This window comes from Pseudodesulfovibrio alkaliphilus, assembly GCF_009729555.1.
Classification (GTDB): Bacteria; Desulfobacterota; Desulfovibrionia; order Desulfovibrionales; family Desulfovibrionaceae; genus Pseudodesulfovibrio; species Pseudodesulfovibrio alkaliphilus.
In genome coordinates this window covers 173,014-220,635 of sequence record NZ_WODC01000006.1, presented here as the reverse complement: position 1 = coordinate 220,635, position 47,622 = coordinate 173,014, and the positions used below count along the sequence as shown (strand labels likewise).

The window sequence follows — 47,622 nt, the reverse complement described above, 5'->3', positions numbered from 1 at the left end:
CATTCAATAAAGGGTGCCACCACGCAGGCTCGTTCGTCCTGCGCATAAGCGGTGGCCGTGGGGGAATTGCGACAACGACAGATTTCTAGATACCTGTCGTTTGTCCGGCGGGGGTGCTGTGTTCCAGTCTGGCGTTTGGATGTGAAACTGTGCCGTTTGGAAATGAACGGCAGCGAAGTGCTTGGTGTTACGGCATGTTAGTGCCACTATAAGCGTTCATCAGTTTAGACTTCGTCAAAACTTATGAACGCGCCTTGGGTGCGTCATACCTCCTTTTGGTGACCGATGTATCCAGCGGATATACCCCACCATATGACGCCACGAAACCTCCGCGCAAGCTCCAGCGACAAGATATTTGCTCCTCCCGCCGATTTTTCCGCGAGCGTGACGCAAGCAGCCGCCGGGGCAAGGCCGAGCCCTTCGGGCGTCCGTCTTCGCCGGACGGCCTTGCCCCAGCGACTTTGCTTGCGTCGTCATCCACGCAGGCGACGGCGAGAGGGATGGCGGAGGCGGCTCCGGCTCAAGGGATATGCCGGGCTGCCTTCGATTGCCGGTGATGATAGCAGCTGGTTAATCCGATGAGAAATCCCCCAGCTTTGCTGGGAGACCAGTAAAATTTGACTTTTGTGGGAATAGTTTAAAGCCTCCCCTGATGAGCTGCTCAGAGTGAGCACAGGAGAGGCTTTAAATGAAGAGCAATTCAAGCCTATGTACGCGCAGTTGGACTGAAAGTATCACATCGTTTGGATACCGAAATGTCGCCGCAAGATTCAAACAACCTTCCCGAAGTACTCTTCTAGTGCCTGTGTTCCCTCTGTGCTTTTCCGCGCAGCATTTTCCGTCGGCAGCCATCTTTGCTGGTGCCATTTCTGGGCCCCACTTCCCTGGCTTGTCGCCGGACAGATTTCAGCAAGGCATCTCCGCCCGGCTTGGGCTGGCCAGTTGGCCTGTTTATTGCATATGATGCCCGTGTTAAAAAATGCAGCAACAATTGCCTCTTAATCCACGAGGAGGAGCAATGCAGGTCATTATCCTGGCGGCAGGACGCGGAGACAGGCTCAGTCCTATCACCGACACTGTTCCCAAGCCGTTGGTGGAGGTCAACGGAACCCCGCTTATAGTCAATGCTTTGAACATATTGTCCAAATATTCGATCGAGCGGTTCATTGTTGTGGTTGGCTACAAAGGCGAAACCGTCATGAATCGGCTTGGCGACGAGTGGAACGGCATTGAGATTGTCTACGTCGAAAACCCCCGGTGGGATTCCACCAACAATATTTATTCCCTGTGGCTGACCCGCGACATGTGGGATCGCGACACCATGCTGCTCGAATGCGACGTTTTCTTTGAGGGGGGGCTCATCGATTCGATGCTGTCGAAACCGTTCGAGAATATGGTCGTCGTAGACCGTTTCCAGCCGTACATGGACGGAACCGTGGTGGAGTTATCCCCGGAGAAGGAGCTTGTCCGCATGATTACTCCCAAGGATCAAGGGGAGAGTTTCAATCATTACGACAAATACAAGACCGTGAACATATACACGTTCACGGGAAAATACCTGCGCGAACTGTTTAGGCCCACAATGGACTTGTATATAAAGGCTCGGGGACAGAACGAGTATTACGAGTTGGTGTTGGCCGTGCTTATTTACATGGGCAACCAGGAGTTGAAGGCCCACGTGTGCGCCCCGCATCGCTGGTTCGAGATCGACGACTTCACCGACTTGCAGCGGGCAGAGGCCTATGTGACGGACAGCGCTTCGCTGCTCAGTAAGGTGCGCTCCATTTACGGTGGCTATTGGCGCTACGGTTTCAACGACTTCGCCTACCTTTACAATTCCTATTTTCCGCCGACCAGCTTGATAAACGAGCTCCGCCTCAATCTGAGCGACTTGTTGCGGAACTACCCGGCTGGCCAGTTGGAGATCAACGAATCCTTGGCCAACTGGGCACGTATCGACACGTCTCAGCTTGCCGTCGCGAATGGCGGTTCCGAGATCATCGCTACGCTCAAGAGGTATGCGAAGAAGTTCGCCGTGCTCGCTCCCGGCTTTGACGAATACCGTCGAAGTCTGCCCGATGAGCGGCTCCATGTGGTTCAGCCCGATCCAGACACTCTGGGGCATGCCCCGCTTAGGATTGTCGAGGAGACCATCAGATCCCATTCGGACGCGTTGGTCCTGGTCAATCCGAACAACCCCACCGGGGCGTATTTCAGTAAGGAAGAGCTCCGGTATATGCTCAACGCATTGAAGCATCTCAAGATGTTTATCCTGGACGAATCGTTCGCGGATTTTATTGCCACGGACAGCGGCCCGTCCTTACTGGATGAATTGGCCAACCACCCGAATCTGGTCATCGTCCGAAGCCTGAGCAAGGACCTGGGCATTCCCGGCCTGCGGCTGGGCTATGCGGCGTCGGGCAACACCGGGTTCATAGCGGAAATGCGCGACCTGCTGCCCATCTGGCACATCAACTCCGTTGCCCAGCACTTCATCAATATCCTGCCCAAATACAAAAAGGAGTATGCGGCCTCTCGGACGCAATTGATCCGCGACCGCGCTGAGATGCAGGGGCTCCTCGAGGGAGTCCCGGACCTGATAGTATATCCGTCCCATGCCAATTACTTCTGCTGCAAGTTGCCATCGTGGACCTCGGGGGCCGCATTGCAAGAATATCTTTTCACAAGACATGACATTTTGATCAAGGATCTGGCATCAAAGCCGGGGCTGATTCCTGATCGCTTCATCCGCGTTGCCTTGAAAACGCCCGAGGAGAACAGGCACCTTGTTTCGGCCCTGGCCGACGGGCTTGCGTACTTGGGTGGCAAGATCGCCGCTTAGGAGGAGAGGACAATGGAATGTATACGGGATAACAGGTGGATCGACGTTTGGACCCGCAAGGGAGCCGAGGTCGAGCAACACAACCTTGAAAGCCTCATGAAGGCCGATGGCTTCGACGCCAGAACCGGCTGCATCAACGTTGGCGACTGGTTTCGCCAGGCCGGGCTCATCCGGGATCAGCTCCGCATTTCAGCCAGCGATGTGATCTGCGAGGTGGGGTGCGGCGCAGGGGCCATGCTGTGGCCGTTTCGGGAGATAGGGGCATCATTGTATGGCATGGACTATTCCAAATCCCTGATCGAGACAGCATCCAAGGCTATACCCGAGGGGGTGTTCAAGACGGGGGAGGCCTCTGCAATACCCTTTGGCGACAGCATGTTTAACGCGGTGTTCAGTCACGGAGTGTTTTTCTATTTCAGCGACCTTGCCTACGCCCGTACCGCCATGCTGGAGATCTTGCGCGTCATGAAGTCTGATGGTCGGGCCATGATTCTCGACGTGCCGGACATGGCCACTATGGACGCATGCGAGTCCTATCGACGCAATGTGGTCTACAAGGGCGAGGAATATCCCACCAGCCAGGACGGGCCCTACCGCCACCTGTACTACCCGCGCTCCTTCTTTGCGGATTTTGCCCGAGAGTTCGAGATGAATATATCCTTCGTGGAGTGCGACCTGCCCAGCTATCCCATGGCCGAGTATCGCTTCAACGTCACACTGACCTATTAAACACAAGAGCCGTAGCTCATATGGAATTTAAACGTAAAAAAAGGAATATCGTCTGGATATGCATTGATGGTCTGCGCTGCGATAGCTTTCGTGCCACAGGCAATGAAAGCGTGCCGGATAATTACATTGACGAATTGATGTATTCTGGAGCGTTCTTTCCCAACTGCATTGCGGCAGCGCAGTCAACCATGCCATCATCAGCTTCTTTTCTCACCAGCCTGACTCCGGACCTGTGCCGGGTGCCGACCCAGACCGCCAACTGCATTCCTCAGTTTCATCCGGATGCCGTCACATTGGCCGACATCCTCAAGTATCACGGCTACCGCACGTACCGCTGGGACGACATGAACACCTATTCCTGCCATCCCAAGTCCGGTTTCGATGTGTTTGAAGGCGGCTACGGGAGCTTGCTGGAAACACCCAATATGAGTTTCGACGCGTCGGAAAGAGTCGCTTTTCTTGATCGCTTCAAGAAGCACGATGAACACAAGTTCCTTTACATGCATTTGGACCATCTCCACGAATACGGCGGAGAGTCGGCCAGTGTCTGGACAGGGGAGAAGTACCTACACCATGTGCAGGAGGTGGCTGAGGAGGTCCGGTCCATCGTCGCCAGGCTCGATTTGGGGGACAACGGTATTATCCTGATCAATTCAGACCATGGGGTGACACTTAACGAGGATTTTGTTGTGTTTGAAAAACGGCATGGCGGCTCGTTTGCCGAATCGCGCATCCGAGTTCCGACGGTATTTCATTGCAAGGGGATCGAGCCGCGGGTGTTTCGCGGCGTGGTTGGCAATATCGATCTTGCCCCGACCCTCCTAGATATGGTCGGCATTGATGACATGAAGGCCATGGGGGTCAGCCTCCTGCCGGTCATGATTCATGGAATGGAGCACCGGGGCCGGCCCATAGAGGTGCAGTGGGCCGTCAAGCCGAACCATCCCAAACATGTCATCGGCGGGGAGTGTCCGTCCGGCGTACAAAGCGTATGCTTGCGCGACAACGACTGGAAGTACACAGTGTACAATGACGGTAAAAGAATGCTGGTGGACATGCGACCCGGCGCCGAGGATCTCGTGGATGCACTTGATAGGCATCCAGAGATGGCGGCCCGATACGACGCCATGTACCACGAGATATATGGGGATCGCCCCGGGACACCCCTCGATCTGTATGAGCGGACCGGAATGGCGTTCGACAAGTCGGCGGTTCTCCCCGAAGTGTCCATACTGATGCCCATTCATCGGGGCGGCGTGGCCATGCGCAAGGCACTCGTTTCCCTCATTGACCAGATTGGTTGTTTCGAGATTCTGATCCTGGACACTGACGAAACGGGCATGGCCGCTGCCGTTTGCGAGGACTATGACGACGACTTCCGTGTCCGTCGCATCCCCTTGCAGAGAATGAAGCTCGGTGAAATGCTGGCTGCCGGGTTCGAGGAAAGCCAGGGGGATTACATAGCCACCGTGTCCCCCGAGTACAGGTACACCGAGGATTTCATTTACAACCTGCGCCGGGCTCTGGAGTCGTCGCCGTCTTCCGGGTTCGCCTATTGCGACGGCTACCAGTTTTACCAGGACCCTCGCGGCGAGGATTATTACTACATGGGACCGCCCCATTTCTACATCGGAAACTGCTTAAATACCGGCGGCGTGGGCAGTCGGTTGCACTTTGGGCAGCCGGATGCGCAACGGCTGAGGGAGTTCAACTTCGTTGGCGACGTGGCTTTTTTTACACGCGAGCTGATTGAAAGGGCGGGTGGCTTCGCTAGGGGCGCAAGCCTGAAAAAGACGTGGGAGCGAATGATCCGGCTGACCGAGTTCACCCATTTCCCGTCTCCCATGATCATCGCCAACGGTCCCGTGGGACGACCGGTCATGGGGATCCCTGAACCCCAGGAGGGCCGGAAGGTGTCTGTGCTGGTTGCCGTCGAGAATCCGGTTCGGCTAAGTATACTTCTGAATTCCCTTCGCGGACAGACCATACGAGACTTTGAGGTGGTCATGGCCGCACCCGAGGATCAGGTGGCTGCCATCGCCGCCATGGCTGAAGGATTTCCAGACATGGAGATGCAACTCTGCGTGGTTAATAACACCAGAAACAAGGCATCCGTGCACAACACGCTGCTCACCCACGCCAACGGGACGTATTTGACATGGTGCCCGGCGGAGTCGATCCTGCCCGAAACCTATCTTGAAGCCTTGCTGTGCCCTGTGGAGGCCGGATCGGTGTTCGCCAATGGGAGTATCTTGCTCTCATTGGGAACATCCAGGGAACTGCACAAGGCCAAGAGCCTCACGCCGGCTTCCCTCTGGATGCATCCCCAATCCATGACCGGCCTGCTTTACAGGCGATCGCTCCACGAGCAGATCGGCATGTTCCATTCCAAGTCCGGTGGCGGTGCGCCTTGGGATATGCTCATGCGGGTCGTCGAATGCGGCCCGGGTTCCCCGGTCCCGGGCGCAATTCTCTTTCTCAATGCCGCTGTGCCGGAACCGCCACTGTCCGACCACGAGCGAAAGATTGTATATATGGGGGCCATGGCCCGCATGGGCTCGACCATTGACTTGGCAAGACTCAATTACGACATCTTCATGCACGGCAACTCACAGGAGCACGTAAAGTGCGCAGTTGAGCGGTTTCATGAGATCCTTCAGGCAGTGCCGATGCTTGGGGAGTTGAATCCGAAGGTTGTATATTGCGGCAGTGTTCTCAGGTTCTGGACCACCCGACAGGAGGAGGCTTTCGCAGCAGAGACGGTCGGCGGATCCCTGTGTTGTCCGCAATCCGTTCCATGAAACCATTGCCCTGCTGTCGCTCATGGTGCCGAACGCGGCGTTTTCCAGTTATGAGCACTTCTCGCAGGAAGTGCCAGCCGGGCCATCCGCAGAACTCCCGCCCATTGTTGATTTGGTGGACGTTGCCGCTAAAGTGGTTTTCAATGCTGACAAAACCGTACTCAAGGTCACGGCAATAGCCATGGATGTCGAGATATCATGCCGCTTGCGACGAGCTTCACCTGCCGAAGAACCTCTACGACCTGGAATTCACGAAAGAGGGCCAGAGGCTGGGCCTGGGCTTTCGCAAGAACTACTACCGGATCGGTCGCCACATCGATCGTTTTGGCAAGAACATCATCATCACGGATCGGGCGGACTGGAGCACGGACCAAATCGTGCGGGCCAGTCTGGACCGGTACATGGTGGAAAACGCTTTCAGGCAGACCAAGGATGACGACCTGGTTAGCCTCCAGCCCATCCGCCACTAGACCGACAGCAAGATCAGGTGCCACATCCTGACCTGCGTGGCTGCCTTGTGCTATCTGCGACTCATCGAACTCAAGCTCGCGAGGGCTAACATCCACATGAGCGCGGAAAGCGTCATGGCAAGTATGAAAAGGCTGCACTCCTGCCTGTGCTGGAAAACAGGCAAGAACAAGCCAGTGAGAATGCTGGAGGAACCGTCAGAGCAGCAGGTCCAATTACTCCAGGCCTTTGGCTATGAAGTCACGAATGGGGTCTTACAGATTTCCAAGCGATAGTGCGTTGTTTTTGTTGTTTTTTTGGTGAAAACAAAGCCTTTGCTACGAAACTCCTGCCAAAATGCTCTTACCCAACACAGATTGAGACATCTGAGGGAATACCAACTCCCCCTTGCTGAAGCCGGGTCAAAATGCTAGGTCATTCCCCATGCACAAAGGACACGCCGAAACAGAATAGACAAATAAAATCAAAGCATTGCCGCGCCGTCGGGAAGCAAGAAGTTCCGAGTCTTCTCTTCGGCACCAGAATGATCAAGGGTTGCGGCTAACAGGCCGCAACCCTTTTTCTTTTTTATCCGGCAAGTTACGCAATTGTCTTCTTTCGGCGTGATTTGCCCCCTCCCTGGGGTCAGCGAGTCACACACAAGTCTGCTTGCGGGGCAAAGGCCAGTGCCGCCATGGTTGCCGGGACAAATGATGAGCCTCTCAAGCCTGTCAGCCAACCGTCCGCCAACTGGACATTGTCGATAATTGTTGGTAATTTTTTGTGGTTGGGCATCCGCCCGCCCATGGAACATGGTGAGCCTGCAATGGCGCCCTGCTTTATCAATATTGCAAACAAAACAATACCATAACCAGCCCAACCTCGGTGTCGGGCTGACGAGACAGCCAGGATAGAAAATGGACAGTTTAGTAACAGTCGTTATCCCCACCCATGAAAGACATCATCTGATCGAAACCAACATCCTTCCCCACTACAAAGGATTCGGCGCACCCGTTTTGATTGTGGACTCCAGCAGAAATCCCTGCATGGCTGCCAAGGAAACTCCGTGGGTTGATTACGTACATTGCCCCGGAGCTCCCATCCCGCACAAGCTGAAGGCGCCTGTTCTGGAGCGCATAGAGACGCCCTATGCGTTCATGTGCGCTGACGACTCGGTCCACTCCTTCAGCGGTTCGAAACGGTGCATTGACTTTCTGAAAGATAATCCTGATTACGCCTCGGCCATGGGCCTGACCTTCGGGTGTCAGTACCCTGACAGATCCGTCGTCTACTCTACTGATTACGACATCCTCTCCATGCCGACCGATTCGCCAGTGGCAGGCGAACGCTTGTTGCAGGTTTTTGCCAGATTTCGCTCGCTCTTCTATTCCGTCATGCGTACACAGACACTGAAGGATGTCTTCCGATACCTGCCCGAGGAAATCGTCAACTACTATCTAATGGAAACATATATAGTATTAATGGTGGCAGCCTCAGGCAAGCACGCCACCCTGCCAGTCGCCTACGAGGCCACTGCAGCGGGCCCTTCCATCAACGACCAAGACAGCCGATACCACTGCAGCCCCTTCAAGCTGGCCACCCATGAGCGGTATGCGGGCGAAGTGGCAGCGACCAAAAGGGCCGTGGCAGAGTATCTCATGGAGCTTTCCGGCATCTCCGAGGAGCGGGCCATGATTTATGTCAACGGAGCGCTGGCGCTTTACTGGCTTCAAGACAAACCGATTAAATCCCTGCAGGACCGCATTCTGAACGAATGGAACTCGTTCCTGAACAAAACCTTCCACAAATCGCAGTACAAAAAAATGAACGCGGACAAGAAGGTGCGGCAAAAACTGCTGAACGAAAAAGTACACGCAAAGAACTTGGCCCTTCTCAGTCCTGAGGATCTAGCCGAATACGAGCACCTCATCCGCATCATTCAGAAAGCCTGACCGATAAAAACACATGCGAGTTCTCGTCACAGGTGCCACCGGCTTTATCGGCAACCATCTTGTCCAGGCATTGTTGGCAAACAAGATTTCCGTCATCGCCACCTACCGGAACGAAGACAGCGTCGGCATTCCCTCCTGGAGCGCCGATGTCGAGTGGCGACGGCTTGACATCTTTGATCCGCCGCCTTCGCCTTTCACGACCCTGGGCTCGCCCGACGCCATGATCCATCTTGCATGGCACGGCCTTCCCAACTATAATGAAGATTTTCACCTTACGCGCAATCTTCCGGCTGACAGGGCATTACTTGGCTCAATGATCACTGGAGGTCTCAGGCATCTGCTGGTGACCGGAACATGCCTGGAATACGGCATGGCCGAGGGCGAGTTGTCTGAGGACATGGAAACAGCCCCGCCCACATGCTATGCTCAGGCAAAAAAACTCCTGTTTGAATCCCTCTCGAAGCTAGCCCCGAAGCAAGGCTGCGTCTTCCAATGGGCCCGCCTGTTCTACACCTTCGGCGAAGGCCAGAATCCTCGCTCGCTGTTTGCGCAACTCCAGACCGCACTGGATGCGGGAGATACAAACTTCAACATGTCCGGCGGCCAGCAGATTCGGGACTATCTGCCGGTCAAACAACTTGCCAACCACCTTGTTTCGATTGTCACGCAAAGGACGTTCTCAGGAATCATCAACGTATGCAGCGGAGAGCGCAAAACCGTCCTGCAGCTCGTCGAGGAGTATATCAGGGCGCAAAACGGTTCCATCGCTCTCAACCTCGGCCACTACCCTTATCCAGACTACGAGCCTTTCCGCTTTTGGGGCGATTCCCGAAAATTGAACATGATACTCGAAGCTCAGTCGCATGTGCGATCCAACGAGGGCCGGGGGGCGTGAAAAATCTGAGTCTAAGGGGTGAATCATGGGCTCCCCTTGTGCGGAGCGACAATCCTGTCGGGCGCAGTGGAGTTTCCAGCTTCTTCCTCCGGGAGAGTTTGACAGAAAAGGAGGCACATGCCTGTGCCAAAGGAAACAGGAGGATACTCGTCTGCATCGGCTTCTGACCCGCCAAGAACCCATATATTTGCGCCAGAAGCCGCCAATATATTCGATTCGGAATGCCAGACCGATCATCCTGCCATGCGGCGCTATCGATGCCAACCGCATGAAACAGAACAGAGACGCTACGCAACGGAAAGATATTCGTCGGGCAGGAAGCGTTTGGCAGGAACCCGGCCATCGACATTCCGGCCATAAACCGATACTACCTCATCGGATTCCTGGATATCACGGGGTGAGGCATTGTCCTGCATGTCCTGGATTGGTTATAGGAATCCAGACAGTAGAAAACAGGCGATTCAAGGATAATATTCATGGAAGTAATCATACTCTGCGGAGGGCTCGGAACCCGGCTCAGGGAAGAAACAGAATTTCGCCCCAAGCCCATGGTAAACATCGGCCCCAGGCCGATCCTCTGGCACATCATGAAAACCTATGCACACTATGGCCACAAGGACTTCCTGCTCCCACTCGGATACAAGGGTGAAATGATCCGTGACTATTTTGTCAACTATGAATGGATGAACAACGACATCACCCTCCAACTCGGCAAGCCGGAAAGCGTCTGCATGCACGGGTGCCACGAAGAGGCAGATTGGCGGATCACCATGTCCGACACAGGATTATCCACTCTCAAGGGCGGACGCATCAAGCGCATGGAGAAGTATGTCAAGGGCGACACCTTCCTGCTCACCTACGGCGACGGCGTCGCCAATGTGGACATCAACAACTGCATCGAGTTCCACAAGTCCCACGGCAAGATGGTCACCGTCACCGGCATCAATCCGGCCCAGCGGTTCGGCGAACTGAAGACCAAGGGCGACCGGGTTCTCTCCTTTCAGGAAAAACCCGAGCACGCCACCAGGGAGTTGATCAACGGCGGCTACTTCGTCTTCAACCGCCGGGTCTTCGACCATCTGAACCCGGATGAGGACTGCGATCTGGAATACGGGCCGTTGGAAGAACTCGCGCACAAAGGCGAACTTATGGTCTATCGGCACAGCGGCTATTGGGGCTGCATGGACACCCTGCGCGATACTGAACATCTGAACAAGATCTGGAGCCAGGGCAAGGCTCCATGGAAAGTCTGGTAGGACAGTATGTTCGACGGGTTTTTCAACGGAAAGAAAATCTTCCTGACCGGCGATACCGGGTTCAAGGGGGGATGGCTTGCCCTGTGGCTCAAAAAAATGGGGGCGCAGGTTGGCGCCTTTGCCCTGCCCCCGCACACCTCGCCCTCTCTTTACCAATTGGCCGACGTCGGGTCTGCGGTAACCCGCTTGGGCGGCGACATCCGCAACCGGGAAGAGATAACCTCTGCAATAGCGGGCTTCGCACCGGATATCGTTATCCACATGGCAGCTCAGGCATTGGTCCGCCCATCGTACAAGGCGCCGCTGGAAACCTTTGACACCAACGTCATGGGTACGGCCAACCTATTGGATGCCGTCCGAAAGACTGACAAGGTCAAGGCAGTCGTCATCGTAACCAGCGACAAGTGCTACGAAAATCGTGAGTGGGTATGGGGCTACCGGGAAAACGACCCCATGGGCGGGCACGACCCTTACTCCGCCAGCAAGGGGTGCGCCGAGCTGGTTACAGCCTCGTTCATCAGAAGCTATTTCAAAAACAGCGGGACCGCAGTGGCTTCCGTCCGCGCAGGAAACGTCATCGGCGGGGGCGACTTCGCAGAGGACCGGCTCATACCGGACATGGTCCGATCCTTTACCCGGGGTGAACCCGTCTGCATCCGCTCGCCGCAGGCGACACGCCCTTGGCAGCATGTGCTCGAACCGCTGTCAGGATATCTGCTGCTGGCTCGGCGACTGTTGGAAAAAGGCCAGGATTTCGGTGGCGGCTGGAACTTTGGTCCGGCCGACGAGTCCACCCGCACAGTCGGGGAGGTGGTCACGACCTTTGGCGAAAAATGGGGGGAAGAGGCCTCTTCCCGCCCGGACACGCATACCCATCCCCACGAACCCACGCTGCTCAGGCTCGACTGCTCCAAGGCCAACCTGCTCCTGGACTGGAAGCCAAAATCCGATTTCTCCACAGCCCTGGACTGGACCATCGCCTGGTACAAGGCATGGTCCACGGGAGCAGACTGCGCGGCCTTGACCCTGAATCAAATCGAAGCCTTCGAGAATCTCTGATGAAAAGAATCAGCACAGAAATAGAGGGGCTCTACGTCCTCGAATCCGAACCCGTCAGCGACCATCGCGGCCGGTTTGCCCGCCTTTTCTGCGCCCGAGAGCTCGCCGAAATCGGTCTGGAAAAACCCATTGCGCAGATCAACCTTTCGCTCACCCGCGCCAAAGGAGCCATTCGGGGAATGCACTTTCAGAACCCGCCCCATGCTGAACTCAAGATCATCCGCTGCATTCGCGGAGCCTGCTTCGACGTTGCCGTGGACCTTCGCCCGCATTCACCATCGTACCTCAAATGGCATGCAGAGATATTGACTCCCGACAACTTCAGGGCCATGTACATCCCCGAGGGATTTGCCCACGGCTTCCAGGCGCTTGAACCGGACACTGAATTGCTCTATTGCCACACGGAATACTACGTTCCAGAAAGTGAAGATGGCGTCCGCTTCGACGACCCTGCCATCGCCATCGTGTGGCCGCTGCCCGTAACGGATATGTCAACCCGTGACATGCAGTTCAAAAACATATCAGACGCATGCAAAAGGACCAACAATGCACCCGACTAAAAGCCTCCTGAAAAGACTCTATACCATCACCGCCGCCCTCTCTTCACATTCCAACGAACGCATCTTCATCGCCTGCTTCCCCAAAAGCGGCTCCACATTTCTCCGCAACGTACTGGCGGAGATCAGCGGTTACAAAACCGAAGAGATCTGCGTAGGGGTTAAAAACGACGAGCAGGACATCTATTTCCCGGCCTTGATAGACCAGGCCTTCAACGGCATCTCAAGCCGCATGCACATGAAGGCCAAGGACCAGAACATCGAGGTGATGCAACAATGCGGGATCAGACCCGTCGTGCTGGTGCGCAACATCTTCGACGTCGTGGCAAGCCTGAGAGACCATTGTGTCCACACTCCCGTATTCGCCATCTCCCACATGAAAGACATCTATCGCGCCATGCCCCAGGAACAACAACTGGATGTGATAATCGACATGCTCGTACCCTGGTATATCGAATTTTTCGCCTCCTGGCACCGTGTGCGCGAAAACAATGCACTTGACATATACCTGACAAGCTACGAGCAGGTCATGTCGGACAAGCCAAAAACCATTCAGGAAATCTGCGGATTCTATGCTATCCAGACCTCGGGTGAGAAAATCGCCGGAGCGATCGCCCTCATAGAGAAGGACAAGAAGCGGTCGAACTTCAATGTCGGTCGGACAGGCAGAGGAAAGGCTTGCCTCAGCGACAAACAGGTCGAGAAGATATCCAGAATGGCTGGATATTTCAAAGACATCGATTTCTCGCTCATAGGAGTCACGCATAAGCCATGAACTGCCGCCACTGCCAGACACGATTGGGCGATGTCTTCATCGACCTCGTCAACCAGCCCCCGTCCAATTCCTTTCTCACTCGCGAGCAACTCGACGAGCCTGAGACGTATTTCCCACTCAAGCTCTACGTCTGCCCAAAGTGCTTCCTCGTTCAGGTGGACGAATACAAAAAATCCCAGGACATCTTTTCCGACGAGTACGTCTACTTCTCATCCATTTCGGCATCCTGGGTCGAGCATGCCCGTAAATATGTCGACATGGCCGAGAAGAGGTTCGCCCTCGACCAAAACTCGCTGATCGTGGAAATCGCGTCCAACGACGGGTATCTGCTTCAGTGGTTCGCGAAGAAGGGGGTTCCCTGCATCGGCATTGAGCCCACTGCTGGAACCGCAGCTGAAGCCCTCAAAAAAGGCATTGATACTCGTCAGTTTTTTTTCAGCTCTGATTTCGCCAGACGCTTTGTCGAAAGCGACGGAAAAGCTGATCTTCTGCTTGGCAACAACGTCCTGGCACATGTACCGAACATTAACGACTTCGTTAACGGACTGAAAATAGCGCTCAAGCCGGGCGGGACCATAACAATGGAATTTCCCCACCTTATGCAACTGGTTGAGCATTCCCAATTCGACACCATCTACCACGAACACTTTTCCTATCTTTCGCTGACATCAGTGAACACCATCTTCACTGAAAACGGCCTGACTGTGTTCGACGTTGAGCAGCTACCCACTCACGGTGGTTCCTTAAGAATCTTCGCCCGCAATGCCGAGGAGACAGCACGACCGTTGACGAAAGCCATTTCCGCCATCCTCGACGAGGAGGCCCGGCGCGGCATGAAAACTCTGGAATACTACACGGGCTTTCAAGCAAAGGCGGACACAGTCAAGGCGAACCTGCTACGCTTTCTTCTCGCCCAGAAGGAAAACGGCAAAAAGGTGGCTGGATACGGGGCAGCGGCCAAGGGGAACACCTTGCTCAACTACTGCGGCATCAAGAACGATCTCATCTCCTTCTGCGCCGACGCCTCGCCATACAAACAGGGCCTCTTTCTGCCCGGCAGCCATATTCCGGTCCTGGCTCCCGATGTGATCAAGACGGAACGCCCCGACTACATCATCATTCTTCCCTGGAACATACAGGAAGAAATCATGCATCAGCACGCCTACATCGAGGACTGGGGCGGCAGGTTCGTCACGCCTATCCCTATACTCGAAATCCATTGACGAACCAGACGCGACCACTTCACTACATGGCTTTTCCCGGCTATCAGACAGATAGCGCGATGGTTTTACGTTCGACGCAATTTGACCGTCATGCTGTGACCGGCTCCTTTCGGAGAGTGTTGCCTTGGCTGATTATGATGAGGATAAGCGGCTGGATCAAAGCCATGACTATCGATAAAAGGCCCACCCATTTCATGTTAACCAAGTCACCCTCCGAACTGGTCGTCAGGATTGCAGAGGCCAGGAAGGCACCTATCCCGTTGCCAAGGTGTTGCATGGAGGAGAGCAGAGACATGAAAGCAGCTCGCTCGTGGGGTTTTGGCATCTTGGACGCCTCGGTAGTGGCCGAAATGTTCCTGAAGCAGTGCATCCCCATGAACATGCTGAACACAACCACAAGAGAGGATGTCGGCTGGTGCATAAATCCATCATACAGGAAGACCACCAGCAAAATTGTTCCCAGAATGTTGGTCGGAATCGGGCCGATCTTGTCCGAAGCCCTGCCCCCGATCTGGATCAAAACAAGACTGAAAAGCCCGCCGACGAGGTACAAGAAGCCAAGCGACGACCGGGGATACCCAAGGTTGAGTTGAAAGTACGCTGAAATGTTCGGGATAATCGCATATGATGAAATCATCGCCGTTGCCATCATCATGAATGCCAGCAGGAACTTGCCGTTAAAGAACAGCTTGGCCAGCGATAGCGTCTGGCGCTCACTCTTCAAGTGCTCCCTCAAGGAGGGAGTAAAGCGGAAGATGAGCCAGAGCAAAATGAAACCAAGGATGGATATGGCATAAAAAGGCGTCCGCCAAGAGCCTTTTTCTGCCAGTTCAAGCCCAAAGGGAATGGCCGCCACAGCCGACACAGAAAATGTCCCCATGACGATGGCCATTGCCTTTCCTCTCCGTTCGGGAGGGACAACATCGCAGACAATGGAGAAAGCAATGGCAGCTGCCGGCCCTCCGAATATTCCCGCCAGCACTCGTGCCCCGATCAGCGTTGTCAAATCCCAGCAAAAAGTCGCCCCTAATGTTGCCAGGGAAAGACCGAACACGGTGACGAGAGCAACATGCTTTCTATCGAATCGGTCCAGGAATTTTGCGCAAACAATACCCGATATTCCGACCGCCAAAGTGTAGCACCCGCAGATGATGCCGATTTCCGAATTGGTGACCGGCAGATCCTTTGATATGTCCGGTCCCAACGGCATAACCATCATAAAATCAATAATATTAATCAACTGAATCATGGCTGCAATCCAGACAATGCGACTTTCCTGCTTTTTGTTCATTCTGTTTCCTTGATCGTTTAGTGTCCATACGTTATGCGCAAAAAAATTACTGATGATCTTCGATCATTTCATGCGCAGTGGTTAGAAATTTTTCCAAAACCAGACTTTGTTCCTCTGTCAAGGAGGCGAGGTAGCATTCCATTTCCCGATGCTTCCGCAAATGATAGTCGACATGTGCGCGATAGGCCGTCTTACCCTTTGGCGTCAATTGGACCAATTGGCGGGTGTTGTTGCTTTTGTCCACGGATTTTTCAGCCAATCCTTTGGCTTCGAGCCTGCTGACGATTTGCGAAACAGTTCCTTTGGTCACTCCTATCAGCCTTGCGATTTCGGAGATAAAGACCTCCCCACGGTCTCCGATCAACTGGATGATGTGAATTTCACTTCGGTAAATATCTACATCCGTACCAAAGGATTTGTGAGCCTTGGTCGTATTTGATATCTTTTCGACAAGCAGCAGGTATTTCTCAATGATGGAATTCATGTGCATTAATCGTACGGACACCATACTTTTGTCAACAAAAAAATCTCTCTTCTGCTCACATGCTGTTAGTCCATAAAATCAACGTCTTGGCCAAAGCCTTCCTTTCAATGTGACAGACAGCAGCGAAAGTTGCGGCCAAGACGCTGGACCATGCCCTTTCCATCTGGAAATATGCGCCTCCCCTTCCCCTGGCGCTATTTGCTCCGACGAAGGGCAACGCGGCGCATATACACCCAGGAGGGGAAAGTTCTAATGGACCAAAGCCTCCCACAAGAATAACGGAAAAAGAAAACCTAGGAGTATCTGATGGGTATTCGTGCAAAAATACTGACCCCCCTGCTCGTGGTCGCGCTGGTCATGGTCATCGGCGGGTATCTGACGCTCAACTCACAATTCCAGAGGCTGGAAGAATCCTTTGTCTCGCTGATCGTCCAGGCCAAGGTGGACGAGGCCCGGCAATCCATCCTGCGGATTTCGGGAAGCGCTCTGGAACAGGCGGCCTTGTTCAGCCGCATGCAGGCCGTGGTTGACGCCTATACCGTTGCCAACCAGGGGAACATGGACGACGAGAACGATCCAATGGGCCAGAAAGCCAGAGAGATGCTGCGTGGCTCCCTGTCCTCGGTCATGAAGGGTTACGAGGCCACCATGGGCAGCAAGTTCCAGCTTCACTTCCATCTGCCCACCAATCGCAGCCTCGCCCGCATGTGGCGAGAGAAACAAGTCAGACGCGACGGCCAGTGGATGGACGTTTCCGACGATCTTTCAAGCTTCCGCAACACGGTCATCGATGTAAACCGCAACCGCAAGGCCGTACTTGGCATTGAGCCTGGCCGGGGCGGGTTCACCATCCGGGGGCTTGCCCCTGTCACAGGGCCGGATGAAACCCATCTGGGGTCCGTGGAAGTGCTCATCGACTTCGACGGCATTCTCCGGGGCATGGAGTCCTCAGGCAACATGCACACCCTGCTTTACATGGAGTCCGAACTGCTGCCCATCACCACCATGCTGCGCGACCCGGCCAAAAATCCCGTCCGCGACAACCGCTTCGTGCTCATCTACGGCCAGGACAACACCGAGGCCCGGGAGCTGGTCACCAGCGACCTGCTCCTCAGAGGGTCAGCCGCCACGGTCATCACCGTGCAGGGCGACAAGGCCCTGGGTGCATTCCCTGTTCAAGACTACCGGGGCGCGGTGATCGGCACCATTGTCATGGCTATGGACATCTCCCACCAGCAGGCCATGGTCGCCACGGTCATGTGGATCATCGGGGCAATTCTGCTCGTGGTAGTGGTCTCGCCCATCCTCATTGTCCTGTGGGTCTTGCAAAAGTCGGTCATGGAGCCCATCCGGGAATGCGCCTCCATCGCCTCCCGCATTTCCCAGGGCGATCTTGGCGAAATAGACTGCCAGGACAGGCGCGACGAAATGGGCATCATCCTCACGGCCATGAAGGAGATGCGCGAAAAGCTGACAGACACCATCCGCGACGTACAGGAAATAACCACCGATGTGGCCGACGGCTGCCGCCAGTTCGCCACGGCGAGCGAGACCGTCTCCCAAGGGGCCACGGAGCAGGCGGCGGGCATTGAGGAAATATCCGCCAGCATGGAACAAATCTCCTCCAGCATCCAGCAAACGGCCGAGATCGCCCACAAGACGGAGAAGGTCGCCACCACGGCGGCGCACAACGCCGAAACCGGCGGCAAGGCTGTGGCCCGCACCCTGGAGGCGATGAAAAAGATCGCGGATGAAATCGGCATCATCGAGGAAATAGCGCGACAGACCAATTTGCTGGCGCTCAACGCTGCCATCGAGGCGGCCAGGGCCGGAGAGGCGGGCAAGGGCTTCGCCGTGGTGGCAGCCGAGGTACGCAAGCTGGCCGAACGCAGCGGCGGTGCGGCCTCGGGCATCAGCGAGCTCTCTTCCTCCAGTGTGACTGTGGCCGAAGAAGCGGCCGAACTGCTCAGGAAGATGGTGCCGGACATCCAGAGCACGGCCGAGCTTATCCATGAAATATCGGCGGCCACCAGCGAACAGAACGCCGGAGTGGCACAGGTGAGCAAGGCCCTTCAGGAGTCGGACTTGCAGGTCCAGCAGAATGCCTCGACATCGGAGCAGATGGCGTCCACAGCCACGCATCTCTTCTCGCGATCCCAGGATCTGAAGACGAGCATCAGCTTCTTCCGGCTTGAGGACGCCATCCGCGCCTGCGGGCAGTCCCCAAAGATCGCCCCGGCCAGATCGCTGCCAGCAGCCCAAGGCACAGAGACCAAAGGCAGCCAAACAGACAAAACGGACGAGTTCGAGCGGTTCTGATCTGAGCCGCCGCCAAACAAGGAAGCCCTTCGCGTATTGTCCATACGCGAAGGGCTTGCCATTGTTTCGGGCCAGGCAATCAAACCTTCCCCCACGACCTGCCAGAATGGGCTTTGCAAATACTCCGGGGTGGCTGCCGCGCCAAACCGCCCGTAATCAGGCTATCCAGCGCCGCCTGATGTTGCGCAGACTGAGAAGGAACAGGAAGACACAGAACGCTGCCAGCGCAGTCAGGTCCACCGCATAGGGCAGCATGTGTCCGCCATGCACTGCGCCGTGGAGGGCGTCGGCTCCGTAGGTCAGGGGCAGGGCGTAGGCCAGAGGCTTGAGCAGCACGGGCAGCCCGCTGACAGGAAAGAACAGCCCGCATAGGAATATCATGGGGAAACGGAAGAAGTTGGAAAAGGTCTGGGCCTCGAACACCTCGCTCACGGCCACGGCGATGAACAGACCAAGAAAGGCCGAAACCACGGCAAGAAGCACCACGGCCACAACGAAGACAGGCCAGTTCACGGCCGAGAGATCCATAAGAAAGGCGGCCATGACCACCGGCACAAACGCATTGGCCATGCCAAAGAGGATCGCCCCGCCCGTCTTGGCCAGCATGAGCAGTTCAAAGGGCATGGGCGCAAGCAGCAACCGCTCAAACGATCGGTTCTTCTTCTCGAAGGTCACGGTCACCGCCAGCATGGACGTTGTACCGAAGAGAATGGACACGGCCACCACCCCGGGCAGCACGGCGGGCACACTCTCCAAGCCGCTGCCGGAACGGATGAAGAACATCGCGGTCCAGGCCAGGGGAAAGAGCAACCCCCAGCTGATGTTGGGCGGCTTCATGTAATACGTCCGCATGTCCTTGAGCAGAATATTCCAAAAAGCGATCCATCGGTTCATCGCGGGCCTCCCGGCTTTTCCTTGTCGCCGCGCATGGCCTCGGCCTCGATGCCGGTGATGGCGACAAACACGTCCTCCAGGCTTGGCCTGACTCGCCTCGCCTCGGCCACCTCGATCCCCTGGTCCTCAAGAAGGCGCACCAACGGGCCCACCCGCACCGGACCATCGCCCTCGACACGGATGTCCCCATCGGTCGGAAACGAGAAGCGCAGATGGGGGAAGGCCTCTGCCAGCCTGGCGTCAATGCCGCCGTTTCTGCCGTCACCCAGTCCGCAGCCCGTGCCGTTGCCGCAAACGATGCGGACCACATGGCTATCCATCACAGGCTGCACCAGGTCGGCCACGGTATCGACCCGCACGATTCGCCCCGCGACGATAAAGGCGATGCGATCGCACAGCCGTTCCGCCTCCTCAATGTAGTGGGTAGTCAGAAACACAGTGGTGCCGTCGGCATGCAGGTCGGCGACGAGTTGCCGCAACTGGCGGGCGCTTGCCACGTCAATGCCCGTGGTTGGCTCATCGAGGAAGAGAATCCTCGGCCTGTGGATCATCCCGGCAGCGATGGTCAGCTTGCGCTTCATCCCCTTGGAATATCCGCCAAATTTGCGGTCGGCCGCTTTGCCCAGGCCGAACACGTCGAGCAGCTCTCTCGCCCGCTCGCGCCGCTGGGCCTTACGTATGCCGTAGAGGGCTGCGCAGAAGCAGAGATTGTCAAAGCCGGTCATCTCCGGGGACAGATTGCTCTCGTCAGGGACCACGCCGATGAGATGCTGGGCCGCCCTGGGCCGTCCGACGCAATCAATGCCGTCAATGACGATGGACCCCGCATCCGGCCGGGCCAACCCGGTAAGCATATTGATGGTCGTGGTCTTGCCCGCGCCGTTGGGGCCGAGAAACCCGAACAACTCCCCGGGCTCCACCGAGAAATCCACCTGTCTGACCGCCTGCACCTCGCCGAACCGCTTGGCCAGCCCACGCACCTCCACGCTGGCTCCGCCAGCACCGGCAGGCGCCATCCCGGTCGTCGGACATGCTCCATGTGCGACGCTCATGACCGGCCTTCCGTCAAACGACCGTCAGCGGGCTGAATAATAAAGTCTCCGCGCATACACTTTCTCCGTCAGCAAAAAAAAGGGCGCAAGATCTCATCACTCCTGCTCCCCAAAGGGTTTCAGAATCAGGCCGGGAGCGTCCGAGGCACCGGCCTCCAACGCTTGTCGGGCGACAGACGCCCACTCGGCCAGGGTGTCGGTGTTGAGTCGATAGTGGACATGGTAGCCCCGCTTGTCGGCAATGACCACCTCCGCATCACGCAACACCCGCAGATGCTGCGACACGGCGGCCGGGGTCACGCTGAGCTGGCGGGCCAGGGCATTGACGCACAGGCAACGCTGCCCGAGCAACCCGATGAGCCGAAGCCGAGTCTCCACAGAGAGCACCTTGAAAATCCGTGCGGCCCTGTCTGTCTGCACCATGCGTCGTCCCTTTTTGATTAAGTCTACGCGCAGACACTATTCGTCAAAGCAAGGCCTGTCAATCCGTAAATCCGGTCCTGCATCTGCCCAAGGCGCGGCAAAGAGCGGTGATCCGCACTCCCCCGCACCGGGCAGGCGCTGCGGGTTATTCGTCGAAGGCCAAGCCCACTCTCCATTCCTCCCACACCTTGCCCACCAACTCCGGCCGGGGGCTGAGGGTCTGCTTGCCCGTCCGCCAGCCCGAAGGAGTGGCCTGACCACCCTGAGTGGCACGTACCAGCTGGAAAGCCTCAATCTGCCTCAGACTTTCCAGGATGTTGCGGCCGACCGGAGGCGCGAGCACCTCATACCCCATAACGACGCCGTCAGGGTCGATGAGGAACCGCCCCCGGACATCCACGCCGTTATCCTCGTCGTAGACGCCGTAAATCTGGCCGACCTTGCCGCCAGCGTCAGAGAGCATAGGAAAGGGGATAGTCTTGGCCGTGACCATCCTGGCCAGCTCCTGGTCCACCCACATCTTGTGAACGAACATGCTGTCCGTGCTCATGGGCAGCACCTGCACTCCCAGCTTCTCGAAAGCCTCATGCTTCTCGGCGACCGCCGAAATCTCTGTGGCTCAGACAAAGGTGAAGTCGCCCGGATAGAAGCAAAGCACCACCCATTTGCCCAAATAGTCCGAAAGGCGGACAGAGGAGAACTCGCCTTTGAAGTACGCGGGAGCAACGAAATCTGGTGCTTTCCTGCCAACCTGGATCATGGGTCTCGCTCCTTGCTGCATGACGGGTGATTGAGCCGATTCCCTGCCGACATCGGGGGCCGGTGCGCCCACCGGCCCTCCGGTGGGTCTGGCGCAACCCACAGGTTTGTTTTCAGACATGATCTGCCTCCTTGATGTATGAACTCGTGAACATAGGATCACTGGTCAATCTCTGGGTACCATACACGCCGACCAGTGGCTATCCCGGACAGAAAACAGCCTGAAAAAGCCGGCGGCCGCGAAAGCCCGGCTATCTGCCGATACGTTTGGCGAAGTCGCCCTCCGCGCCCTCGCGGACCCAGGCCACGAACTCTTTCACGGCCGCCTTGATCTCGTCGCGAAGCTCCCGGATCCGGCTCAGCTGCTCCTCACGGGTCCCCCGCATCCCTGCCGGATCGGCAAAGGGGATGTGGATGCGGTTGACCACGCCGGGATACACCGGGCAACGGGCCTCATGATCGTCGTTGCATACGGTGATGACGTGGGAGTACATCCGTCCCTCCCGGAAAAGGTCAAAGGCCGAGCGGGTCTCTTTGGCACTCAGATCCACGCCTTCCTCCTTCATCACCTCCACCACCAGCGGATTGACGGATGTGGGCTCAAAGCCCGCGCTTTCGGCCAGAAAATCGTCCTGACCGAACATGTTCAGATACGCCTCGGCCATCTGGCTGCGGGCGCTGTTGTGGACGCAGATGAAAAGCACCTTTTCCATTGATTCTCTCCTTCAAGGCGTAGGGTTATCCTGTTCCGCACAACATCACGAACCATCCGACGACCCGGGATCAAGCAAAGGCGGCCGCCCTGGTAAGAGCGGCCGCCTTGGCATCACACGTCGGAGCCGACGCGTCGCTTGTCGTACTCCACAATCAAGAACACGACCATACCGCACAGGGCGATCTTGACCCAGTCGAACAGGCCGATGGGCGCTGTCGAGAACAGGTTGTTCATGAACGGGAGGTAGGTGAAGAGCAGTTGCAGCACCATCATGAGAGCAAAGCCGCCCACCACCCAGAGGTTGGTCCCGAGCCCCAGCTCAAAGGGCGAACGCCGGAACGAGCGGGCGTTGAAGAGGTAGAATGCCTCGATGACCACGAAGACGTTGACCGCGATGGTCCGCGCCTTTTCCGGGCTGGCTCCGCTGAGTAGCTCCCACTTGAAAAGGCCGAAGGCGAAGAGGAGCAGCATCAGGCTGACCATACCGATGCGCCGCAGCACCACCCTGTCGAGGATGGGCCTGTCCGGCTTGTGGGGCGGACGGTCCATGATACCCGGCTCCTTGGGCTCGAAGGCCAGAGTCATGCCCAGGCAGACCGCAGTGGTCATGTTGATCCACAGTATCTGCACGGGCAGGATGGGCAGCGCTGTCTGGAAGAGGATGGCCGTGAGGATGACCAACCCTTCGCCCGCGTTGGTGGGCAGTGTCCAGGCGATGAACTTGATAAGGTTGGCGTACACGCCGCGCCCTTCCTCCACGGCCGCGGTGATGGTGGCGAAATTGTCGTCGGTGAGGATCATGTCCGACGCCTCCTTGGCCACCTCGGTGCCGTTGATGCCCATGGCAATGCCGATATCCGCCTGCTTGAGCGCCGGGGCGTCGTTGACGCCGTCGCCGGTCATGGCGCAGACCTCGCCGCGAGCTTGCAGGGCCATGACCAGACGCAGCTTCTGCTCGGGCGAGACCCGGGCGAAGACAGGCACATCGGCCACCCGCTCAATGAGTTGTTTGTCGCTCAATTCGGCTATGTCGCTTCCGGTGAGTATCGGGCAGTCCTCGCCCAGGGTGCAGCTTGTGCCGCGCAGGCCGAGCATCTTGCCGATGGCCTCGGCCGTAAGGGCATGGTCGCCGGTAATCATCTTGACCTTCACTCCCGCCTTCTGGCAGGCGGCCACGGCCTTGACCGCCTCCTCCCGAGGCGGGTCTATCATCCCCTGCAGACCGAGAAATTCCATTCCCATGCACGCCTTCTCGCGCTTGAGCCTCTCCTTGCCGGGCAGGATATTTCGCGCCAGGGCCAGTACCCGCAACCCCTGGGCTGCCAGGGTACGCTGCACCTCGATAATGCCGTCCGCATCAAGGGGACCGTTGGACCCATCGGCCATCATGGCCCCGGAGCAGCATTCAAGAATCTTTTCCACGGCCCCTTTCATATAGACAACCGCGCCATCGCCCGTTTCGTGCAATGTGGCCATGTACCGCCACTCGGACTCGAAGGGCAGTTCGTCAATGCGCGGACGCTGCGGGGCCTCGGTCTCCAGGGTCATGCCGAGCTTGGCGGCAGCCACCACCAACGCCCCTTCGGTAGGATCACCCTCGACGTACAACTGGCCATCCCGCGAGCGGATACGCGCATCGTTGCAAAGCAGCCCGGCCCGCAGGCATTCCGCCAGCGCCTGGCTCTCCCTGGCGTCAACGCCTTCCCGGGCCGTCACCTCGCCCTCGCTGCCGTAACCGATACCCGACACATCGAAGAGTGTGCCGCCACTGTAGACGCTCTGCACGGTCATCTGATTCTCGGTGAGCGTGCCGGTCTTGTCCGAGCAGATGACAGTGGTTCCGCCCAGGGTCTCCACTGCGGGCAGCTTGCGAATGACCGCCTTGCGCCCGGCCATGCGCGACACGCCCATGGCCAGGATGATGGTCACCGCCGCGGGCAATCCCTCGGGAATGGCCCCCACGGCCAAGGCCACGGCCGCCATGAACATCTCCTCCAGGGGCTCGGAGCGGATCAGACCCAGCACCATGGTCACCGCAGCCAGAATCAGGATGGCGATGAGCAGCATGTGGCTGAACTTGGCAATCTTGCGCGTCAGAGGCGTTTCAAGCTCGTCAGCCGAATCAATCAGGCCGGATATGCGCCCGATCTCGGTATAGTTGCCGGTGCCCACCACCACGCCGCGCCCCTGGCCGTAACTGACCAATGTGCCCGCATAGGCCATGCAGTGACGATCGGCCAGCACCGCGTCCTTGGGGCTTGGCGCCGCGTTCTTTTCCACGGGCACGGACTCGCCGGTCAAGGTGGACTCGTCGATGCGCAGTTCACGCTCGGAGAAAACGCGCATGTCCGCGGGCACCTTGTCACCTGAACGCAACAGGACCACATCTCCCGGCACCAGGGCGGAAGCGGGCAGACGCACCTGCTCGCCAGCCCGCAGAACCAGAGCCTCCACCCGCATGCTGGCCGAAAGGGATTGCAGCGCCTTAAGAGCCTTGGCCTCCTGAAAATACCCAACCAGGGCGTTGACCAGCACCACGGCCATGATCACCGACGAATCCACCCATTCGCCGAGAATCGCCGTGACCAATCCGGCCACCACCAGAATGTAGACCAGCGGTTGGTGAAACTGGAGCATGAACCGCTCAAACGGGGTCTTGACCCGCTTGCCGGTGATGACGTTCTCGCCGTAACGCTTGCTCCGCTGCTCGGTCTCGAATTGGTCGAGCCCCGCCTTGGGGTCAACGGACAATAGGGCGGCGACCTCGTCCCCTTCCAGGTGATGCCAGTGCTTGTCGAATGTTACCATGGGTCCTCCGTGGCTGTGACGCCCCGTCACCATGCACAGGGCTCGGACCATTGTAGTGTACCGATCCCCCCGGTCCCGTCAAGCAACAAACCCATGACGAACGCATGACGGCTCAAAATGCCCCGATCAAGCGGAAAAGAACCGGGACCTCTCCTGAGACCGATGTTGACAAAGCCCCGGCGACCTGTAAGCGTGACAATGATACCCCCCAGCCGCCAACCATGAAGCAGCGACACCAAGGCAGGTGATTCATGTTCTTCTTCGACAGCAAACAATGCAAGGACTCCCTCAATGATCCCATGGTCAACCGATTGTGGAAGCTCATCCGTCTGTCGGTCAGGATGTTGGCGGTTCTCATGACCCTGGTTATCTTCTGGGGCATTCTTGACGTGATCTGGGTGCTCTATCAGCGGCTGATGTCGCCGCCGATGTTCCTGCTCAACATCAACGACATTCTGGCGACCTTCGGGGCCTTCATGGCGGTGCTCATCGCCATCGAAATATTCGCCAACATCGTCATTTATCTCGAATACAAGATGATCCATCTCAAGCTGGTCATCTCCACGGCCCTCATGGCAGCGGCGCGAAAGGTCATCGTCCTCGACTTCAGCGTCTACGGACACGCCGAGGTCTACGCCCTGGGAGCGGTCATCCTCGCCTTAGGCGCCAGCTACTGGCTCGTGGGCATTCACGAGGCGCGCATGGCCAGCCTGCCCAAGGGCGAAAAAAACTGCGAAGACATATGATGGACCGGCCGTCCCCCCGGCGGGTCCGCGCCGCCGAATAATCTCGACCTCTGAGAGAGGGTATAGTATTCCCTACCGCAAAGGGTAGGCTGGCGAAGCCCGTCGTACGCCGACGCATGACGCGTTGATCCGCCCCGACGTATCCGCCTGCCCCACCCCGCCACCAATCAAAAAAATGAGGACCGCATCAGATGGAAAGACTCGAAGAGTTGCTTGAACACATCGCCGCGAGGGTCAACGTCAACCTCGGACACATGGGCATCAATGTGGTGCCCATCCTGAAAAACGCCATCCCAAGGGAAAGGCACCTGCTCTTCTACGCCTTCTACGCCCTGACCAACGACCACCCCGTAAGCTTCCGCTTCATCAATTCCAGCCTCGGCGGCACCTATTTCCTGGGCCGGACCCTGGTGGAAAACTCGGTGCTCTACAAGAGCGACATCCGCGGCGACGAACTCAAGCGCAAAGGAGATGTGGTGGAGTTTGGCGGCATCAAGACCCGGCTCTTCAACGACGAGGTCATCCGTATCCTCAACAGCTACCTGGTCAAAACCCTGGTCCACAACCACTCCAAGAATCCTGAAATTCCAGAGATTTTTAAAATTCTCAACACCGTGGCCATGCACTACTCCAATATCCACGGCACCACCACGGAGAGCGTGTTTCTCGGCCCCTTCGCCACCGTTGACTTCGCCTACATCCACAACTGCGTGGTGGGCGAATTCGCCTATGTCCAGGCCGACGGCGTCTCGCGGCAGGTCATCGAACCGGGCCGCGTCTGGGTCCGCCACAAGGGAGTTTTCGAGTTCAACTACCTCTTTCCCCGCGACGTGCTGCGCAAATATGTCTCCATGGACGAAAACGGCACTCTCTCGGGTGAATTCTTCGAGCATACCTCAAGGCGGGAGCAGGACTTCGTGCCCCTCTATTCCGCCGTATGGCCCGAACCCTTCGAGGGCAAGGGGCGCGATTCCTACGTCAGCCCATACTCCGTGCTCAAGGGAGATTGCGTCATCGGCGACAACGCCCTGGTGGCCCAGCGCGTCCACATCGAAAACTCTGTCATGGGCAAAGGCTCCAACGCCCAGGAGAACTGCCACATCTCAAACTCGATCTATGACGGATTCGACATCACCGCCCACGGAGCCAAGGTGATCAACACCCACCTCGCAAAGAATGTCTTTGTGGGCTTCAACGCCTTCCTCAACGGCAGAAAGCCCGAGCACATCACCGTGGGCCGCAACTCCATCGTCATGCCCCACACCATCATCGACTCCGATGAACCCATTGCCATCCCGGACAACTCGCTGGTATGGGGCCTGATCACCCGGCAGACGGACCTCTCAACGCAGTGTCTGGACCTCGACGACATGGCAAGGGCAGACCATCTGGCCTTGGGCAGCATGACCTTCACGGGCAACGGCAAGGCGTTCGTGGATGCCTTCAAGGTACGCATCGAGCACATCCTCGAAGCCAACGGAGCCTACTACGACGGCACAAAGGGTACACGCGGCCACGCCCAGCAGATTCAGGATGCCTGCTACAACATTCTCCAGCCCTTCCAGTCCGGGCCTGAGCGGGGGATGTATCCCCGCATGACAATAGGAGAATAAAGGGGATCAGGGATTCTTGAGCTGAAAGCCCACCCCGCGCAGGGTGTGGAGCAGCTTGACGCTATGCCCGTGGTCGATTTTCTTCCTGATGCGGGCCACATGCACGTCGATGACGTTGTCCAGATTATTCGCCCGGGAGTCCTCCTGCCAAATGTCGCGCACGAGCATGTCGCGAGACACGGCGCGCCCCTTGTGGCGCATGAGGTATTCGAGCAGATCGAACTCGCGGGCGGTGAGGCTGATGGTCCGGCCGCCCCGGGTCACGATGCGGGTGATCACATCCATGGTTAGGTCGCCGCAGGTCAGCAGCAGCGCCTGTTCGGCCCAGCCGCGCCGCGTTACCGCCCGTATGCGGGCAAGCAGTTCGGCCGGGGCAAAGGGCTTAACCAGATAGTCGTCGGCCCCGGTGTCGAGCCCGGCCACGGTGTCCTCCACCGCGTTGCTGTCGGACATGAGGATGACCGGCGAGCCGATGCCCCGCCGCCGCAGCATCCGCAGCACCGCCAGCCCGCCGCGTCCCGGCAGCGAGACATCCAGCAGGACCACGTCAAAGACCGCCTCGTTGGCGAGAAAGAACCCCTCCTCCCCGGAATGGGCGATGACGACCTCGTAGCCCTCGCTTTCAAGCAGACGCCCCAGGGTGCGGGTCAGGCTTTGCTCGTTCTCGATGATCAGCGCGTTCATGAGGTCTCACCGGAGGATGCACCCGCCCGGTCCGTGACCGCGGCTTATACGCGGACCTTGCTCAGGTCCGGGTGCGTGGAGAGTACGCGCACCAGCTGATCGGTGCGCAGGTCGAGCCTGTCCTTGATCAACTTGAAAAGGTTCCACAGCAGCGGCAGGCCGATCCCGCCCTCGGTCTCCATGATGGCCCGCAGATCGTGTCCAGGGATGACGGCCACGCGGCACGGCCCGTCGCAAACCACGGTGTGCTGACGCGGCGTATTCGGAAAAAGAGCTGTTATGCCGAAGCAATACCCCACCTTGAGGATGCCGAGAATCACGGTCACGCCCTCCTCGTTCTCCACCTGAAGCTGCGCCTTGCCACTCACCAGGAAATAGAAATCATCCGAGGGGTCCCCCTTCTGGTAGACCACCTCCCCCTTGGCGAGATCCCTGGGCTGCACCTCCCGCCGCAGGCGCTCGACCACCTCGTCGGCCACGTTTTCAAGAATATGGAACTGGCTGCTATTGAGCGCTTTCATGATTGAACCTCCAGAGTGATTACAGGACCAGAGCCAGGAGAACAGCCAGTCCGAGGGTAACGGCGACAAGGGAGCCGCCAACGGGCAGGGCCGCGGCGTCGAGGGATTCCCTGATCTGCTTCAAACGCAAGGCGGAGTTGGCCCTGCCGGAGCCGAAGGAATCCGGATTGAGACTGGTGACGACCAGCAGCACCCTCTCTGGAATCTTACGGCAGAACTCGGCAAAACCGTGGACAAAACCTCCGGCCGCCTTGGCCGACACTTCGTTGAGACCGTTGAAGACGGCAGACACGGCCCGGTAAAACAGGCTTCCCCCGCGCCGGTAAAACCAGTCGGCGTCAAGGGTGACGGTGTCGGTGTTCCTAAGCAGCGGCAGCATGACGAAGAAAGCCGCCGCCGAGAACAGGAGCAACTGCATATGCCCTACCAGCTTGCCCGCCTTGTAGGCGTCGAACCCGGCCGGATCAAAGGGCAGCATAGCGTACAGCGGTTGCGGATACACGCCGATCAAAAGGCACAGGAAGGCGAGCCCGCCCATGGACAACAGCATGTGCCTGGGCGCCTCGGGCGGCCGCAGTCCGCTGTCTTTGCTGAAAAAGACAAAGAACGGATACTTGAGGCCCGCGTGGAGGAACACGCCCGCCGAGGCCACCTCAAGGACCAGCAGCACCCAGAGCAAATGCTCGTTTGCCGCGGCCTGGAGAATCATGGTCTTGCTGGTGAACCCCGCAGTACCGGGGAACGACGAGATGGTCAGGGCTCCGATGAAGCCCAAAAGCAACGTCAGCGGCATGGCCTTGTGCAGACCGCCAAGCTCGGTGCACTTGCTCTTGCCCGTAGCCGCCAGCACAGCCCCCGCGGACATCCACAAAAGCGAGGTGTAGAGGATGCTGCAAAAGGCGTGGGCCGCCGCGCCGTTGATGGACAGGGCCGTGCCGATGCCCGCGCCCACAACCATGAATCCGGCCTGGTTCGTTATGGAGAAGGCCAGAATGCGGCGCATGTCGTTTTCGAGTATCGCATAGATGATACCGTAGACGGCCATGACGCAGCCAACCACGATGAGAACCTCCCAACCGGGAAAGGAGCGAAGCAGGACGTACACCGCGGTCTTGGTGGTATAAGCCGAGAGGATCACGCCGCCTGTGACCGTGGCTTCGGGGTAGGACTCCGAGAGCCAGCGGGCAAAGGGAAAGGCAGAGACGTTGATGAGTACGCCCGCCAGGATGAGCCAGCCGCCAAGGTTCGGGGCCAGAGAAGTCAGGGCAATGGAGCCTGTGGCCTGGACATGGACGATGATGCCCGCCAGCATGCACAGCCCGCCGAACAGATGGACGAGCACATAGCGGAAACCCGCCCCGGACGAAAGCGTGGTCTTACGCGCAAGGATGAGGAAGGTCGAAGCCACAGCCATGACCTCCCAGAATACATACAGGGTGATCAGGTCGCCCGCGAAGACAGCCCCCACGGCCGAGCCGATGTAGCACAGGGCCGCCAGTTGCTGACGCACATCCACCAGCTTGTAGGCGAAGAGAAAGGCGAAGACCGAGTTCAGGCAGAAAATGTAGCCAAACATCCTGCTGAGGGCGTCCACACGAAAGAGCGTCAGCTCGTGGCCCAGAAAGCTGGCCGTAGCCGTCAGTCCTTCCGGGAGACTGTGGACGACGAAAAGACCGAAGAGCGCAGCGGCCAGCACCATTCTGTTGCGCCAGACCCCGGTGAAGATCGGGATCAGGGCGACCGCTCCCAGATAAGCGAATAACGGGTGCATGTTAGTCATCATAGTAGTTCGTATCCCTCTTCAGGATGAAGCCGAGTCCCCGGCCCGCCAGGACCAGCGCCACGACGCAGGCGAAACCGAACAAGGCGTTGAAGCCCAGAAAACCGTCAAAGCCGAAATGCGGCTCGGGCGAGGCGAAGAACTGCGCCACGAGGCTCAGCCCGCAGGCGGCCCACAGCAGCGCCCAGAGCATACGCCGGGTTTTCGGCTTGTCGAAGAAGTCGGGTTTGTTGTTCTTGCTCATGGCGTCTCCTAGTTGGCGGCCAGTCGGGCCAGATTCAGGAACGGGTAGGGATAGAAGAACAGGACCACGGTGATGGTCGCCGTAATCAGCGGCGGCACGACGCAGGCCAGCGGAGCCTCGCGCACCGGGCCGGCATGCTGCGCCTGATCAGGGGTGCAGAACCAGGCCCGGTAGACAATGGGCAGGAAATAGGCCGCGTTGAGCAGCGAGCTGGCAAGCAGCGTCAGGGCAAGCAGCCACTGGCCCGAGTCGATGGAGCCGTTGAGAAGATACCACTTGCTCAGGAACCCGCCCGTGGGCGGAATGCCGATGATGGACAGCGAGCCGATAAGGAACGCGGTCATCGTCCAGGGCATGCGGTAGCCTATCCCGTTGAGACGGCTGATGTATTTCTCTCCGGTGGCCACATAGATGGCTCCGGCGCAGAAGAAGAGCGTGATCTTGCCAAAGGCGTGCATGGCGATATGCAGCATTCCCCCAGTCAGCCCTGCCGCGGTGACCAGCCCGGCCCCCAGCACGATGTACGAGAGCTGGCCGATGGTCGAGAAGGCAAGCCGCCGCTTCAGCCCGTCCTGGGACAGGGCGATGAGCGATGCCGCCAGCATGGTCACGGCAGCCGCACCTGTGACCACATCGGTCAGATGCAGGGCCGAAAGGGTCTCCACCCCGAACACGTCGGTGACAACGCGCATGATGCAGAAAGCGCCGACCTTGACCACGGCCACGGCATGGAGCAGCGAGCTGACCGGCGTGGGCGCGACCATGGCCGCAGGGAGCCATGCGTGGACCGGCATGAGCGCGGCCTTGGCAAAGCCGAAGAGCAGAAGGCAGAGGAGGATCGTCATGGTGGTGGAGTCGATGGCCCCAAGCGCTATGCCGCCAGCGGCGAAATCAAGAGTGCCCATGAAGTGGTGCACGGCGATCATGGCCGGAAGCACCAACCCGATGGAGGTACCCACGATGAAGCCCAAGTACTTGCGCCCGGCCTTGCGGCTCTCCTCGTTCTGGTGATGGGCCACCAGCGGATAGGTGGAGAAGGAAAGCAGCTCGTAGAACAGGTACATGGTCAGCAGGTTGGCCGAAAAGGCCACACCCACCGCGCAGAAGATGGACACCGCGAAGTAGCCGAAGAACCGCGTCTGGGCATGCTCGTTCTTGGATCGCATGTACCCGATGGAATAGAGGGTGGTCACCACCCAAAGGCTCGACGCCACCAGAGCGAAGAGCATACCGAAGGCATCCACACGGAAGGCGATGGGGGCTCCGGGCAGCACGTTGGCCACCACCCAGGTATAGGTGTGGCCCGCCACCACGGCCGGGACCATGCAGGCCACGAGACCGAGCAGCAGCAACGCCGCCGCGAAGGACCACGCCTCGCGGATGTTCGGCGAACGCGAAGAGAGTATGCCGGGCACCGCCGCCAGAGGGGCAGCCACGGCCAGAAGGGGCTGGATGGAATATATCGCGTACATGAGCGTCTCCGGCTAGATGAGGCTTGCGGGGATGATTCCGGCGATGAGACGGTCCACGATCAGACCGCTCGAAAGCCCGGCCACGATGAGCAGCACGGCCGCCACGGCCAGGGGTGTCACCCGGCTCCAGTGCTCGATGTCGCGCACCGACTCGCCCGGCTCGTCGAAAAAGGCCGTCTCGAAGAAGCGGAAGAACAAAACGACGTTGACCAGACTCGAAACAAGCAAGCCGACCATGAACAAATACTGGCCCGATTCAAACGCCCCGGAGAGCAGGTACCACTTGCTGAAGAAGCCGAACAGCGGCGGAACCCCGATCATGGACATGGCCCCGAGCACAAAGGCGGACATGGTGAAGGGCATGGTCCGAAACAGACCGCGCATGTTCTCAAGCACCATCTCGCCGCGCTGGCGGGCGATGCTGCCCAGAGCCAGGAACAGGGTCAGGGTCATGAGCGCGTCGGCGAAGATGTGAAGCATGGCCCCGGTCATGGCCGTGCGGTTGCCGATGAACATGCCGCCGATCATGTAGCCCACCTCGGCCACAAGAATATAGGCGAGCATGCGCCTCTGATCCCTCTGGCGAAAGGCCATCAGCGATCCGGCGAAGATGGCCGCCGTGCCAAGGAGCATCGCCACATCGGGCACGGCCTCGGGCATGGCCGCTCCGGGGATGACCCCGATAAGCAGACGGATGACCACATAGACCATGACCTTGGTGGTCAGCGGGGCCAGCAGCGCGGCCGACACGGGCGCGGACATGGCATAGGCTCCGGGCAGCCACCCATGGAAGGGAAACAGCGCCATCTTGACCCACAGGCCGAAGAGAATCACGGCCACGGCACCGTGCAGCGAGGCCGTTACCGGGGCGGCGGCCATGATCTGCGCCAGATCAGCCATGTTCAGTGTGCCGGTCAGGATGTAGAGATAGCCCACGCCCAGCAGATAGAAGGAGGCGCCCACCGAGCCGACGCACAGATAGTTGAGGCTGGCCAGGGGGGCGCGCCCCGGTCCGAAGCCGAGCAGCGCGTAGCCGCTCAAGGCCGCCACCTCGATAAGCACATAGAGGTTGAAGAGGTCGCCCGTGGCCACGATGCCCATATGCCCGGCAACGGTGAGCAGCAGCAGGGAAACGAAGGCGGCCGTTTTCTCGGCGAACCCTTCAAGTATTTCGGTGCGGAAGGCGAGGTAGGTGAACAGTGCCGATGCCGCGATGAGCACCAGCATGCCGGCGCTGAAGGCGTCGATGACAAAGACGATGCCCCAGGGGGGAGACCATCCGCCAAGCAGATAGGTGGCGGTGCCGGTGGACAGCACGCCCAGGAGCAGCTTGACGCTGAAGCAGGTGGACATGACGAGGGCGACCGCCCCCAGCGGGTAGACGAGCGCACTGCGGGTCCAGCCCGCAAGGATGGCAAGGAACGACCCGAACAACAACGGGAGTATGGTCAGGACAACGTCGTGCATGGCTATGGATTTTTGATTTTTTCCAGTATTTCGTCTTCTTCGAGCGTCTGATGCACATCATAGACGCGCAGGACGAGGGCCAGAGCCACGCCAAGAGTCGCCACAGAGACGACGATGGCGGTAAGCATCAGCACATGGGGCAGCGGGTTGATGTACTCCACAAAGTCGATGACTCCCTTGAGGGTGGAGTCCCGCAGGATGGGGATGGTGGCCCCGGCCTTGGAGCCGATGGCAACATAGAAAAGCATGATGGCCGTCTGGAATATGCTCAGGCCGATCAGTTTCTTGACCAGATTGCCCTTGGCGATCATGGCGTACAGGCCGATCATCATGAGAACGATGTAGGCCCAGAAGTTGTATTTGGATGTCAGTTGCGTCAGGAAGTCTTCCATGGCCTACAACCCTTCCGTGACTGTCCCGCGGGAGGACAGAAGCTTGAAGATGATCACCAGCGCGGCGGTCACGGTCATGCCCACACCGATCTCGACGAGCAGAATGCCAAGGGAGTGCCCGCTTGCCAGGGACATTCCCAGCACACCCTCAAGGGCACCGTAATCCAGGAAATTGAGCCCCATGGCCAACCCGAAGAGGCCGACCCCGAAGAAGAGCAGGACGCCGGCTGCCGAGAGCAGATGGGTGACGCGCTCGTTGAGCCGGTGGACCAGGGTGCGCAGGTCGTGGGACACGGCCAGCAGCACATAGCTGGCCGCAAAGATGACTCCGCCCTGGAAACCGCCCCCCGGACTGTAGTGGCCGTGTGCCACCACATAGAGACCGAAGAGCTGGATAAAGGGGATGACCATCCGGCAGGTGGAAGCCACCACCACGTCATGGGGCGGCCAGTCGGAATCCACGCGCTCGAAGGTGGGGTTCTCGCCGGGCAGCTCGCAGGCATCATGCTTGCGTACCACAAGACCCGTACCCATGTGCCGGTAGTAGAACAACCCCGGTGTGCAGACATCGCGAGGCAGACGGATGACCAGAAAGCAGGCCAGGGCCGCGGTGAAGACCACCACGGTCTCGAGCATGGTGTCGAACCCCCGGTAATCGCCCAGCACGGCGGTGACGAGGTTGGGGGTCAGGGTCTGCTCGTAACTCTTTTCAATGAAGTGCCGCGACAGATGCAGACTCGCAGGAGACTGGACATCGCCCCAGGAAGGAAAATTCTCCATGGAGAGAATGAGCAGTGCGCCGGTAAGGATCACGGCCAAAAGTGCTGTCTTTTTCAATCCTTGGTCCTCCTGCTGGTCCGAAAAATGGCTGCCAGCATGAGCGCGGTGCTGATGCCCGCCCCGATGGCCGCCTCGGTGAAGGCCACGTCAACCGCGCCCATGGCCAGCCACTGGACGCACATCATGAAGCTGTAAATGCCAAAGATGACGGCCGCACTGAGCATATCCTTGGCGTTGATGGCCGCGATGGCGCAGATGATCACCAGAATAAGGGCCAACAGTTTGATTTCCCAGATCATTTGCGTCTCCTTTTGACATCGGCCTGAACCCAGGGGGTGAGTCCGGCGCGCACCCCGGCGTCCACCATGGCGTGGGTGGCGGTTGGGCTGGTAACCAGCACGAATCCCCAGAGCAGAAGTATCTTGAACTGCACCAGCAGACTCATGGGCGCATGGAGAAAGCCATAAAGCACCAGGCCGAGCAGCAGCACAAGAAGGCCCAGGGTGTCGAGCATGCCCGCCATATGGAGCCGGGTATAGGCGTCAGGCAGCCGCAGGATGCCGATCATGCCGCCAAAAAACAGCAGCATCCCGGCGCAGCAAAGAAAAATGACCAGAATCTCGATCATGGAGTCGTGTCCTCCGATGTTTAGGATGCCGTGTCCCGGCGTCCCCGTTTGTGCAGGTATCTGGAGGCCGCGAGCACGGCGATGAAGTTGAGCATGGCATAGGCCAGGGCAATGTCCACGAACATGTCCACCCGTTCGAAGACAAGACCGATGATGACGATGAGCGCCACGGTCTTGGAGCCGATGGCGTTCATGCCCATCAGCCGGTCCAGGGTGGTGGGGCCGACCACGGCGCGATACAGGGGCATAAGCATGATGCCCATCAAAACGATACCGAGATACAGGATGAAAGACTCCATTACGCCTCCTCGAAGATGGCCTTGATCTTTTTCTCCATGTCGCCCGGCAGGCCGGCGGCCGACACATCGTCAAAGGCGTGGACCGAGACGTAGCCGCGCTCGTCGATGGACACGGTGATGGTGCCGGGAGTCATGGTAATGGAATTGGCAAGAAAGGTCAGAGCCAGCTCGTTGCGCAGCCCGGTCTTGAAGGTGACGATGCGCGGGGCGATTTTGTCATTGAGCCGCGGATCAAAGGAGAGCCGAAGCATACGCATGTTGCACTTGGCAATCTCCCAGACCAGCCAGGGCACATAGAGGGCCAGCAGCCACAGCGAGCGCAGCCTGCGAAAGCGGCGCACCTCCGGAGGAAAGATGTCGGCCGACAGCCAAGTGACAAAGGCGCTGCACGCCACGCCAAGACTCACATGAAAGGCATCGAACATGCCCGAGAGAATCAGCCAGGTGACAAACAGCATCAAAAAACGCAGCACAAAGCTGATCAGGGCGTCAAAACGGCCGGGCTTGGCCCTGACGGGCTCGCCAGTACGTATCACGCGGACGGTATCGGTCATTTGCTCCATAAGACTCTCCGGGCGGACAGGCCCCGACTGCCGCTTCGCGCTCGAACCGGCATCGGCGTCCGCAAGGGACAGGGACGACACATGTAAATGGGAACAACCCGGGGTGTCGTGTCCAAACACCCCGCCATCACTACGCCAGTCACTCGAAAGATGCCGCCCGCCGTTCTCACGGCCGGGCTCACGAAAAATTCCCCGAAGCTATCCCGCCCCGGCTGGAGACGCGATCAGGCCAGACGCCCCTGTCCGCGACGCGAATATTTTTAGCCATTTCGCACAGCGCGTGTCCAACGCATTTTTCTGAATTTCTCTTCAGAAAACTCCGGAGACCCGCCCGGTCACTCGCCAAGATGGCGTCGATAGATCGCTCCCTGATCGACTTCACGCAGCCCCTGATCAAAGACTCGCCGCAGTTCCTCGCCCTCCTCTGTGTCCTGAAAGCAGACAACGAGGTCAATGACCCCAAGCAATCGATCATGCAGCACCAGTTCACCCCCTCCAGCCCGGAGCATGGGGTCGGCCTTGCGCAGGTAGGCGAAAACATTTCCGTCAACCACGGCGGCGTCCACCCTTCCGGCCAAAACCTTGCGCAGGTTGAGGGCATCAGAGTTGGACGAATCCGTGGTCAATCTCCCCTTGGCCACCAGGGCGTCGAACTCCAGGGTATTGGCATACCCGGCCACAGTGCCCAAGGTGTAGCGCTCGAGATCCTCCAGCGTCTGCCAGTTGATCGCCACCCCCGCCCTGCTCGCCAACCCCAACGGACTGACCCCCACGCTATGGGACTTGAGGAATCTGTCCCGCCGCCAATTATCAGGATACTCCGGGAAATATCCCGCGATCTCGGAATCCTGCCGCGCTTCCTCAAGAACGCGGTTCCATGGGAAAAACCGAAGTTCAAGGTCGTATCCCATGACCTTGAAGGCCTCGCGCACCACCTCCGAGGTGGCTCCGCCCTCGGGAAGGGACTCCCCTGTATAGGGGGGCCATTCCAGGGTGGCCAGGACGACCCGCTCGCCCCCCAGGGCAAAGCCGGGAACCAGGATCAAGAGGACGAAAAGCATGACGGACTTCGCGGACATGCCGCCACTCTATCCGAAAACAAAGGACAATACCAACCGCATTCGTCGCAACGCGAAGCGTTGACGCCACGACAGAAAAAGTCCCCCGCCTGACTCGGGCGGGGGACATGCGGCAGACCGGTCCGCTCTCAGGCATCGACCTTGGGCGACTCGGTCAGATGTTCGCGGCACAGCCAGACGATGGATTGCCTGTCCATGTCGAAATGCGGACTCACGCCCTGCTCCAATCCGCACACGGCGCACTTGTGGCCGTTTCCGTCGGGATGATCGATCGTATTGAGCATCTGGTTGAAACGGTTGATATGGGGAAACATGGGATGCCGGGCATGACGCCGGATATCCTTGCTATTGAGTTTCCCATTGTCATTGACCTTGACGGTAATCATACGCGACCGGCTGATGACCCCTTCCTTTTTGTTCATCACCACCTTGGTGGGCTCTTCCCACCGGCAGATGATCCGCTTGCGGTCCTGATCGTAACGCAGTGACATGGCGTTCTCCTTTCGCGATGTTTGGTCTGTCGCGAAAACCGCTCGACCACGAGGGTGCATGAGCCCGGAAGCCCGGCCTCCTAAACCTCGTAGTCCACGGCGCTGCGGCCGGCGGCGACCTTTCTGACAAAGGCGACGCAGGCCTGGTGCTCGGGGTGGCCCTGATAGTGGTTCAGGGCGTCCACATCGTCGTGCTCGCTGCACAGCACGACATGACATTCTGGATCAGCGCCAACGATCTCGTGACTGACCTCAATATGGCGCAACCCTTCGATGCGACCGGCCAGTCCCTCGAGCATTTCCTTCATGGCGGCCGCATTGGCGGCAGCCGGGTTACCCTCGGCCTCTTCCTTCAATGTCCACATGACGATGTGTCTGATCACTCTTCAACCCCTTGCGAAACGCTTTTCAATTATTCCAATACTTTTCCGTAAACCTGTTGCCAAAGTCCATTCCGTCATTTCAAAAAATAAGCACAAAACCGCCCGTTGTCACGAGCCTGACGCAATTTATAAAGGATTCTACCGCATCTCGCGGATGATGCCTGCCAGCGACTCAGCCAGCCCGGCCAGCCGCTTAATGGCCTCTGCCGATTCGGCCATGGCCCGGTCCGTCTCACCGCAAATGCGGTTGACATCCATGGTGGCGCGACTGATCTCGTCACTGGCCGCCGACTGCTGCTCTGCGGCTGTGGCGATGGAGCGCACCCGATCGGCCGTGGACTCCGCCACCACCACGATGGTCTTGAGCGCCTCGCCGGAACGCCCGGCCATCTCGGTGCTCTTCTCCACCGCCCCGACAGCCGCCTCGGTGGCCCGGACATTCTGCCGGGCTCCTTCCTGGATGCCGGTGACTGCCTGATGCACCTCGTTGGTGGCGAGCATGGTCTTCTCGGCCAGCTTGCGAACCTCGTCGGCCACCACGGCAAAGCCCCGGCCTGCCTCGCCCGCACGGGCAGCCTCAATGGCCGCGTTGAGCGCCAGCAGATTGGTCTGGTCCGCGATGTCTTCAATGACCCCGAGGACCTTGCCGATGGATTCGGCCCGGGCGTCGAGCGCCTCCATGGACGCCTTGAGCTCCCGGGCCCGCTCGGCCACCTCGTGGATGGCGTCCACCACCTGGGCGACCACTGCCGCGCCCTCCTCGGCCTTGCCCCGCGCCTCGTCGGCGTCCAGAGCCGCGTCCTGAGCATGGCGGGCCACCTCAAGGACCGTGGCGTTCATCTCTTCCATGGCCGAGGCGGTCTCCCCGGTACGGTCGGTCTGAACGCAGGCCCCGGCCCGTGCGTTCTCCACCAGCCCGCCCAACTGAGTGGCTGCAGCGGCCAGTTCCTCGGACACGGCCGTGGCCTCGGTGGCCGCCTTGGCGATCCGCTCGTTCTGGCTGACGATCTCGGCCTCGCGCCGTTTGAGTTCCGTGGTGTCCAGGTACAGACAGCAGCCGCCGATGACCTTGCCGGTCACGTCGGTCAGGGGGAACAGGTTGGCCAGCAAATGAACGTCGCTGCCGTCGGCATGTTTGAACACCGCCTCCCTATTCATCATCCTGATGTTTTCCTCCATGCAGGTGCCGATGACCGATTTTCTGTCGTCACGATAAAATATCTGAGAAAGCTTCCGGCCATAGAAGGACTCAGGGGAATCCTTGGCGCCAATCATGTCCAGACATTCCTGGTTGAGAAAGGTAACATCCTGGTCGGTATCCACAAGACAGCAGGGCACGGGCAGACCATCGATGATGCTTTGGGAGAAACCCAGGCGCTCCTTGAACCGCCCTGCCAGCTCCACCACCAGATCGCCCAGGCCGGGCAGGGCCTCGATCAGGGCCGTGTCTTCAGCCTTGTGGTAGTCGCCGTCAAGCACATGGGCCGTGTAGCGGGCCGCCGCACCCACCGGGCCGACGAGCATCCGGCCAAGCAGAAAAACCAGCACGATGCCGAGCAGGCCGAAGGCAGCCAGAACGGCGACCACCCCTGCCGAGGCCATGCCCGGATCGGTGCCAAAAGCGGAAAAATACCAGATGGACACGGCCGACACCAAGGCGAACGTGCCGAAATAAAGCGCTACAAGGCGCCGCAGATAGGGTGGCGAAGTCTGGGACATGAAACACCTCTTGGGGGAACAGGCTGCGATGCCGTGGCGGACCTGACGGGCCGGGGGAACCGCGCTTGGATAACGGCTTCCGGTCCTCGCACTGTGACCGGGGCCGGAATCTTCGGCAATGATCGGTCCCCCGCCCTGCCCGGGGCGGGGGACCGGCATGAAGGCTGGTTCTCAGGAGGAAGCGTGGCATTGCTTCAAGGGATTGCGGTCCAACCTGGAGAGCCTCATGCGATATGGGAACGCGGACGGGGAGCCATGACGGGCATCCCCCCTGCCCGGCCGCCGTCGGCGGGGCCGGCAATACCGGCCCGGTCCGGCGGCGTTCATCTGCCGTTTCATTTCTTCCTGTTGTCGGCCAGCACCTCGGAGACGTGGCGCACCTTGATGGACGAGCCCTGGTTCTTGAGCCCACCGCGCAGCTGCATGATGCAGCCCGGACAGTCGGTCAGGAGCACTCCTGCCCCGGTGGCCTCGACATTGGCGAGTTTCTTCTTGAGCAGCTCAGCCGACAACTCCGGGAATTTCATGGAGAAGGTTCCGCCAAAACCGCAGCAGACCTCCTCCTCGCCGCACTCAACATACTCAAGGCCGCCTGTGGAGATCAGCTCACGCGGTGCCTCATGCACATCAAGGCCGCGACACAGATGGCAGGGGGCGTGGTAGGTGGCCTTGCCTCCAGTCTGGACAAAGTCATCGGCCTTGACCTTGAGCACGTCGTGGACAAAGGAGCTGTAGTCGATGACCCTGTCCGCGAACTCCCGGGCCTTGAGGGCCAGGCTCGGAGTATCCATGACCAGCTTGGGATAGTTGTGCTTGAGGTGGGCGGCGCAGGAGGCGCACAGGGTGATGACGTAGTCGTATCCGCCCGCTTCGAAGGCGCGCAGATTCTGCACGCAGACCTCACGCGAGGCATTCATCTCGCCCATCATCTGCACGGGCAGGCCGCAACAGGACTGGCCCATGGGATAGCTCATGTCCACGGACTCGGCCGCGAACAGCTTGACCGCCGCCTCCATCTGCTCCGGGTAGACAAAGTCCTGCACACAACCCGAAAACAGGGCCACGCGGTATCTCGGATTCTGCACCACAGGGCGAATCTCCTCCCAGCGGTCCCTGAAGGGCGTTTCAGCGATGGTGGGCAGGGCGCGGAACCCGTGCTCCTTAGCGAAGACCATGGGCAGATGGCGGATGAACCCGTCCTTTTCAGCCACGGGTTTTTGCGCCCACTTGGCCGTGCGCAGCAGGGTATGGAAGAGCTTGCGGTTCTTGAGCACCTTACCCAGCAGCAGGCTGGGCAAAGGATGACCGTCCTCGTCCTGGATGCGGGCATGGATCTCCTTGATCAGACGGGGCAGATCAATGCCGCCCGCGCAGATGTCCTTGCACGCCTCGCAGTTGATGCAGTTTTGGACCAGGTTCTTGGCCGCGTCCTTGCCGTGGAAGAAGTAGGTCAGGATCAGGCCGATGGCTCCGATGTAGATGTGGCCCATCTTGTGGCCGCCTACCAGCCGGTAGACCGGGCAGACGTTGGCGCACGCGCCGCACCGCACGCAACGCAGGACTTGGGAGAAGAGCGGGTCCTTGGCCAGTTCGCTGCGCCCGTTGTCGAGGAGCACGAAGTGGATTTCCTTTTTCCCGTCGGCAGCCGACGCACACTCGTTGGCCCCGGTGATCCAGGTGACATAGGAGGTGATGGCCTGCCCGGTTGCGTTGCGGGGCAGGGCCTTGAGGATGCGCAGCGCATCGTGCAGGGTGGGCAGGAGCTTGTCCAGCCCCATCAGCGCCACATGGACACGCGGCAGCGTGGTCACCAGCCGGGCGTTGCCCTCGTTGGTGACAAGCCCGATGGAGCCGGTCTCGGCCACGGCGAAGTTGGCACCGGAAATGCCCATGTCCGCCTCGACGTACTTCTGGCGCAGTTCGCGGCGGGCCACCTTGACCAGCTTCTCGATCTCGCTGTCCTGCTTCTTGCCTGTGACCTCGGTGAACAGGTCGCCCACCTGATAACGGGAGAGGTGAATGGCGGGCATGACCATGTGCGACGGCCCCTCGTGCCGCAGCTGGATAATCCACTCGCCAAGATCGGTCTCGGTCACTTCAAGCCCTTCGTCCTCCAGGGCGTGGTTGAGGAGCGTCTCCTCGGCGGTCATGGACTTGGATTTGACGATCTTCTTGCAATTGGCGTTCTTGGCGATGGAAGCAATGATGTCGTTGGCCTCCTTGGCATCCTTGGCAAGATGCACATGAACCCCGGCAGCCTCCGCCTTTTCCTTGAACTGCTTGTACAGCGCATCCAGGCTGGCGGCGGCCTCGTCCTTGGAGCAGGCGATCTCGTCGATCAGTCCGTGCACGTCCATGTCCTTGAAGGCATTGGCTCTCCCGGCGCGATAGGCCACAGCGAAATTGTCCAGGGTGGTGCGCAAAAAGTCGTTGTCCAGAGACTCGCGCAGTTCGCTGCGGTATTCTTTGAGATTATTGGCTTTTTGCATGGCTAGTCCTCCAGGAGCAGGATGTGCAGTTCAAGGGGACCGTGAACACCCAGCGCCAGAACGCGCTCGATGTCTGCGGTGCGGCTGGCTCCGGTGATGAAGGCCAGGTAATCCGGCGTCTTGCCCATGCGGGCGAGCATCATTTCTTCCACAGCGTAGCTATCCTTGCATATCTTGGACTTGGGCAGCACGCAGACGTGGAACTCGCTGACCATGGTGGCCAGGCGCATGTCCTCGCCCGGACAGTCGAGCATCAGGGAGCCGGTCTCGGCCATTCCGTATTCGGCAAAAGTGAAGCCGATGTCCACGCCGGCCAGATGGTCGCGCATGCCGGAGTCGATGCACTCGAAACCGGCCTTGGCGCTCATTTCCGCAAGCTTGTCGTACAGCGCCTTGGTCAGGCCCGGCGCGGCGATGACTTTTTTTTGCTTGGCCTCGCAGAGCTGTTCGGCCTTTTCGGACAGATCGCGCTCGCATCCCGAGACGAGCAGTTGGCACGCCTCCTTCCTGTCGCACAGGTCTATGACGTATTGCAGCGCCTCGTCCTCACTCTTCACCTCGGAGACGATGGCGGAGACAGCCTTGGCTTTGTCCACGAACGTCTGGCAGTAATCGGTAGTCATGCTTTCTCCCTCCCAGTGGCCCGGCCCGGCGGCCGTCCACGTCGAATTGCTAGTTCAGGACGCTTTTCGTCTCTCTGGCAATGGCCAGTTCCTCGTTGGTGGGAATGACCCATACTTCAATGGAGCTGTCGGCTGCGCTGATCCTGAGCGGTTCCTTGGCGCGTTGGCCGTTGGCCGCGGCGTCAATCCTGACGCCGAAGCATTCCAGACCCTTGAGAGACTCTCGCCGGACCACATCGTCGTTCTCGCCGATGCCCGCGGTAAAGACGATGGCGTCCACCCGGCCGAGCACGGCCATGTAGGCGCCGATGTACTTGCGGTTGCGGTAGGTCTGCACGTCCAGAGCCAGCTTGGCCCTGGGGTCGCCCTTGTCGACGGCTGCGTGGATGTCGCGCATGTCATTCATGCCGCACAGCCCTTTTAGACCCGACTCCTTGTTGAGCATGGCGTCAATGGCCTCGATATCCATGCCCTTGTTGCGGGCCAGGAAGGCATGTACGGCAGGATCCACGTCGCCGCTGCGCGTGCCCATGACCAACCCCTCAAGAGGGGTCAGGCCCAGGGAGGTGTCCACGCTCCTGCCCTGCTCCACGGCGGTCATGGAGCAGCCGTTGCCCAGGTGCACGGTGATCAGGTTGCACTGCTCAAGCGGCTTGCCGAGCAGCCGGGCGCACTCGCCGGCCACATACTTGTGCGAGGTGCCGTGGAATCCGTAGCGGCGGACCCGGTCGGCCTCGTACAGGGCGTAGGGCAGCGCGTACATGAAGGCGTGGGCCGGAATGCTCTGGTGGAAGGCGGTGTCGAACACGGCCACCTGGGGCACCCCGGGAAACAGCTCCACGGCCACGCGGATGCCGTCGAGGTTGGCCGGGTTGTGCAGCGGGGCCAGAGGCACGGTCTCCTCAATGGCCCGGATGACCGCATCGGTGATGACTGTGGGCTGATGGAACGCCTCGCCGCCATGCACCACGCGATGGCCTACGGCGTCGATTTCAGCGCGATCCTTGATGACACCCTTGTCAGGGTCCGTAATCAGGTTGATGGCCAGCAGCATCCCGGTGTTGTGGTCTGCGATGGGTTGCTCGATCCTGGTGACCTCCTGACGGTCAGTGCCGGGAAAGGCCTTGTTGGTCAGCTCTCCCTTGGTCTCGCCGATGCGCTCCACGAGACCCGAGACGAGCACCGTCTCGGTCTGCATGTCCAGAAGCTGGTATTTGATGGAGGAACTGCCCGAGTTGATGACAAGTACTTTCATGCTATTTGCCCTTTTCGGCCTGCGCCTGGATGGCGGTGATGGCCACAGTGTTGACAATATCCGGCACGGTGCAGCCACGCGAAAGGTCGTTGACCGGCTTGTTCAGCCCCTGGAGAACCGGGCCGATGGCCACCGCATTGGCAGCGCGCTGCACGGCCTTGTAGGTGTTGTTGCCTGTGTTGAGATCCGGGAAAATGAAGACCGTGGCCTGCCCGGCCACCTCGGAATCGGGCAGCTTGACCGCGGCCACGTCCGGGTCCACGGCCGCGTCGTACTGGATGGGCCCCTCGACGGGGAAGTCCAGTCCGCGCTCGCGCACCGCGGCTTGGGCGATCCTGGCCGCCTCGATGACCTTTTCCACGTCCTCGCCCTTGCCCGACGAGCCGGTGGAATAGCTGAGCATGGCCACCTTGGGCTCAATGCCGAAGATACGCGCTGTCTCGGCCGAGGCGATGGCGATTTCGGCCAGCTGCTGGGCATTGGGGTTGGGGTTCACGGCGCAGTCGCCGTAAACCAGGACGCGGTCCTTGAGGCACATGAGAAAGACCGAGGAGACGATGGAGCAGCCCGGCTTGGTCTTGACGAACTCGAAGGCCGGACGGATGGTCTGTGCCGTAGTTGTCACAGAGCCGGAGACCATGCCGTCGGCAAAGCCCTTGTGGACCATCATGGTGGCGAAGTAGGTGGGGTCGCTCATGCGGTCCCAGGCCATTTCGGCGATGACGCCCTTGTGCTTGCGCAGCTCAAGGTATTCCTCGGCAAAGGGGTCGAGCAGTTCGGACTCGGTGGGGTCGATGATCCGCGCCCCGGACACGTCCACACCCAAGGCAGAGGCCTTGTTCTTAATCTCGTCGGTCTTGCCCAGCAGGATCATGTCCGCCACGCCGCGACGCAGCAGGATATCGGTGGCGCGCAGGATGCGCTCCCCGGACCCCTCGGGCATGACGATGCGCTGCCTGTTGGCCGAGGCCTTCTCCACCAGGGAGAATTCGAACATCTTGGGCGTGACCCGCGTGGAGCGCTGCTCGATGACCCGGTCGCGCAGCTCCTGTACGTCCACATGCTGGGAGAAGCCGCCGAGCGCCGTGGCGATGCGCTGGTCGTCGTGGGTCTCGATGCGTCCGTAGAGGCGGGTAAGTTCCTGCACGGTCTGATAGGTGTGCCCCTTGACCGAGAGCACGGGCACGGGGACCCCGGTCCACCCCTCGATAAGCTTGTGCACGTTGGTGGACACGTTCAGCCCGCCGGTAAGCACGATGCCGGAGATGTCCGGGTAAGAGCTGGAAAGCCGCGAAGCCAGGCTTGAAAGGATAATGTCCGAGCGGTCGCCCGGGGTGATGATCAGGCTGCCGTTGCGGATGTAGCCGAGGAAGTTGCCGATCTGCATGGCCGCGACCACGTAGTTGTCCACCAGTGAGTGCATGCCGCTGTGGCCGTAGAGCACGTCGGCGTCGAGCCAGCGCTTGACATCGCCGATGGTGGGTTTGCCCAGGGCCTCGTTCTCCGGGATGCTGTAGACCGGCATGGGCTCCTTGCAGCGCACCTTGCACTCGATGAGGCTGGCCATCTCGCGGGTGACGCCCTCGGGAGCGCGGTTGACGATGCAGCCCACAAGGTCCACGCCCTTTTCCTCAAGGGTGTCGATGGTGGTCTGGGAGACCGAGATGACCTCCTCGGCGGTCTTGTCCAGACCCGAGCAGACCACCAGCACCGGGGCGCCGATATTGGCCGCGATATCGGCATTGATGTCGAACTCAAAGGCCGGGTCCTTGCCCTTGAAATCGGTCCCCTCGCAGAGCACGAAGTCGTACTGGCCCTCAAGCGTCTTGTATTTCTTGAGAATGTTTTCGAGCAGCAACGCGTGCTGACCGGAGTTGATCAGCTCCCGCGCCTGCTTGAGGGTATAGGCATAGGTGTCCTCGTAGGGGATCGAGAGCTTGAAGTGCTCAAGCAGCAGTTCGATGTCGTGATCCTTTCGTCCCGGCCCCGGATCGTTGATGATGGGGCGGAAGATGGCGACGTTGTGCAGTTCCCGCAGGATCATCTGCATGACACCCAGGACGATGGCGGACTTGCCGCTTCGTGATTCCGTCGCGGTCACGTACAGGTTTTTGGACATGGTTGGTTCCTTTTCGCTCCGTCGGCGGCTCGTCCGGCGGAGGGTTCATGGATGATCGGGCGGCCGATGGGAGGCCGCCCGTTTCATGGACGCATCAACAGCCGTCGGCGTACAGCTCGATGACGTGCTTGACATCCACTCCGGCCTTCTTGCGCGAGAGCATGTCTGTGATCTGGAGCATGCAGGCCGGACAGCTGGTGGCCACCGTACCCGCGCCGGAGGCGACGATGTTTTCCGCCTTGCGTCCGCCGATCTCCCTGGAGAGTTCATAATGGGCGATGTTGAAGCTGCCGCCGCAGCCGCAGCATACGCCCGCTTCAGCCATTTCCTTGAATCCGCAGCCAGCGGCCTTGATCAAGGTCCGGGGCTGGGCCGTGATGCCCAGCGCGTTCTTGAGGTGGCAGGGGTCGTGATAGGTCACGCTCTTTCCGCCGGTCGCGTCCTTAGGCTCCAGTTTCAGGATATCCACCAGGAACTGGCTGATGTCCATGGTTTTCCGCTCAAGCGCTGCAATGTCGTATTTCTGCGCCGACGGCCCCTGGTACATGCGCGGCCACAGTTCCTTGATGGTCGAGGTGCAGGTGGCGCAGCCGGTGACCAGATAGTCGAACTCCCCTGTCCCGAACCGCTCCATGTTGATTCCCACCAGGGAGTCAAAGGTTTCCGTGTCGCCGCTTGAGAGGGCAGGAATGCCGCAACAGGCCTGTCCCGAGGGCATGAACACGCCCACGCCATGACGCTCCAGAACCTTGATGATGGACTGGCCCACATGGGGGAACATCTTGTCGATGACGCACCCCACGTACAGGGCGACCCGGATTCCGCTCTTGCCCGCCGGGGTGTCAAGCGCGGGCACCAACTTGTGCAGCGGCTTTTCGGCCAGGGTGCGGAAATGCCGGTCACCGATGACCGGCGCGTTGAACCGGGCACAGGACGAACCGAGCAAGTCGTCCACCTTTTTGGTGAACAGCCCCTGGAACTTGGCCCCCATGTC

The 47,622-nt window shown here is 59.2% G+C and carries 43 protein-coding genes (1 of these 43 only partly in view); 14 read left to right on the top strand and 29 right to left on the bottom strand.

Features of this window, described 5'->3' with window-relative positions; translation table 11 throughout:
* Positions 1-1,018 precede the first annotated feature (1,018 nt).
* The 11 genes from GKC30_RS10705 to GKC30_RS10655 all read left to right on the top strand — a co-directional run bounded on the left by GKC30_RS10705 (position 1,019) and on the right by GKC30_RS10655 (position 14,536).
* Entirely contained in the window at positions 1,019-2,842 is a 1,824-nt protein-coding gene (locus tag GKC30_RS10705; protein ID WP_155934719.1) for an aminotransferase class I/II-fold pyridoxal phosphate-dependent enzyme, read from the top strand.
* 12 nt (positions 2,843-2,854) lie between these two features.
* Positions 2,855-3,571: a class I SAM-dependent methyltransferase gene (locus GKC30_RS10700; protein WP_155934718.1), complete on the top strand. Its 717-nt coding sequence runs from the start codon at positions 2,855-2,857 to the stop codon at positions 3,569-3,571.
* Positions 3,572-3,591: 20 nt separating this feature from the next.
* On the top strand, positions 3,592-6,372 hold the full coding sequence (locus tag GKC30_RS10695; RefSeq protein ID WP_155934717.1) for a sulfatase-like hydrolase/transferase: 2,781 nt from the start codon (positions 3,592-3,594) through the stop codon (positions 6,370-6,372).
* A gap of 185 nt (positions 6,373-6,557) precedes the next feature.
* Positions 6,558-6,842 (top strand): hypothetical protein, encoded by a 285-nt coding sequence (locus GKC30_RS10690; protein ID WP_155934716.1) that lies wholly within the window; start codon positions 6,558-6,560, stop codon positions 6,840-6,842.
* Between the two features lie 894 nt (positions 6,843-7,736).
* Complete coding sequence (locus GKC30_RS10685; RefSeq protein WP_155934715.1) at positions 7,737-8,771, top strand: TIGR00180 family glycosyltransferase; 1,035 nt, start codon at positions 7,737-7,739, stop codon at positions 8,769-8,771.
* 13 nt (positions 8,772-8,784) lie between these two features.
* Positions 8,785-9,666 carry an NAD-dependent epimerase/dehydratase family protein gene (locus GKC30_RS10680; RefSeq protein WP_155934714.1) on the top strand — a complete coding sequence of 294 codons (882 nt, stop codon included), beginning with the start codon at positions 8,785-8,787 and terminating at the stop codon, positions 9,664-9,666.
* A gap of 476 nt (positions 9,667-10,142) precedes the next feature.
* Entirely contained in the window at positions 10,143-10,922 is a 780-nt protein-coding gene (gene rfbF / locus GKC30_RS10675; RefSeq protein ID WP_155934713.1) for a glucose-1-phosphate cytidylyltransferase, read from the top strand.
* A 6-nt stretch (positions 10,923-10,928) separates the two neighbouring features.
* Positions 10,929-11,981, top strand: a complete 1,053-nt coding sequence (gene rfbG, locus GKC30_RS10670) for a CDP-glucose 4,6-dehydratase (protein ID WP_155934712.1) — start codon at positions 10,929-10,931, stop codon at positions 11,979-11,981.
* Positions 11,981-12,541 carry a dTDP-4-dehydrorhamnose 3,5-epimerase gene (gene rfbC / locus GKC30_RS10665; protein WP_155934711.1) on the top strand — a complete coding sequence of 187 codons (561 nt, stop codon included), beginning with the start codon at positions 11,981-11,983 and terminating at the stop codon, positions 12,539-12,541. The genes rfbG and rfbC overlap by 1 nt, the downstream gene beginning before the upstream one ends.
* Positions 12,528-13,313 (top strand): sulfotransferase domain-containing protein, encoded by a 786-nt coding sequence (locus GKC30_RS10660; protein WP_155934710.1) that lies wholly within the window; start codon positions 12,528-12,530, stop codon positions 13,311-13,313. The genes rfbC and GKC30_RS10660 overlap by 14 nt, the downstream gene beginning before the upstream one ends.
* Positions 13,310-14,536, top strand: a complete 1,227-nt coding sequence (locus GKC30_RS10655; protein WP_155934709.1) for a class I SAM-dependent methyltransferase — start codon at positions 13,310-13,312, stop codon at positions 14,534-14,536. Before GKC30_RS10660 ends, GKC30_RS10655 begins: the two co-directional genes overlap by 4 nt.
* Before the next feature lie 88 nt (positions 14,537-14,624).
* Here GKC30_RS10655 and GKC30_RS10650 read toward each other — a convergent pair whose 3' ends face one another.
* Positions 14,625-15,827: an MFS transporter gene (locus tag GKC30_RS10650; RefSeq protein WP_155934708.1), complete on the bottom strand. Its 1,203-nt coding sequence runs from the start codon at positions 15,825-15,827 to the stop codon at positions 14,625-14,627.
* A 46-nt stretch (positions 15,828-15,873) separates the two neighbouring features.
* Complete coding sequence (locus GKC30_RS10645; protein ID WP_196772857.1) at positions 15,874-16,311, bottom strand: MarR family winged helix-turn-helix transcriptional regulator; 438 nt, start codon at positions 16,309-16,311, stop codon at positions 15,874-15,876.
* Between the two features lie 306 nt (positions 16,312-16,617).
* Here GKC30_RS10645 and GKC30_RS10640 point away from each other — a divergent pair, with 306 nt between their 5' ends.
* Positions 16,618-18,630: a methyl-accepting chemotaxis protein gene (locus GKC30_RS10640; RefSeq protein ID WP_155934706.1), complete on the top strand. Its 2,013-nt coding sequence runs from the start codon at positions 16,618-16,620 to the stop codon at positions 18,628-18,630.
* A 156-nt stretch (positions 18,631-18,786) separates the two neighbouring features.
* Here GKC30_RS10640 and GKC30_RS10635 read toward each other — a convergent pair whose 3' ends face one another.
* From GKC30_RS10635 to GKC30_RS10605, 6 genes are all read right to left on the bottom strand, one after another.
* Positions 18,787-19,524, bottom strand: a complete 738-nt coding sequence (locus GKC30_RS10635) for an ABC transporter permease (protein WP_155934705.1) — start codon at positions 19,522-19,524, stop codon at positions 18,787-18,789.
* On the bottom strand, positions 19,521-20,576 hold the full coding sequence (locus tag GKC30_RS10630) for an ABC transporter ATP-binding protein (protein ID WP_231117132.1): 1,056 nt from the start codon (positions 20,574-20,576) through the stop codon (positions 19,521-19,523). Before GKC30_RS10630 ends, GKC30_RS10635 begins: the two co-directional genes overlap by 4 nt.
* 96 nt (positions 20,577-20,672) lie before the next feature.
* Positions 20,673-20,999: an ArsR/SmtB family transcription factor gene (locus GKC30_RS10625; protein WP_155934704.1), complete on the bottom strand. Its 327-nt coding sequence runs from the start codon at positions 20,997-20,999 to the stop codon at positions 20,673-20,675.
* A 145-nt stretch (positions 21,000-21,144) separates the two neighbouring features.
* The gene (gene prxU / locus GKC30_RS10620; RefSeq protein ID WP_269203833.1) at positions 21,145-21,879 is read right to left on the bottom strand and encodes a thioredoxin-dependent peroxiredoxin; all 735 of its coding nucleotides are present in this window, start codon (positions 21,877-21,879) and stop codon (positions 21,145-21,147) included.
* A 130-nt stretch (positions 21,880-22,009) separates the two neighbouring features.
* On the bottom strand, positions 22,010-22,471 hold the full coding sequence (locus tag GKC30_RS10610) for an arsenate reductase ArsC (RefSeq protein WP_155934701.1): 462 nt from the start codon (positions 22,469-22,471) through the stop codon (positions 22,010-22,012).
* A gap of 113 nt (positions 22,472-22,584) precedes the next feature.
* Positions 22,585-25,281, bottom strand: coding sequence for a cation-transporting P-type ATPase (locus tag GKC30_RS10605; protein WP_155934700.1), 2,697 nt, complete (start codon positions 25,279-25,281; stop codon positions 22,585-22,587).
* A 251-nt stretch (positions 25,282-25,532) separates the two neighbouring features.
* On the opposite strand from GKC30_RS10605, the gene GKC30_RS10600 reads away from it, so the two are divergent.
* Entirely contained in the window at positions 25,533-26,027 is a 495-nt protein-coding gene (locus GKC30_RS10600; protein ID WP_155934699.1) for a phosphate-starvation-inducible PsiE family protein, read from the top strand.
* A gap of 191 nt (positions 26,028-26,218) precedes the next feature.
* Positions 26,219-27,640: a transferase gene (locus GKC30_RS10595; RefSeq protein ID WP_155934698.1), complete on the top strand. Its 1,422-nt coding sequence runs from the start codon at positions 26,219-26,221 to the stop codon at positions 27,638-27,640.
* A 6-nt stretch (positions 27,641-27,646) separates the two neighbouring features.
* Here the strand turns inward: GKC30_RS10595 and GKC30_RS10590 are convergent, their stop codons facing one another.
* The 21 genes from GKC30_RS10590 to GKC30_RS10490 all read right to left on the bottom strand — a co-directional run.
* Positions 27,647-28,324, bottom strand: coding sequence for a response regulator transcription factor (locus tag GKC30_RS10590; RefSeq protein ID WP_155934697.1), 678 nt, complete (start codon positions 28,322-28,324; stop codon positions 27,647-27,649).
* Between the two features lie 44 nt (positions 28,325-28,368).
* Positions 28,369-28,845 carry a Crp/Fnr family transcriptional regulator gene (locus tag GKC30_RS10585; RefSeq protein WP_155934696.1) on the bottom strand — a complete coding sequence of 159 codons (477 nt, stop codon included), beginning with the start codon at positions 28,843-28,845 and terminating at the stop codon, positions 28,369-28,371.
* Between the two features lie 19 nt (positions 28,846-28,864).
* Positions 28,865-30,616 (bottom strand): Na(+)/H(+) antiporter subunit D, encoded by a 1,752-nt coding sequence (locus GKC30_RS10580; RefSeq protein ID WP_231117131.1) that lies wholly within the window; start codon positions 30,614-30,616, stop codon positions 28,865-28,867.
* A 1-nt stretch (position 30,617) separates the two neighbouring features.
* Complete coding sequence (locus GKC30_RS10575; protein WP_155934694.1) at positions 30,618-30,869, bottom strand: hypothetical protein; 252 nt, start codon at positions 30,867-30,869, stop codon at positions 30,618-30,620.
* Between the two features lie 8 nt (positions 30,870-30,877).
* Positions 30,878-32,341, bottom strand: coding sequence for a monovalent cation/H+ antiporter subunit D family protein (locus GKC30_RS10570; protein WP_155934693.1), 1,464 nt, complete (start codon positions 32,339-32,341; stop codon positions 30,878-30,880).
* A gap of 12 nt (positions 32,342-32,353) precedes the next feature.
* Positions 32,354-33,808, bottom strand: a complete 1,455-nt coding sequence (locus GKC30_RS10565) for a complex I subunit 5 family protein (RefSeq protein WP_155934692.1) — start codon at positions 33,806-33,808, stop codon at positions 32,354-32,356.
* 2 nt (positions 33,809-33,810) lie between these two features.
* Complete coding sequence (locus GKC30_RS10560) at positions 33,811-34,200, bottom strand: cation:proton antiporter subunit C (protein WP_155934691.1); 390 nt, start codon at positions 34,198-34,200, stop codon at positions 33,811-33,813.
* Between the two features lie 3 nt (positions 34,201-34,203).
* Positions 34,204-35,037: a hydrogen gas-evolving membrane-bound hydrogenase subunit E gene (gene mbhE / locus GKC30_RS10555; protein ID WP_155934690.1), complete on the bottom strand. Its 834-nt coding sequence runs from the start codon at positions 35,035-35,037 to the stop codon at positions 34,204-34,206.
* On the bottom strand, positions 35,034-35,279 hold the full coding sequence (locus GKC30_RS10550) for a hydrogenase subunit MbhD domain-containing protein (protein WP_155934689.1): 246 nt from the start codon (positions 35,277-35,279) through the stop codon (positions 35,034-35,036). Before GKC30_RS10550 ends, mbhE begins: the two co-directional genes overlap by 4 nt.
* Positions 35,276-35,608 (bottom strand): cation:proton antiporter, encoded by a 333-nt coding sequence (locus tag GKC30_RS10545; protein ID WP_155934688.1) that lies wholly within the window; start codon positions 35,606-35,608, stop codon positions 35,276-35,278. The genes GKC30_RS10550 and GKC30_RS10545 overlap by 4 nt, the downstream gene beginning before the upstream one ends.
* Positions 35,609-35,628: 20 nt before the next feature.
* Positions 35,629-35,907 carry an MrpF/PhaF family protein gene (locus GKC30_RS10540; RefSeq protein WP_155934687.1) on the bottom strand — a complete coding sequence of 93 codons (279 nt, stop codon included), beginning with the start codon at positions 35,905-35,907 and terminating at the stop codon, positions 35,629-35,631.
* Positions 35,907-36,461 (bottom strand): Na+/H+ antiporter subunit E, encoded by a 555-nt coding sequence (locus tag GKC30_RS10535; RefSeq protein WP_231117130.1) that lies wholly within the window; start codon positions 36,459-36,461, stop codon positions 35,907-35,909. The genes GKC30_RS10540 and GKC30_RS10535 overlap by 1 nt, the downstream gene beginning before the upstream one ends.
* A gap of 344 nt (positions 36,462-36,805) precedes the next feature.
* Complete coding sequence (locus tag GKC30_RS10530) at positions 36,806-37,549, bottom strand: substrate-binding periplasmic protein (RefSeq protein ID WP_155934685.1); 744 nt, start codon at positions 37,547-37,549, stop codon at positions 36,806-36,808.
* A 128-nt stretch (positions 37,550-37,677) separates the two neighbouring features.
* Positions 37,678-38,040 carry a hypothetical protein gene (locus tag GKC30_RS10525; protein WP_155934684.1) on the bottom strand — a complete coding sequence of 121 codons (363 nt, stop codon included), beginning with the start codon at positions 38,038-38,040 and terminating at the stop codon, positions 37,678-37,680.
* 80 nt (positions 38,041-38,120) lie between these two features.
* On the bottom strand, positions 38,121-38,423 hold the full coding sequence (locus tag GKC30_RS10520) for a Dabb family protein (protein WP_367614087.1): 303 nt from the start codon (positions 38,421-38,423) through the stop codon (positions 38,121-38,123).
* Positions 38,424-38,561: 138 nt separating this feature from the next.
* A complete protein-coding gene (locus GKC30_RS10515) occupies positions 38,562-40,142 on the bottom strand; it encodes a methyl-accepting chemotaxis protein (RefSeq protein ID WP_155934683.1) in 1,581 nt (526 codons plus the stop codon).
* Positions 40,143-40,477: 335 nt separating this feature from the next.
* The gene (gene ldhH / locus GKC30_RS10510) at positions 40,478-42,631 is read right to left on the bottom strand and encodes an L-lactate dehydrogenase (quinone) large subunit LdhH (RefSeq protein WP_155934682.1); all 2,154 of its coding nucleotides are present in this window, start codon (positions 42,629-42,631) and stop codon (positions 40,478-40,480) included.
* Between the two features lie 2 nt (positions 42,632-42,633).
* Complete coding sequence (locus GKC30_RS10505) at positions 42,634-43,254, bottom strand: LutC/YkgG family protein (protein WP_155934681.1); 621 nt, start codon at positions 43,252-43,254, stop codon at positions 42,634-42,636.
* A 49-nt stretch (positions 43,255-43,303) separates the two neighbouring features.
* Positions 43,304-44,509: an acetate/propionate family kinase gene (locus GKC30_RS10500; RefSeq protein WP_155934680.1), complete on the bottom strand. Its 1,206-nt coding sequence runs from the start codon at positions 44,507-44,509 to the stop codon at positions 43,304-43,306.
* Between the two features lies 1 nt (position 44,510).
* The gene (pta, locus tag GKC30_RS10495) at positions 44,511-46,628 is read right to left on the bottom strand and encodes a phosphate acetyltransferase (RefSeq protein ID WP_155934679.1); all 2,118 of its coding nucleotides are present in this window, start codon (positions 46,626-46,628) and stop codon (positions 44,511-44,513) included.
* A gap of 94 nt (positions 46,629-46,722) precedes the next feature.
* A protein-coding gene (locus GKC30_RS10490; protein ID WP_155934678.1) for a (Fe-S)-binding protein crosses the window boundary here: on the bottom strand, positions 46,723-47,622 show its 3' portion. Its footprint extends 381 nt past the window's final position; only the last 900 of its 1,281 coding nucleotides appear in the window; the start codon falls outside the window, past its right edge; the stop codon is at positions 46,723-46,725.

Coding starts and splice junctions, on each gene's coding strand:
- GKC30_RS10540 (WP_155934687.1), bottom strand. CDS start 35,907: ATGGAGTCTTTCATCCTGTATCTCGGTATCGTTTTGATGGGCATCATG.
- GKC30_RS10605 (WP_155934700.1), bottom strand. CDS start 25,281: ATGGTAACATTCGACAAGCACTGGCATCACCTGGAAGGGGACGAGGTC.
- GKC30_RS10600 (WP_155934699.1), top strand. CDS start 25,533: ATGTTCTTCTTCGACAGCAAACAATGCAAGGACTCCCTCAATGATCCC.
- rfbG (WP_155934712.1), top strand. CDS start 10,929: ATGTTCGACGGGTTTTTCAACGGAAAGAAAATCTTCCTGACCGGCGAT.
- GKC30_RS10585 (WP_155934696.1), bottom strand. CDS start 28,845: ATGAAAGCGCTCAATAGCAGCCAGTTCCATATTCTTGAAAACGTGGCC.
- GKC30_RS10505 (WP_155934681.1), bottom strand. CDS start 43,254: ATGACTACCGATTACTGCCAGACGTTCGTGGACAAAGCCAAGGCTGTC.
- GKC30_RS10700 (WP_155934718.1), top strand. CDS start 2,855: ATGGAATGTATACGGGATAACAGGTGGATCGACGTTTGGACCCGCAAG.
- rfbF (WP_155934713.1), top strand. CDS start 10,143: ATGGAAGTAATCATACTCTGCGGAGGGCTCGGAACCCGGCTCAGGGAA.
- GKC30_RS10625 (WP_155934704.1), bottom strand. CDS start 20,999: ATGGTGCAGACAGACAGGGCCGCACGGATTTTCAAGGTGCTCTCTGTG.
- GKC30_RS10560 (WP_155934691.1), bottom strand. CDS start 34,200: ATGGAAGACTTCCTGACGCAACTGACATCCAAATACAACTTCTGGGCC.
- GKC30_RS10660 (WP_155934710.1), top strand. CDS start 12,528: ATGCACCCGACTAAAAGCCTCCTGAAAAGACTCTATACCATCACCGCC.
- GKC30_RS10690 (WP_155934716.1), top strand. CDS start 6,558: ATGTCGAGATATCATGCCGCTTGCGACGAGCTTCACCTGCCGAAGAAC.
- GKC30_RS10515 (WP_155934683.1), bottom strand. CDS start 40,142: ATGTCCCAGACTTCGCCACCCTATCTGCGGCGCCTTGTAGCGCTTTAT.
- GKC30_RS10500 (WP_155934680.1), bottom strand. CDS start 44,509: ATGAAAGTACTTGTCATCAACTCGGGCAGTTCCTCCATCAAATACCAG.
- GKC30_RS10525 (WP_155934684.1), bottom strand. CDS start 38,040: ATGTCACTGCGTTACGATCAGGACCGCAAGCGGATCATCTGCCGGTGG.
- GKC30_RS10610 (WP_155934701.1), bottom strand. CDS start 22,471: ATGGAAAAGGTGCTTTTCATCTGCGTCCACAACAGCGCCCGCAGCCAG.
- GKC30_RS10570 (WP_155934693.1), bottom strand. CDS start 32,341: ATGTACGCGATATATTCCATCCAGCCCCTTCTGGCCGTGGCTGCCCCT.
- GKC30_RS10580 (WP_231117131.1), bottom strand. CDS start 30,616: ATGCACCCGTTATTCGCTTATCTGGGAGCGGTCGCCCTGATCCCGATC.
- GKC30_RS10635 (WP_155934705.1), bottom strand. CDS start 19,524: ATGAACCGATGGATCGCTTTTTGGAATATTCTGCTCAAGGACATGCGG.
- GKC30_RS10535 (WP_231117130.1), bottom strand. CDS start 36,461: ATGACCGATACCGTCCGCGTGATACGTACTGGCGAGCCCGTCAGGGCC.
- GKC30_RS10590 (WP_155934697.1), bottom strand. CDS start 28,324: ATGAACGCGCTGATCATCGAGAACGAGCAAAGCCTGACCCGCACCCTG.
- GKC30_RS10640 (WP_155934706.1), top strand. CDS start 16,618: ATGGGTATTCGTGCAAAAATACTGACCCCCCTGCTCGTGGTCGCGCTG.
- GKC30_RS10595 (WP_155934698.1), top strand. CDS start 26,219: ATGGAAAGACTCGAAGAGTTGCTTGAACACATCGCCGCGAGGGTCAAC.
- GKC30_RS10530 (WP_155934685.1), bottom strand. CDS start 37,549: ATGTCCGCGAAGTCCGTCATGCTTTTCGTCCTCTTGATCCTGGTTCCC.
- GKC30_RS10575 (WP_155934694.1), bottom strand. CDS start 30,869: ATGAGCAAGAACAACAAACCCGACTTCTTCGACAAGCCGAAAACCCGG.
- GKC30_RS10645 (WP_196772857.1), bottom strand. CDS start 16,311: ATGAATTCCATCATTGAGAAATACCTGCTGCTTGTCGAAAAGATATCA.
- GKC30_RS10705 (WP_155934719.1), top strand. CDS start 1,019: ATGCAGGTCATTATCCTGGCGGCAGGACGCGGAGACAGGCTCAGTCCT.
- ldhH (WP_155934682.1), bottom strand. CDS start 42,631: ATGCAAAAAGCCAATAATCTCAAAGAATACCGCAGCGAACTGCGCGAG.
- GKC30_RS10630 (WP_231117132.1), bottom strand. CDS start 20,576: ATGAGCGTCGCACATGGAGCATGTCCGACGACCGGGATGGCGCCTGCC.
- GKC30_RS10650 (WP_155934708.1), bottom strand. CDS start 15,827: ATGAACAAAAAGCAGGAAAGTCGCATTGTCTGGATTGCAGCCATGATT.
- pta (WP_155934679.1), bottom strand. CDS start 46,628: ATGTCCAAAAACCTGTACGTGACCGCGACGGAATCACGAAGCGGCAAG.
- GKC30_RS10695 (WP_155934717.1), top strand. CDS start 3,592: ATGGAATTTAAACGTAAAAAAAGGAATATCGTCTGGATATGCATTGAT.
- GKC30_RS10545 (WP_155934688.1), bottom strand. CDS start 35,608: ATGATCGAGATTCTGGTCATTTTTCTTTGCTGCGCCGGGATGCTGCTG.
- GKC30_RS10680 (WP_155934714.1), top strand. CDS start 8,785: ATGCGAGTTCTCGTCACAGGTGCCACCGGCTTTATCGGCAACCATCTT.
- GKC30_RS10565 (WP_155934692.1), bottom strand. CDS start 33,808: ATGCACGACGTTGTCCTGACCATACTCCCGTTGTTGTTCGGGTCGTTC.
- rfbC (WP_155934711.1), top strand. CDS start 11,981: ATGAAAAGAATCAGCACAGAAATAGAGGGGCTCTACGTCCTCGAATCC.
- GKC30_RS10550 (WP_155934689.1), bottom strand. CDS start 35,279: ATGATCTGGGAAATCAAACTGTTGGCCCTTATTCTGGTGATCATCTGC.
- GKC30_RS10655 (WP_155934709.1), top strand. CDS start 13,310: ATGAACTGCCGCCACTGCCAGACACGATTGGGCGATGTCTTCATCGAC.
- GKC30_RS10685 (WP_155934715.1), top strand. CDS start 7,737: ATGGACAGTTTAGTAACAGTCGTTATCCCCACCCATGAAAGACATCAT.